The sequence below is a fragment of the Tsukamurella asaccharolytica genome (genome assembly GCF_007858435.1).
GTDB lineage: Bacteria > Actinomycetota > Actinomycetes > Mycobacteriales > Mycobacteriaceae > Tsukamurella > Tsukamurella asaccharolytica.
This window is the reverse complement of the sequence record NZ_VIGW01000009.1, coordinates 1-56,460: the sequence shown is the minus strand read 5'-3', so window position 1 is coordinate 56,460 and position 56,460 is coordinate 1. Positions and strand designations below refer to the sequence as shown.

The window sequence follows — 56,460 nt, the reverse complement described above, 5'->3', positions numbered from 1 at the left end:
GATCTCCCCGTCGACGGCGGCTACACCATGGGGTGAGGCTGCACCGGTCAGATCCCGCCGAGTCGATGGACCTGCTCGCGCGTGGCCGGGTACAACGACGACCACACGGGGTAGATCTCGTCGTAGAGTTCTCGATTGGCCGGACTCGGTTCGAGCACGCGGTCTATCGTGGCCCAATCCGTCTCGGGCGGGAGCAGACCGACCCCGATCCCCGCGAGTAGCGCGCCTCCGTAGCTGGCGCCGATCGCCTGCGTGGGGATCGCCTGCTGCCGGCCAGTCACGTCCGACACCGTCTGCGCCCAGATCGGGCTGCGAAGCCCTCCGCCGACCGCGACCACCCGGCGAGCCGGAGCGACGTGGTCGAATCGTTCCAAGATCTGCCGTATACCAAAGGCGATGCCCTCGTACGCCGCTCGGAACAGGTGACCGCGAGTATGACGCAGGGTCAGGCCCACGACCACGCCCCGCGCATCCGCGTCGAATACGGGGGTTCGTTCGCCGGCGAGGTAGGGCAGCACCACGAGCCCGTCGCTTCCGGGCGGCACCGTCGACGCCTCCGCCATGAGCTCCTCGAAGGAGGCGCCCCCCGTCACCGACTGCAGCCACTGCGTGAGGCTGCCCGCGGTCGAGGTTCCCGCGGCGAGGGCCAACGTCCCCTCCTCCACCCCCGCCGTGGTCCAGAGGGCCGGGTCGCTGTGGAATTCGGACATCACCTGCACCAGGAACATCGTCGACCCGTACATGATCATCAGGTCGCCGGGGTGGCGCACGCCGACCGAGAACGCCTCCGCGTACGCGTCGACCGTGCCGGCGACCACCGGGGTACCCACGGGGATCCCCGTCGCCGCGGCCGCGGCGGCGTGGACCCGTCCCACGATCTCCGAGGGCCACACCAGCCGCGGCAACTCGAGGTGACCACAGATCCGCCCGGCCCAGTCGTCGTTCCAGCCGAACTCCCGGGTCGAATACAACGGATCGCATTGGCTGGCGGTGTGATGATCCAGCACGTACTCGCCCGTCAGCTTGGCCGCGACGTACGAGTTCGAGCCGTACCACCGACGCGCCCGACCGAAGACGTCCGGTTCGTTGCGACGTACCCACTCGATCTTCGGCCCCACCGCCTGACTGCTGAGCCGGGCGCCGGCCCGATCCACGATCGCTTCCTCGCCGAACTCGGCTGTGAGGTCATCGATCTCCCTCGCCGCCCGCGAATCGATTCCGTACAGGATGGCAGGGCGCAGGGGGTTGAGCTCGGAGTCGCAGAGCACCAAGCAGGGCCCGACCCCGCTGACACAGACTCCTGCGATCCTGCCCTCCCGCTGCGCGGCGACGGCGACCAGCGCACGGCTGATGGAGCAGATCTCGGCCCACCAGGTGGCTTCGGCGTCCACCTCCGCCCACCCGGGCTGCGGCAACGACATCTGGTGCGGCACCGCTCGCGAGTCCACGACCGTACCGTCGGGAGTGACGAGCACCCCCTTCGTGCTTCCCGTGCCGATATCGATGCCGAGCAAGTAGTCCACGCCCCGAACTTACCGAGCGGAACGCCGCAGGGCAGGGGTTCTCACCGCCCGACGAGTATCGGACCGCGACGCGCTACGCAGAGGCGGTCACACCGGGAACCCCCGACACCTCGTCGGGGGTGTGCTCGAGCGCCCCGCGCCGCAGTTCCTCGCCCGTGGGGACATCGATCGCGACGATGGACTTGGCCGTGGGATCGGTGACGTAGGCGGTGGATCCCATCGTGAACACCGCGGGGCGCGGCTCCTGCCAGTTCGCGTCCTCGGTCCACGGCGCCGTGACCTTCACCTCGCGGATCGTGGTGCCGGTGTTCGGGTCGAGGACGCGGAGCACGCCGTCGGTGCCGAGCACCAGCGCCTCACCGAACTGCCCCCGCGCCAGCGAGCGGAAGCTGTAGGAGGCGGGCAGGTCGACGAGCTTGACCGCGCCGGTGCGGGTGTCGATGAGGCTGACCCGGGTGGGCCGCTCGGGCTTCGCGGCCTTGTCCACCTTGTAGTCGCCGAGGACGACGGCGTGCGCCTCGGTGGCGGCGACGTTGCCGGTGCGCGCGTAGCCGGGAGTGGGGGCCGCGGTCTTGACGATGTCGTTGCCGCGCACGATGAGCACACCGTCCTCGCAGCCGAAGAGCACCGCGCCGACCTCGGCGGCACCCTCGCCGTGCACGCCCGGGCACTGCTCGTTGCGGGCGATCTCCTTCCGGTCCTTGTCGAGGATCGCGACGCCAGTGCGGGTCTTCTCGTCGCCGAGGGTGATGAGCATCGACCCGTCCGCCCGCTCGACGGCGACGCCGTGGTGCGGCTTCGGTGCGGTGTAGGTCGCGCGGGGCGCGTTCGGATCGCCGACCTTGTCCGAGGCGATCGACGTGACGGCGCCGGTGCCGTCGGAGAAGAGCACCGTGCGGCCGTCGTGGCGGACCACGTGGCCGGGCTCGGGCGCCTGGATCGTGACGTCGGTGCGCCGCGGCGCCGCGGTGTAGAAGTGCTGGTGGTCGCCGTGCGGCGCGGACCAGGAGCCGAGGTCCAGGAGCCGGAAGCCGTCGCCCTCGGACAGGAAGGCGTGCCGGCCATCGCCCGCGGGGTTCACCCTGAGGTAGCCCTCGCCCGGGAGGTCCGCGACCCGCTCGAGCGTGCTGGCGTCGAGGATCAGCACGCCGCCCTCGTAAGTCACGGCGAGGCGCGGCACCGCGCGGCGCTGTTCAGTCGCGCCGGGGGCGGACTCGGAAGCGGCGGTGGACGACGGTGCCGGATCCGGCTGGGCGGAGCCGCATCCGGCGGCCAGCAGGGCGGCGGTGAGCAGGGGCGCGGCGAGGTGCAAGTGCTTGGACATGACGATAGGTGTAATCGTTGATGAAAATCATTGTCAAAGCTCACCATGGCGATACGTGCATGCGCGGCCGATCGGTCTGCGAGGATCGCGGGCATGCCTCTCGTCGCCGGTATCGACTCGTCCACCCAGTCGTGCAAGGTCGTGGTGTGCGACGCTGATTCGGGCGAGGTCGTGCGCTCCGGCTCCGCTCCGCACCCGCCGGGGACCGCGGTCGCCCCTGCCGCGTGGCTGGAGTCGTTCGGTGTGGCGGCACGGGCGGCGGGCGGCCTCGAGGACGTCACGGCCGCCTCCGTGGGGGCGCAGCAGCACGGCATGGTGTGCCTGGACCGGGACGGCGCCGTCGTCCGGGACGCCCTGCTGTGGAACGACACCCGATCCGCCGCGGCGGCGGAGCAGCTCGTCGCTGACCTCGGCGGTCCGGACCGGTGGGCCGACGCGGTGGGCGTCGTCCCGGTCGCAGCGGTGACCGCCGCGAAGCTGCGCTGGCTCGCCGATGCCGAACCCGAGCACGCGGACGCGACGGCGGCCGTCTGCCTCCCGCACGACTGGCTGACGTGGCGGCTCGGCGGGGGCGGGCTCGAGGCCCTCGTGACGGACCGCTCGGACGCGTCCGGCACCGGCTACTTCAGCGCCGCGACCGGCGAGTACCGCACGGACCTCCTCGAACTCGCCCTGCGCGGCCGTCGGCCCGCGCTCCCCCGCGTCCTCGGCCCGGCCGAGTCCGTCCCGGTCACCACGGCCGACGGTCCGCTGCGCCCCGGCGCCCTCGTCGGCGCCGGTGCGGGCGACAACGCCGGTGCCGCCCTCGGGCTCGACGCCCGGCCCGGGGATTGCATCGTCTCCCTCGGGACGTCGGGCGTGGTGAGCGCGGTCACGGCGACGGCGCCGCGGGATCCGTCGGGCATCGTCGCGGGGTTCGCCGATGCGACGGGGCACCACCTGCCCCTGGTCTGCACCCTGAACGGCGCCCCGATCCTGGCGGCGACCGCGCGGATGCTGGGCGTCGACCTCGAGGAGTTCGCCCGGCTCGCGCTGGCCGCACCGGCAGGCGCGGACGGGCTGGTCCTCGTGCCCTTCTTCGCCGGCGAGCGCTCACCCAACCGCCCGAACGCCACCGGCTCCCTGCAGGGCGTGACCGGCACGAATCTGACCCGGGAGAACATCGCCCGGGCCGCCGTCGAGGGCCTGCTCTGCTCCCTGCAGTTCTGCCTCGACGCGATCGCCGAACAGGGCACGGCGGTCGAGCGGATCCTGGTGGTGGGCGGGGGCGGACGGTCCGGCGCGGTCCGAGACATCGCGCCCGCGGTCTTCGGTCGTGCCGTCGACTTCCCTGCGGACGGCGAGTACGTCGCCCGCGGGGCCGCGCGGCAGGCCGCGTGGGCCGTCGCGGGCACCTCCGCGGCACCCGAGTGGCCGCGTGCCGTCGCCGAAACCCGAACGGCCACCGCCACGCCGGAGGTTTACGCGCGCTACCGCGAGGCGGCCGAGCTGGTGCTCGACCGCCCCTGAGCCACGACCGGCCTACCGCGCGAGCAGGTCCCGCAGCACGGCGCGCGCGCCCGTCTCGCGCAACGCGGCCAGCGTCGCCAGGTAGGGCTCGGTGAACCCGGGGCGGTCGGCGAGGTCGCCGAAGAGATCCGGCACCGCGACGAAGGCCAGTGGATCGGTGCGCGAGCGGAGAGCGCGCCGCGTCAGGTCGTCCGCCGCGCGGTCGTTCAGGACGATCGCCGCGCCGGCGTCGTCGAGGCCCTCACAGCCGTGCGTCCACGCCGCGACGACAGCGGCGGCGAGGGGCGCGGCGGCGCCCTCGTCCAGGCGCGCGACGATCACGGGCACCAGCCATTTCGGGATGCGGTCGGAGGCGTCCTGGCACAGCCGCGCGACGGTGTCCGCGATGGCGGGGTTGGAGAAGCGGTCGAGCAGGGTCTGGATGTAGTCGTCGAGATCGATGCCGGGGACGGGGCGCAGCGTGGGCCGCGCCTCCTCCTGCATGTACCGGCGGAGCAGTTCCCGCACATCCAGGTCGGCCGCGGCGTCGTGGACGTACTCGTAGCCCAGCAGGCGGGCGAAGTGCCCCAGCCCCTGGTGCCCGGCGTTGAGCAGGCGCAGCTTCATGAGCTCGTAGGGCTCGACGTCGTCGACCACCTGCACGCCGACGTCCTCGAACCGCGGGCGGCCCGCACCGAAGGCGTCCTCGAGCATCCACTGGGTGTAGGGCTCGGCGACCACGGGCCAGCGGTCCTCGACCCCCGTCCGTGTCGCGACTTCTTCCCGCAACCCCGGCGGCGTCGCCGGCGTGATCCGGTCGACCATCGAGTTGGGGAAGCGGACGTGCTCGGTGATCCAGTCCGCGAGGGCGGGATCGGCCAGGCGGGCGAAGGCGGTGAGAGTGCGCCGCGCGACGTGCCCGTTGCCCTCGATGTTGTCGCAGGACATGACCGTGAACGCGGGCACGCCGCGGTCACGCCGCCGGCGTAGGGCCTCGGTGACGTACCCGAAGACGGTGCGGGGCGAAGCGCCCGACTCCAGATCATGACGGACGTCCGCGGTCTCGGCGTCGAATTCGCCGGTGACGGCGGAGAAGTTGTAGCCGCCCTCGGTGATCGTGAGGGAGACGATGCGGGTCTCGGGTGCCGCGAGCCGCTCGAGGACGGCCCTCGCGTCGTCGGGGGCGTACAGGTAATCGACGATCGACCCGACGACGGAGGTCTCGACGGCCCCGTCGGGATGCTTGAGAGTCAGCGTGTACAGCCCGCCCTGGGGCAGGAGGGCGTCACGCATCGCCTCATCGGCGGGCCGCAGTCCGACGCCGCAGATGCCCCAGCCTGCCGCGTCCGCGCCGGCCGCGAGCAGCCGGTCCACGTAGACGGCCTGGTGCGCCCGATGGAAGCCGCCGACGCCGAAGTGGACGATGCCGGGCCGGACTGCGGCGCGGTCGTAGGCCGGCACGGACGCCTCGGTGATCGCGGGTAACGCGGCCGGGTTCAGGTCGATCGGTGCGCTCATGGCGGCTCCCCCGTGTGCGGAATCGGTGCCGGCGCCACCGGGCGGACGCCGGCCTTGATGCGGGAACGCCCCGCATCCTGTGCAGGATGCGGGGCGTTCGGCGTCGTTGCGCGAAGCGGATCAGGCGTTGCCCGAGAGCTTCTCGCGGAGCGCGGCGAGCTGTGCGTCGCTGGCCAGCGAACCGCCGGTGCTCTGCGGCGCCTCGCTGGCACCACTGCGGTCGGCGGTGGCCGACTCGCTCGAGTAGTTCGCGCCACCCGCAGCCGGACCGCCGGCAGCGGCCTCGGCGGCCTCGTCGGCCGCGAACTTCTCCATCTGCGCGGTGTGCATCTTGTGGCGACGCTCCGCCTCGGCGTAGCGACCCTCCCACTCCTCGCGCTGCTTCTCGAAGCCCTCGAGCCACTCGTTGGTCTCGGGATCGAAGCCCTCGGGGAAGATGTACTCGCCGTTCTCGTCGTAGCTGTCGGCCATGCCGTACTTCGACGGGTCGAACTCCTCGGTGTAGTCCTCGTTCGCCTGCTTGAGGCTCAGCGAGATGCGACGACGCTCGAGGTCGATGTCGATGACGCGCACCATGGCGTCGTCGCCGACCGAGACGACCTGATCCGGGACCTCGACGTGGCGCTCGGCCAGCTCCGAGATGTGGACGAGACCCTCGATGCCCTCCTCGACGCGGACGAAGGCGCCGAACGGGACGAGCTTGGTGACCTTGCCGGGCACGATCTGGCCGATGGCGTGGGTCCGGGCGAACTGGCGCCACGGATCCTCCTGGGTCGCCTTGAGCGACAGCGAGACGCGCTCGCGGTCCAGGTCGACGTCGAGGACCTCGACGGTGACCTCGTCGCCCACGGTGACCACCTCGGACGGGTGATCGATGTGCTTCCAGGACAGCTCCGAGACGTGCACGAGGCCGTCGACGCCGCCCAGGTCCACGAAGGCACCGAAGTTGACGATCGAGGACACGACGCCCTTGCGGACCTGGCCCTTCTGCAGCTGGTGCAGGAACTCGCTGCGGACCTCGGACTGGGTCTGCTCGAGCCACGCGCGGCGCGACAGGACCACGTTGTTGCGGTTCTTGTCGAGCTCGATGATCTTCGCCTCGATCTCCTTGCCGATGTACGGCTGGAGGTCGCGCACACGACGCATCTCGACCAGCGAGGCCGGGAGGAAGCCGCGGAGGCCGATGTCCAGGATCAGACCACCCTTGACCACCTCGATGACGGTGCCCTTGACGGCCTCGTCCTTCTCCTTGAGCTCTTCGATCGTGCCCCAGGCGCGCTCGTACTGCGCGCGCTTCTTGGACAGGATCAGACGGCCTTCCTTGTCCTCCTTGGTGAGGACGAGGGCCTCGACGGCATCGCCGACGTTGACGACCTCGGACGGGTCGACGTCGTGCTTGATGCTCAGCTCACGGGAGGGGATGACGCCCTCGGTCTTGTAACCGATGTCGAGCAGGACCTCGTCACGGTCGACCTTGACGATGGTTCCCTCGACGATGTCGCCATCGTTGAAGTACTTGATCGTAGCGTCGATCGCGGCGAGGAAGTCCTCCGCGGAGCCGATGTCGTTGACGGCGACCTGCGGGGACGTGACGGTGGTGGTGGGCATTGGGTAAGTTGCTCCGGACAGGGTGCTAGTAGTGAGGTCTAGATCGCGCACGCATGGGCACACGCGTGGCTCAGGCTACTCCACCGTGTGCAACCTGGGCAAACCGCCCTCTCCGCACCCGCAACCGAGAGGTTCACTCCCGTGTCCCACCGCCCCACACCGGACATGCGCAGCGACAGCGCCGGCTCCGAGGCCGCGAACCGGTCCTGGTGGGACTCCGACGTCGAGGCCTACCACGCCGAGCACGCCGAGTTCCTGGGCGTCGACGCCGCCGACGGCGGGTTCGTGTGGTGCCCGGAGGGCCTGGACGAGGCCGATGCCGAGTTGCTCGGCCCCGTCGGGCCGGGAACCGTCGCGGTCGAGATCGGGTGCGGCAGCGCCCCGTGCGCACGCTGGCTCGCGGCGCGCGGCGCCACCGTGGTCGGGATCGACATCTCCGCCGGCATGCTGCGCCGCGGCCTCTCCCACGTCCGCGAAGGCAATCCGCTCCTCGCCCAGGCCGGGGGCGAGAACCTGCCCATCGCGGACGGGTGCGCCGACATCGTCTGTTCCGCCTTCGGCGCGATCCCGTTCGTCGCCGATTCCGCGCGGGTGATGACGGAGGCGCACCGCGTCCTGCGTCCGGGCGGCCGATTCGTCTTCGCGGTCACCCATCCGATGCGCTGGATCTTCCTCGACGATCCGGGGCCGGACGGCCTGGTCGCGACGCTGTCGTACTTCGATCGCTCGCCGTACGTGGAGACCGACGACGACGGAGTCCCGACGTACGTCGAGCACCATCGGACGATGGGCGACCGCGTCCGCGAGATCGTCGGCGCCGGCCTGCGGTTGGTCGACGTGATCGAGCCGGAGTGGCCCGAGGGCTTCACCCAGGAGTGGGGACAGTGGAGCCCGCTGCGCGGCGCGATCCTTCCGGGGACGGCCATCTTCGTCTGCGAAAAGCCGGTTTAGCCGGGTCCGTACCGCGGTGTCCGGACTCCAGCGGATTCACAGCTGATCGTGGTCTCGCGTTCAAGGAGAGCGGGTCCACTCGTGGGCGAGCGGTCCGTTCGGTGACCGCACAGCTGCACAAGGAGACCCATTCGATGAACCGATTCACCCGCACTCGGCTGGCGGCGGCGACCGCAGCCGCGGCAACGCTGTCCGGCGCCGCACTCCTCGTCCCCGCGGCCGCGAACGCTGCGCCCGTCTCTCCGACGGCGCCGGTCCCCGGCACCCAGTGCAACGTCGGCCAGGTCGAGCGCGCCACCGCGAAAGTCGCGCCGGAGTTCTGGCAGCACATCAGCACCAACGCGAAGGCGAAGGACCGGTTCGAGCAGATGCTCGTCAAGACCCCCGAGCAGCGGGCGGCGGCCCGGGACGCCGCGAAGAAGGCCCGCGATGCCCGCCGGGCAGAATGGCAGAAGGCGCACCCCGGGCAGACGAAAGCCGCGCGTCCGAAGCCGCACGACGGCAAGACGAAGCCCACGAAGCCCCAGGTGGAGCAGAAGATCGCGGCGGTCAAGGCGAGCTGCACCACCAGCTAGTACTCGGGTTTCGATCGGACGGCAGCGGGTTGTTCTTTCCCGGTGCCGTCCTTTCGTCGCGCGTGCCGACCCGGTACTCTCGCGAGGCAGTGGTCACCGCCCGAACAGGAGACAGTCATGAGCCGGATCCGCATCGCCGCCGCGGTCGCAGCCCTCGCGGGCGCCCTCGCCTTCGCCCCCGCCGTCGCGTCCGCCGCGCCGACCGACAAGGTGCCCGGCACCAAGTGCACCGTCGGGCAGGTTGAGCGTGCCACCCAGGTCGTCGCCCCCGAGGCGATCGCGGTCATGGACGCCACCCCCGGCGGCCGAGACCAGGCGACCGAACTCCTCACCGCGAAGCCCGAGGATCGCCAGTCGATCATCGATCGGCTGACCAAGGACAATCCGGCGGCGGCCGACTACTACAAGGCCAACCGCGCCGACATCGACGCGAAGATCGCGAAGGTCATCGCGACCTGCGACAAGTACTGACCATCCTCACCGAAAGGCACTCCCGCATGACCTTCCGCCGCACCGCCGCCACCGCCGCTGTCCTGGGCGCGATCGCCCTCGCCGGCGCGCCCCTCGCCGCCGCCGCTCCGACCCCCGCGCCGCCCAAGCCCGACGCCCAGTCCGCGCGTGCCGTCCCCGGAACGTCGTGCACCGTCGGTCAGCTGCGGGCCGCGATCGACCGCTCGTCGCCGGGCCTGTCCAAGCGTCTCGAGGAGGCTGCCGGCGGACCGCAGGAGTTCGCGGACATCGCGGCCTCCGACGGGCTGGTCCGCCAGGTCCGCGTGGCCGCCCTCGCCTTCCGTGGTACCGGCAGCGTCATGAGCCTGGCCGGCGAGCAGGCGAACGTGCAGCGCGCCGTGGCGGACGCCTACAGCACCTGCGCGACCGCGAAGGCCAAGTAGTCCCGCTGCGCCTGCTCACCACCGCACGCGTGCGACCATGGTGAGCAGGCGCGCTCGTCGCTGCTCGTTGCCCTGGGCGACCCAGGCGATCCGGCCGTAGACGAAGGCGCGGAAGTCGTCGTGCCCATCGCGGTTCTGGCTCTCGGCGCCGAAACGGGCCGCGTTGTGCAGCAGGGCGCGCAGGTCGTCGTACTCGGCCCGGGGGACCTGAGCACGGGCGTTGACCACGATGCCCGCGAGTTCCTGCCGTGCGCCGGCCCGCATGATCCGCGTCTTGCGCGGGTTCACCGATAGCCCCTCCGCCGCCACGATCGTGGGCACCACCCCCGCGATCAGCGCCGGATCGCGCGCCCCCGAGATGGCGAGGTCGTCGCCGTAGCGGGTGTAACGTGCGTCCTGCGCGCGGGCGAGCCCGGTGAGCCGCGCATCCAGTCGGTGCAGCGCCAGATTCACCAGCGCGGGCGACGACGGCGCGCCCTGCGGCAGGTGCCGCGCCCGCAGCGTGGCGGCCCGCCACGCATCGAGGCCGCGGAGCTCGTCGGCAGGCGTCGCGACGGTGCACAGATCCGCCAGGACCGTCGCTACCGGGGCCTAATACCCCAACCGCCGGAAGAGGTTCCGGACGCGGGGCACCGCGACCGTCGAGAAGCAGTCACGGAGGTCGAGCCGGACCACCGAACGACTGCCGACATGGGGCGAGGCGTAGGCGAGCACCGATCCGCCCGGGCGGAATCCCCGGGCCGCAGGATGTGCCCCAGCGGGGTCGAGGACGCGCCGCAGGATCCGCCGCTGCGCCTCGGCTAGTCGCGGCTTCGGCGCCTCGATGACACGCACTCCCCCGGTCGGCTTCGGTATCCGCCGGACGCGGTAGTGCCGCAGAGGCGGAGCCGAATGTCGAAGCCACTGACCGTGATCGGCGAACCACTCGAGCTCAGGCATCGTGAGGTCGAGCATTCTGGCGACGGCCGCAACATCGGGCAGGGCGAGGCCGGGCACGTCGCCGCGGTCTCCGGCGGCCACGGTGTCGCGGAGGCGGACGGTGTCGAGCGCGGCCGCGATCGGCTCCGGACCCGACTGCAGAAGTCGGCCGTCAACGAAACGCACCGGCGGCTCCGGGTGCCCGTCCAGAAGCGCCAGGACGACGGGCTCCAGCAGGTGTTCGGGCACCGTGCCTCGGATCAGCGACGTGATCATCTCCGCGGTCCACAGGTCCTCGGCAAGGAGGTGGACCCGATCGGCGATCGCGTACCGCTGTGCCCGCGGTAGACGCCGGACGATCTCGACGGACGTCATGCGTGGGATGCGAGCGCCGCTCGGGTGACCTGGAACAGAGTCCCGGAGCGCCGTGTGGTGCGCGCAGCGCACGCGCCGGCGTGGGACGCAGGGTGTGACTGTGCGGTGCCCCCAGCGGTTACCGCTGGGACGGATCTCACAGATCCTACCTCACCCGAGCGACGTCGCATGAATTCAGACTGCCACACCTCACCGCGGACTAGTGCGCCGCGTCGTCCCAGCTGCGGCCGTAGCCGACGGAGACCTCCAGCGGGACGGACAGTTCCGCGGCGCCGCCCATCGTGTCGCGGACCAGCGCTTCGAGCTGCTCCCGCTCCCCCGCGGCTACCTCAAGGACGAGCTCGTCGTGCACCTGGAGGAGCATCCGCGAGCGCAGGCCGGCGGCGGCGATCTGCTCCTGCAGCCGGATCATCGCGACCTTGATGATGTCGGCGGCGCTGCCCTGGATGGGCGCGTTGAGCGCCATCCGCTCGGCGGCCTCGCGGCGCATCCGGTTCGTGGACGTGAGGTCCGGCAGGTACCGGCGACGGCCGTAGATCGTTTCCGTGTACTCATTGCGGGTGGCCTCGGTGACCACGTCCTGCAGGTAGTCCCGCACCCCGCCGAAACGAGAGAAGTACGCCTCCATCTGGTCCTTCGCATCGTCGCGCGAAATCTTCAGCTGCGCTGCGAGGCCGAAGGCCGAAAGTCCGTAAGCGAGGCCGTAGGACATGGCCTTCACTCGGCGCCGCATATCGGGCGTGACCTCGTCGATCGGGACGCCGAAGGCCTTGGAACCGACGAAGTTATGCAGGTCCTCGCCGGTGTTGAATGCCTCGATGAGCCCCTCGTCGCCGGAGAGGTGGGCCATGATCCGCATCTCGATCTGGCTGTAGTCCGCCGTCATCAGCGTCTCGTAGCCCTCGCCCGCGACGAAGGCCTGCCGGATCTGCCGGCCCGCCTCGGTGCGCACCGGGATGTTCTGCAGGTTGGGGTCGGTCGACGAAAGCCGGCCGGTGGCCGCCACCGTCTGGTTGAACGTCGAATGGATCCGCCCGTCGGAGGCGACGGTCTTCAGGAGCCCCTCGACCGTGACCTTGAGCCGCGTCGCGTCGCGGTGCTCCAAGAGGTGCTGCAGGAAGGGGTGCGGCTCCTTCTCGTAGAGTGCCTCGAGCGCCGCCGCGTCGGTGGTGTACCCCGTCTTCGTCTTCTTCGTCTTCGGCAGGCCCAGCTTCTCGAACAGAATCACCTGCAACTGCTTGGGCGAGCCGAGATTGATCTGCTCCCCGATCTCCGCGAACGCCGCAGCCTCGGCGGCGCGGATCCGCTCGCTGAATTCGCTGTGCAGCGACTCGAGGTGCTCCGTGTCGACCGCGATGCCGGTGGCCTCCATGACGTCGAGCACGCGAAGTAGCGGCAGCTCCATCGCCGCGAGCAGTGGCCGCGACTCGATGTTGTCCAACTCGCCGTCGAGCGCGTCCGCCAGGTCGGCGACGGCACGCGCCCGCAGGATGGCCTGCTGCGCCTTCTCGCCCGCCGAATCATCCGGGTCGTCGAGCAGCGAGAGCTGCGCATCGTCACCCGCGGCCTCGACACGCAGCTCGCGGTGCAGGTACCGCACCGAGAGGTCGTCCAGGTTGAAGGTGCGCTGCCCCGGGCGTACCAGGTACGCCGCGATGGCGGTGTCCGAGGTGAGGCCACCCAGCGTCCAGCCGCGGCTGCCGAGGGCGTGCATCGCCCACTTCGCCTCGTGCGCGGCCTTGGGCTGCGCCTCGTCCGCCAGCCAGGCGCCGAGCGCCGCCTCGTCGTGCGGGGTCAGCGACGAGAGCTCTACGTACCCACCCTCGCCGTCGGGGGCGGCGATGACGACGGCCTCCGCGTCGCCGTCGACCACGACCTCAGGGCCGATCACGCCGAGCCCGGACCGCGCGCCCGAGGCGCCGTGCTCGGCGAGCCACTCGGCGACGGTGCCCGGCGCGACGATCCCGCCGGAGATCTCGAAGCCCTCGTCGGCCTCCGGCTCGGCGCTGGCGAGCTCGGTGAAGATGCGCTCGCGCAGCACCCGGAACTCGAGGTCGTCGAAGAGCTGGTGGATGGCCTCGCGGTTCCACGGCTGCAGAGCCAGGTCCTCCGGAGCGTAGGGCAGCGCCATATCGCGCACCATCTCGGTGATCTGACGATTGAGCTGCACCGTCGCGAGGTTCTCGCGTAGCGAATCGCCCACCTTGCCCTTGACCTTGTCGACATTGGTGACCAGGCCCTCGAGGTTTCCGTACTCCCGGATCCATTTGGCGGCCGTCTTCTCGCCGACGCCGGGGATGCCCGGCAGGTTGTCGGAGGGATCGCCGCGCAGCGCCGCGTAGTCCGGATACTGCGACGGGGTGAGGCCGTACTTCGCCTCCACCTCCTCCGGCGTGAACCGGGTGAGATCCGAAACGCCCTTGCGGGGATAGAGCACCGTCACGTCGTCGTTGACGAGCTGCAGCGCGTCCCGGTCGCCGGTGACGATGAGGACCCGGAAGCCCTGCTCCACGGCCTGCGCGGTCATGGTGGCGATGATGTCGTCCGCCTCGTAGCCCTCCTGCGCCATGGTGGGGATGCCCATGGCGCCGAGCACGTCCTTGACCACGTCGACCTGACCGCGGAAGTCGTCCGGGGCGGAGCTGCGCTGCGCCTTGTACTCGGGGTACATCTCGGCGCGGAAGGTCTGGCGGGAGACGTCGAAGGCCGCGGCGACGTAGCCGGGCGCCTCCTCCTTGAGGAGCTTGATCAGCATCGACGTGAAGCCGTACACCGCGTTGGTCGGCTGCCCCGACTTGGTGCGGAAACGGCCACCGTCGAGCGGGAGCGCGAAGAAGGCGCGGAACGCCATCGAGTGCCCGTCGATCAGCAGCATCGTGGGCTTGGTCGAGGAGTTCGCTGAAGTCACACCGGCAGTCTAGTGATCGCCCCCGACAGCTTTCGTCAGCTCGTCGTGGGCGGGAGCTGGGGCCGCACGACCACCGTATCGGCGATACGTCGTTCCAGCTCGGTGACGTCCGCGGTGGCCGCCTCGAGAGCGGGCTCCTTCTCCGTCTCCGGCAGGGCTGCGATGGCGACGAGCCGGTCGTCGATCTCCTGCGCGGTGATGGTGAGCGTCACCTGGGCGTCGAGCTGCGCGGCCGAGAGGACCCCCGCGGGCTGCTCGAAGGCGCGCAGCGCCGTGCGGATGCGGCGGTGCAGACGCGCCTCGGGGACGTGCGAGCCCGACCAGGACAACGGGGCCCGGGACGGGAAGGGCATCGCCGCCTCGGCCTGCTGCTGCCGGCGACTGTTGCGTACCAGCGCGATCGCGAAGCCGGTCGCTGCGAGCACGGCCAGCACCACGACCGCGAGAATCACCATGAAGATCCACGACATGACGTACCTCCTCGTCGCCGCGGCGGCTACCCGCCGCGGACCTGCATGTAGAGGTACACCGCCAGCCCGACGAGCAGCAACCCCAGGGCGATGGCGAAGGCGATCTTGATCGCGCTCCACGGCCGCTGACCTTGGACTTCGCCGGTCACCCCGTTGACGAAGACCTGGAACGGCTTGTTCGCGAAGGTGACGGTGAGCAGCCACACGGGCATCAGCAAGTAGAGGAAGTCGATCGACTGGTAGACCGGGTTCATCCGGCTGATCCGCTGCTCATCGCCGCCGATGTCGCGGCGCACCGAGTGCTCGATGATGCCCTCGATCCGCGGCCGCGCCTGCGCCTCGAAGACCTGCGCGGCGTCCCCGTCGTAGGTCCGGGCCAGGTGGCCCGCGACGAACTCCGGCGTGTACGAGACCGACTGCTCGGTGGGCCAGGGCTCCAGTGCCCGGACCCGGTCGGAGTCGAGGCCCGTGTTGGCCGATTCGGCCAGCTGCCGGATGCTGTCGTGCACCCTGCCGCTCGCCGGATACCAGTCGGTGTAGGTCTCGATATTGCCGTCGCGGTCGCGCCGGGTCCGGCGCACGCCGCGTGCCCCCGAGTAGTCGGTGGTCACCTCGGCGTCGTAGCTGTAGTACGAGAGGTAGACGCTGGTGAACGAGCCGAGTACGCGGTACTTCTTGAACTCGCGCGGCGCGAACCAGCGGCTGTTGACCCAGGACTCGATGTTCCGCCGGGCCTGGTCCTCGTCGACCCGCAGCGGCAGGATCCCGTCGATGGGAAGCCGGGCCGGCGCCACCTGGACGTCGGTCCGCTGGATCGGAGTGTTGCAGTACGGGCAGCGCACGGCGGTGAGCGTGCCGCTGAACAACGTGTGCCCGCCGCAGTTCTGGCACACCACCTCGTGGTCGACGACTCGCACCTGTTCCGCCGACGCGGCGTGGGCGTACAGCGCGTTCATGGTGGGTCCCAGTGGGTGCGGGACCAGCGCCTTGGCGCTGTCGAGCAGCACCGGGTAGGTGCTGCCGCAGCTGGGCGAGCGCAGCTTCCCGATCGCCGGGTCGTAGACCAGGGCATCGCCGCAGTTCCCGCACGGGTAGGTGCGGGTCTGTTCGGTGATCTGCAGCATCTCGCGGTCGTTCGCCGATGGGACGCCGGGCAGCAGCGGGGAAGGGCGCGCGGGGGCAGGTGGGCGGGGTGGCTGCGGCGGGCGCGGCTGCTCGGGTGGCCGCCCGGGACCACCGGGCAGCGGAGGCGGCGTCGTCATCGCTACGACCGTGGCGGCAACGGGGGCGGCGTCTGCCCGAACAACGACGACAGGGCGGGCACCTGCCCGGCCGGCGTCCAGCCGCTGAGCGTGGGTGACCACACCAACGTCTGCGGGGTGAGGTTCATGGTGCGCAGCTGCTCGATGGGGAACGGGCCGGCCGACTGGCCGTTCTGCTCGACGTGGAAGGCCTGCGCGTTCGGCAGGGGCGGCGGCGCCTGCTGCTGCGGGGTGGCCTGGTTCTGGAAGTTCTGCGCGAACTGCTGCCCCATGGCCATGCCCATTCCCGCGCCGAGGAAGTCGCCGGCCCCGCCGCCGCCCTCGTTCGTGGCGGCGCCGAGCATGGCGTCGGCGGCGCGGCCCTGCTGGAAGCGGTTCATATCGCCGATGTTCCCGTAGTAACCCTTCGCCTCCACGCCGCGCGCGACGCCGCGCGTCATGGCCTGCGTGATCTCGTCGGGTAGGGAGATGTTGAGTTCGATGGCCTCACACGCGAGCCCGTACGGCTGGTTGATCTTCGACTGCACGTACTCCTGCAGCTTCGCGGCGAGTTCACGCTGCCGGGCCTGCAGGTCGATCGCGCCCACGCCGGTCTCGATGAGCATCTCGGAGAAGGCGGTGGTGATGGTGCGTCGCAGCAGCTCGGCGATCTCGTCGGAGTCCACGTTGGAGTCGGTGCCGATCACCTGGCGCAGGAAGGTCGGCGAGTCCACCACCCGGACGATGCACAGCCCGTTGGCGCGCACCTGGACCATGCCGAAGTCCTGGTCCCGGATGGTGATCGGGTTCGCCGTGCCCCAGCGCAGGTCGGTGATGGGACGGGTGTTGATGAAGTAGACCTCGCTGCGGAACGGGCTCTTGAAGCCGTGCGGCCATCCCTGCAGCGTGGACATGACCGGCATGTTCTCGGAGACCAGCCGGTAGTTGCCCGGGCCGTACCGGTCCGCGAGCTGCCCCCGGTAGACGAAGAGCGCCTCCTGCCCCTCGCGCACGATGAGCTCCGCGCCGTTCTTGATCTCGTTGTTGTAGCGCGGGAACCGCCACGCCATCGTCGATCGGTCATCCTCGAGCCACTCGATGATGTCGACGAGCTCGCCCCGGACCCTGTCCATGATCCCCATCTGCGTTGCCACCCCTGTCGTCGTTGCCGTCTTCGCCCCACGATAGCCACGCGCCCGGAGAGCAGCCGAGCGCACGCTGACGATGGTTCCGATCGCACCGATCCGGGCCCGGCGTGTCGGGGTCTTCACCTCACATTCTTGTGGGTGACGTCATACGCTGCATCCGGCCCCGACGACGGGGATCACCACGAGAAAGGCACTCCCCATGGCAGGCAAGTTCGAGGTGTACGAGGACAACGCAGGCAAGTTCCGCTTCCGGCTCAAGGCCGGCAACGGTGAGGTCGTGGCCTCGGGCCAGGCCTACGCCTCGCGCAAGGGCGCGCACGACGGAGCGGCCGCGGTCGTCCGTGCCGCTGACGGCGCGAAGGTGGTCGACGTCGACAAGGAGTGAGTCGCTGACCTGCAGCGCTTGACCTTGACACAGTGGCAGGGTCTTCCATCGAGCCACCGACGACCCACAGGAGGTGGCCGCCATGGCCCGGACCCCGCTCGACCATCAGAACGCCTCGATCCGCCTGCGCGCGGCCCTCGATGCGGGCACCGCGCCCGGAACCGTCCCTGCGGCGGCTCTGGTCGCGCGCAGTGCGGTCGAACCCGACTTCTTCGTCCGCGACATGCTCACGTGGGCCCTCACGCGCTTGCCGGCGGCCGAGAGCGTGCCGCTGCTCCGCGCGGAGCTCGGTTCGCCCGTGCCGCAGGCCCGGAGTCAGGCCTTGCACTCGCTGTCGAAGATCGGCGGCGCCGAGGCCGCGGCTGCCTTCGGCGAGATCCTCGCGCTCACGGGCGACGCCGACGACGAGGTCGCGAAGGCCGCGTGGCGCGCGTCCGGGTCGCTCGCGCCGGACGCCGCTGCCCGACGGTCCGCCGCCCGTGCGTTCGTCGCGCAGCTGGGGCGCGGCGACGCGGAGACGCGCCGCAGCCTGAGCCGCGCGATCCTGGCGCTCGGCGACGAGGGCGCCTCCGCCCTGGTCGGCGCACCGGCTACCGACGCCGCCCGCGAGCACGTCGCGGAGACCGAGCGCCTGCTCGAGGATCCCGACTCCGGATGGGCGAGCGCCGTGCACGAGGCCCGACGGGTCGCGGCACTCGGGCGCGCGAATTGATCGAGGGGACCGCAGAACGATGCAGATCGGCGAAGTGGCGCGACGCTCGGGGGTGAGTGCGCGGATGCTGCGGCATTACGACTCGCTAGGGCTGGTGTGTCCGTCCCAGCGGTCGTCGTCCGGCTACCGCGAGTACTCCGAGGAGGACATCCGCCGCATCTTTCACGTGGAGAGCCTCCGCTCGCTCGGGTTGTCCCTCAAGGAGATCGGGCGGGCGCTCGACGACCCCTCGTTCGCGCCCGATCGGATCGTCGCGGACATGATCGCCCGCGCCCGCGAACGGGTCCGGCTGGAGACGGAGCTCGTGGAGCGGCTGGAGCGGGTCTCCGCCGCCGGTCCGGACGGGTGGGAGCAAGTCCTCGACGTGGTGGGACTGCTCTCGCGCCTGACCAGCGCCACGCCCGGGGCGCGACAGCGCGCCGCGCTCACGGGGCGGGCTCCCGCCGACGCGCTCGCCGAGGCGCTCCTCAAAGAGGAGAGCACCAATGTCGCGGGGGCGCTGCGCTGGGCCCTCACCCAGTCCGATGGGCCGGACTTCGCGCCGCTCGTCGCCGCGCTGGGCTCTCCCGATCCCGCCGTCCGCCGTCGCGCCGCCCTGGCCCTCGCCGCAGCGCCCGGTCAGGACGAGGCGCTGCGGGCGGCGCTGGGGCACGACGACGACGCCGTGCGGGTGATCGCGGCCGTCGCGCTGGGGCGCCGAGGCGACAGCGCGGCCGCTCCGCAGCTGCTGCGCATGGTGCGGGACGGCGAGAAGGACGTCGACGCCGCGGAGGCGCTCGGGACGATCGCGGCGACGGACCCCGATGCAGACGACCTCGCCGCCGAGCTGGCGACGATGGCGCGGGATGCGGACGACTACGCGGTCCGCCAGCGGGCGGTGCAGGCCCTCGCCGAGATCCCCACCACCGGCGCGGAGGCGGCGCTGCGCGGACTCGCCGACGACGCCGACCCGCGGATCGCCGGCACCGCAGCGTTCATCCTGCGACGCTGAGCTGCTGCGTACCCTGTAGCCAGCCGGCGTGCGCACGCCGTCGATGCCTGTCGAGATCGCTGTAGAGGAGTTCGTCGTGTCGACCACCCCGCGCCGCGCCTGGGCCGGACTCGCCGCGCTGCTGCTGCCGGTGTTCCTGGTCTCGATGGACGCGTCGGTGCTGTACCTGGCGATGCCCCACCTCACGGCCGCGCTGCATCCGACCTCGGCCGAGCAGCTGTGGATCCTCGACATCTACCCGTTCATGCTGGCCGGCCTGCTCATCACGATGGGCAACCTCGGCGACCGCTGGGGGCGCCGCCGCCTCATGACCTGGGGAGCCGCTCTTTTCGGCGTCGCCTCGGTGATCGCCGCCTTCGCGCCGTCGCCGGAACTGCTCATCGCCGCGCGCGCCCTCATGGGCGTCGGTGGCGCGACCCTCCTGCCGGCCAGCCTGGCGCTCATCGCCAACATGTTCCACGACCCGAAGGCCCGAGGCATCGCAGTCGGCGTGTGGACCGCGGCGTTCTCGTTCGGCATGGCGGTCGGCCCGGTCATCGGCGGAGTGCTGCTGCACCACTTCTGGTGGGGCTCGGTGTTCCTGATCAACGCTCCGGTCTTCCTGGCCTTCCTGATCGCCGGCCCCCTGCTGATCCCGGAGTTCCGCAGCGGTACGACGACACCGTTCGATCTGGCGGGCGTCGCACTCTCGATGGCCGCCATCTTCCCCCTGGTCTACGCGGTGAAATCGGCGGCGGGGCACGGCGTCGACGGCACTACCCTGGCGGCCAGTGCCGTCGGCGCGATCGCGCTGATCGCGTTCATCGTGCAGCAACGTCGCGCGGAGCACCCCCTGATCCCTTTCGACCTGTTCCGCAACCGCTACTTCGCGATGGCCATCGCCGGCACGATCCTTGCAGTGTCGACGCTGAGCTCGATGTCGTACCTCACGGGCATCTACCTGCAGTCGGTGGTCGGCTTCGACGTGCTCGCCGCGGCGCTTCTGGGCCTGCCCGCCGCCGCCGTCGTCGCCTACTTCTCGATGCGTGCGCCGTGGATCGAGCGATACCTCGGCCGGCGCAGCACGTTCGTCGCCGCCCTGCTGTTCTCCGCCGCGGGCCAGCTGCTGCTCGTCGGGCTCGGCACCGTCGGCCCCGCCTGGCTGTACGTGCTCGGTACCGTCCTCGCCGGCGTCGGCTACGGCACGCTGTTCACGTTCGTCTCGGCGGTCGCCCTCGATACCGCCCCGCGCGAGCGGGCGGGCCAGGCCTCCGCGATGTCGGAGATGAGCTTCGAGCTCGGCACGGCTCTGGGGCTCGCGGTGCTCGGCTCCGTGGCCACGGCGGTCTTCACCCGGCACGACGGGATGGCGCGCACGCTCGGCGACACCCTGTCGCTGGCGGAGGGGATCGCCGGGCCCGACGGCGCAGCGCTGGCCGACGCCGCCCGGTCGGCGTGGGTCGACGCCGTCACCACGACGGTCGGCGTGTCCAGCGCGGTCTTGGTGGTCACCGCGATCGCGGCGTTCGTCGTGATGCGCGACCGGAAACCAGCACCGGATCCGGCGCGGGTCTGAGTCGGCGCGGAGATCAGCGCGGGGTCAACCGGAAGACAGGGATCACGCGCCCCTGCGCCGTCTTCTCGTACTCGGCGAAGCTGCTCGACCGCGCGACGAACCGCGCCCACGCCTCGTCGCGGGCAGCGCCGGTCAGCTCGTGGGCCGAGACCTGTGCGGTCGAGATCCCACCCTCGTCGTTCGGGTACTCGATCTCGATATCCGGGTGCGCTCGCAGATTGTGGTACCAGGCGGGGTTCTTCGGCGATCCGCCGGCGGAGGCGGGGAGCAGCCAGCCCTCGTCGTCGCGTATCGCGGCCAGCGGATTCACCCGCGGGGCTCCGGATTTAGCGCCGGTGCTGTGGACGAGCACGAGTGCCCGCCCGAAGCCCATGGCGGTCACGGTGCCGCCGTTGGCGCGGAACTCGTCGATGATGCCCTGATTGAAGTCGCTCACGTTGTCATCATGCGCCCGCACCCGCGCCATCGCCACTGAAGGTTCACCCTCGTCGTCACTCATCCGACCATCATGCGCCCCCTAGGATCGACTGCTGTGCATCCACTCGATCCCTGGCGGGAGGTCCTCGCACGCTGGGCCGCCTCCCCCGACGGTGCGCCGATCGCCACGCCCGGCAGCGATCTGCTGCCCGTGCGGTGGCGCGGCCGCGCCGCGATGCTCAAGCGGGCGAATTCCGCCGAGGAGCGGGCGGGCGCCGCGGTGCTGCGGTGGTGGGGCGGCGACGGCGCCGCCGAGGTGTTCGCGCACGAGGGCGACACGGTGCTGATGGAGCGGGCGACGGGCTCGAGCGACCTCATGGCGATGGCACTGGGCGGCCGCGACGACGAGGCGACCCGGATCCTGTGCGGCACCGTCGAACACCTGCACAGGCCCCGTCCTGACTCCCCCGCTGTCCGCCTCGTCCCCCTGCGCGAATGGTTCGGCTCCCTCGCGGCGGCCCGCGGCGCGGATGAGCGGTACCGGCGGTCGTGGGCGGCGGCGGAGGCATTGCTCGCAGAGCCGCGCGACAAGGTGGTCCTGCACGGCGACGTGCATCACGCCAACGTCCTCGACTTCGGCGTGCGGGGCTGGCTGGCGATCGATCCGAAGTGCGTGGTCGGCGAGCGCGGCTACGACTACGCCAACCTGCTGACGAACCCCGACCTACCGTCCGCGGCGGATCCGGCCCGGTTCGCGCGTCAGCTCGACGTGATCGTCGCCGCGTCCGGCGTGCCCCGCGATCGCCTGCTGCAGTGGGTGATCGCCTTCGCGGGGCTCTCCGCCGCGTGGTTCGACGAGGACGGCGACACCGACGGTCGGGAACGGGATTTCGCCGTCGCGGACCTCGCGGCACATCATCTGACGCGGGGAGCATCGTGATGAAATTCGATTCGTACCACGTAGTTCGAAAACTTGTCGGTGGGCCGGCGTAGCGTCAGGGTATGGACGAAGACACAGGTGTAGACGACGATCAACCACCCGAACCGGGATCCGCCGACGGCGCGGCCGAGCGGTTGCGTTCGATGGAACGGCGGCGCTGCCGGACGGTGTTCGAGCAATACCGGTCGGCGGTCGAGTTGCTGCGGGAGCGGGTCTGCGAGCGGATCGCGGCCGGGTTGCCGCAGGACCGCTGGCAGCAGGGCGTCGCCGCGGAGATCGGGTTAGCGTTGCACCTGTCGCCGCACACGGGCGCGAAGTTCCTGGCGCGTGCGGTGGAGTTGGAGAAGAACCTGCCGCACACCCTTGCCCGGCTGCGCGAGGGTGATCTGTCGCCGGAGGCTGTTCCGGTGATCGTGTCGGGGCTGTCGCACCTGGAGGTCACGGACCGACACCGCGCGGATGAGCAGTTGTGCGCCGACCCGGGAACGCTCGCGGGCATGGGCCTCACGCAGCTCGCCGCGCGGGTGAAGCAGGTGGGGTACGCGTTGGACGGGCGGGCCACGGTCGATCGGGACGCGTGCGCGGAGAAGGACCGGACGGTGACCATCCGCCCGCTGCCCGAGGGCATGGCGCGGGTGTCGCTGCTGCTGCCGGTGGCGCAGGGCGTCGGCGTCTACGCGGCGTTACGCAGGCACGCGGACACCCTGATCGGGGTCGCCGGGGACCTGCGCACCCGAGGGCAGGTCATGGCCGACACCGCGTTCGCCCGCCTCACCGGCCGCGACGCCGCCCAAGGCCAGCCGGTGCTGGTGAACCTGACAATGCCCGCGACAGTCCTCCTCGGCGATCAGCCCGGCACCGCGCACCTGGACGGCGGCGGGACGGTCCCGGCGGAGATCGCCCGCAACCTCATCGGCAAAGCCACCGCCGCGGGCGTCGCCTGGATCCGACGCCTCTACCTCGCACCGGAATCGGGTGCGGTCGTCGGGATGGACTCCCGGCAGCGGTGCTTCCCCGACGGGCTCGCGGAGATGATCCGAGCCCGCGACCGGTACTGCCGCACCCCCTACTGCGACGCACCCATCGCGCACACCGACCACGTCGTCCCACACGCGAAAGGTGGAGAAACCAGCTTCAGCAACGGGCAGGGCCTGTGCGCGGCCTGCAACTACGCCAAGGAAGCCACCGGCTGGCACAGCGCAGTCATCGACGACCCGACCGGACGGCACACCGTCGACACCCGAACACCGAGCGGACACCACCACCGATCCACCGCACCGGACCAGGCCGCCTAGCCTGAATCCGACCGGACGTACGCACCGCTCGCGGTGTCGACCTTTCGGTCGAGCGCGGCGCTGTCAGCCAGCGGGGACGGGTAGCGGCGCGGGTGCGGTGCCTGCACCGAAGGGGCTGCCGCCCAGCTTCTCCCGGCCGTGCTCGGAGAACCAGTTCTTCAGGTCCGGTCCCTTCGGCACGATGCCCGACGGATTGATGTCCCGGTGCACCTCGTAGTAGTGCTGCTTGATGTGCTCGAAGTGGGTCGCATCGCCAAAGCCCGGCGTCTGGAACAGGTCGCGCGCATAGGCCCAGAGCACGGGCATCTCGCTCAACTTCTCGCGGTTGCACTTGAAATGGCCGTGGTACACCGGATCGAATCGGGCGAGGGTGGTGAACAGTCGCACGTCGGCCTCGGTGATGGTGTCGCCTACCAGGTACCGCTGAGTGGCGAGGCGCTCGGTGAGCCAGTCGAGCCGGGAGAAGAGCTGATCGTACGCGGCGTCGTAGGACTCCTGGGAGCCGGCGAAGCCACAGCGGTACACGCCGTTGTTCACGTCGCGATAGACCAGCTTGTTCACCTCGTCGATCTCGCCGCGCAGATCCTCGGGGTAGAGCTGCGGGGCGCCGGGACGGTGGTAGTCGGTCCACTCGAGTGCGAAGTCGAGGGTGATCTGGGGGAAGTCGTTCGTGACCACCGCGCCGGTGGGCACGTCGACGATGGCGGGCACCGTGATGCCCTTCGGGTAGTCCGGGACCCGCTTGAAGTAGGCGTCCTGCAAGCGGGGAATCTTGAGCACGGGGTCGAGACCGTCCGGGTCGAGGTCGAAGGTCCATGACCGCTTGTCATGCGTCGGACCGGCGATGCCGAGGGAGATGGCGTTCTCGAGGCCCAGCAGTCGCCGCACGATGATCGTGCGGGTGGCCCACGGGCAGGCGTACGAGGCGACCAGCCGGTACCGGCCGGGCTCGACCGGGTAGCCGTCCCGGCCGTCGCGGGTGATGCGGGTTTCGATGTACCGGGTGTCGCGCTCGTACGGTCGGTCCGCGGTGACGTAGCTGCCCTGTTCCTCGCTCATGCCGTCCACGTTAGTGACCGGCGGCGGCGCCCGCCGGGGTTCAGGCCTGTGCCGCCGCCCACTCCCGGACGCGGGCGGCGCTCTCGTCGTCGCTGAGGTCCTCGATGCGGGTCATGATCGACCAGCGCACGCCGAACGGGTCGCGGATGCTGGCGAACCGGTCGCCGGAGACGAAGTTCGCCACCGGCTCGCGGATCGTCGCGCCCGCGGCCTCGGCGCGCACGACCACGTCGTCGACGCTGCTGCAGTACAGGCCCAGCGAATAGCAGTCGGCATCACCCCCGGGCGGCGCGATGAGGCCGAACTGCTCGTTAGGCTCCCCGAGCTGGAGGCGGCCGTGCCCGAAGTCGAGTTCGGCGTGCACGACGACACCGCCCATCTCGGTCACGCCCAGCGATCGGGCGCCGAACACGGACACGTAGAAGTCGATGGCCGCCTTCGCGTTCGGGAGGGCGAGGAAGGGCGTCAGCGACGAGAACGAGTGCGGGACCCCGTCGGTGGTGTGTGCGCCGCTCGCGGCGGTGAGGTTCTCTGTCATGCGAGCAACGCTACGAGCGCACCGGTCACCCTCGATTGAACATTCGCGACAGATACCGCGCCTACGATCGATCCGTGAATCCCCGCGGCATCCTCTATCCCCAGCAGCTCCCCACTTTCGAGCGCCGGGCCGCCTCCCCCTCCGCGCGCCCGCTCGTCCGCTGGTTCTGGATCTCGCAGTGGACCATCGCGCCGGGCTGCACGTCGCGGCAGGACGTGCTGGCGTTCCCGGCCCTGAACCTCGTCGTCGAGCCGAACCTGGTGGGTCTCGCGGGCGCGACGACGGAGCGCTCGCACCGCGACCTGGTCGGCACCGGCTGGGCCGTCGGCGCGCTCCTGCGGCCCGCGGCGACGCCCGCGGTCACCGGGAACGCCCGTGAGATTCTCAACGCCTACCCCGCCGTGGACGCCCCGGAGCTGCACGCGTCCGTCGCCGCCGCGATGGGCCGCGGGGACCTCGCCACCGCCTGCCTCGCCGTCGAATCCTGGCTCACCGCAAGGGTCCCGACGGTGTCCGACGAAGCCGCGCTCGCCAATCTATTGGTCGTGGCGATCGAGGAGGACGACGCGATCATCACGGTCGAGGACGCGGCCGCGGCGATCGGAGTCTCTGCGCGGACGGCGCAGCGCCTCACCCGGCGCTTCGTGGGGCTCACACCGTTGGCGCTCATTCACCGCCGCAGGCTGCAGCTCGCGGCGCACCTGCTCAGTACGGAACCCGACACCTCTGTCGCACAGATCGCCACCGACCTCGGGTACGCCGACCAGTCGCACCTCGTGCGGGACTTCCGCAAGGTCCTCGGCTTCACGCCCGGCGGTTACCGCCGGACGACGCAGTGATCAGTCCTCCAGCTCTGCACGGGAGGTGTCCTTGAGGTCGACACCTGAGCGCCCGAGCCGCCGGGCGCCGACGACGAGAGCTGCGGCGATGCGAGCCGCGTCGGCGTAGCCGAGGCCTTCTGGCGGGTGAATGTTGGAGATGCAGTTGCGGTGCGCGTCGGTGATGCCGGCGCCGAAGTCCTCCGGGTCCGCACGGTGGGTGAGGTAAATGCCGAGGCTGTCGGCCACGGACAGGCCCGGCCGTTCTCCGATGAGGACGAGCAGGGTTCGGACGCCGAGTGCGCGGGCGACGTGATCCCCCAGCGCCACGCGGGTCTGTGTGGCGATCACCGGCGGGGCGACGATCACGTCAGGCGGGAGCGCGGCGAGGACCGCCGCAGCCAACGCGACGCCGTGATCGGTGAGCGCCCGCGGCGAGAGACCGTCGGCGAGCACGAGGGCGACGTCGGCGGCACCGTCGGACGTGGCCTCGAGGTCAGACAGATCTGCCGGCACCCGACCCAGGTCCGGGCGGCGTAGGTACTCGCCCCGGTCGGCGGCGCGACTGGTGACGACGACGGGTTCACCGAGGCCCAGGTCACGGGCGCGGGCGACGAGCTCATCGGCGTCGAGCGGCTGATGGACCGCGTCGCGCGCTGCGGCGTGCGCCGCCGCGAACTCAAGGACGCGCCGTGTGGGCAGAGCATCGCCGGTGCGCCCCAGTCCGATCCGCGACTGGGTGGTGGTGCGCAGGGCGTCCCAGAACGAGTCATCGGACCGCTCGGGCGCACTCACCGCGGAGATCCCACCGCAAGCTCACGCAGGGGGGACGCTTCGACGGCCACGTCGCGGAGACCACCGAACTCGTCGATCATCCCCTGCCGGGCGAGCCAGGCGTCGAACTCCGGCGCGGGCCGCAGGCCCAGGGCCCGACGCACGTAGAGCGCGTCGTGAAAAGCGAGCGACTGGTAGCCGAGCATGACGTCGTCAGCGCCGGGCACCGTGATCACGAACGAGACACCCGCGACCGCGAGTAGCGTGAGCAGGTGGTCCATGTCGTCCTGGTCGGCTTCCGCGTGGTTGGTGTAGCAAACGTCGACGCCCATCGGCAGACCCAAGAGCTTGCCGCAGAAGTGGTCCTCAAGGCCGGCGCGCGTGATCTGCTTGCCGTCGTAGAGGTACTCGGGGCCGATGAAGCCGACGACGGTGTTCACCAGCAGCGGATCGAGGTGTCGCGCCACCGCATAGGCGCGGGTCTCGAGCGTCTGCTGGTCGACGGGCGCTCCGTCGGTGCCGAAGTGTGTACCGGAGGACAGTGCGGAGCCCTGTCCGGTCTCCAGGTACATGACGTTGTCTCCGACGGTGCCGCGTTCCAGCTCGCGGGCCGCAGCGTTGGCCTCGTCCAGCAACGAGATCGATACACCGAAAGCGGAGTTCGCGCCCTCGGTACCGGCGATCGACTGGAACACCAGGTCGACGGGTGCGCCCTGCTCGATGAGCCCGAGAGTGGTGGTGACGTGGCTGAGCACGCAGGACTGGGTGGGGATGTCGAAGCGCGTGCGCACCTCATCGAGCAAGTGCAGCAGGTCGGACGTCGCGTGCGGCGAATCGGTGGCGGGGTTGATGCCGATCACCGCGTCGCCGCAGCCCAGCAGGAGGCCGTCGAGGGTGGCGGCGGCGATGCCGCGCAGATCGTCCGTGGGGTGGTTCGGCTGCAGGCGCGTGGCGAGCGTGCCGGGCAGGCCTACGGTCGTGCGGAATCCGGAGGTGACCCGGACCGCCCGCGCGACCGCGATGAGGTCCTGATTGCGCATCAGCTTGCTGACGGCCGCCACCATCTCAGGAGTGAGGGCCGGGCCGAGCGCCGCGAGCCGGGCACCGGCGTCGTCGGACACCGCGATCCGCAGGAGGAGGTCCCGGAGGTCCCCGACCGTGAGGTGCGCCATCGGCGCGAACGCCGCGCGGTCATGGCCGTCGATGATGAGGCGGGTGACCTCGTCCGACTCGTAGGGCACCACGAGTTCCTCGAGCAGCGCGGTGAGCGGAACCTCGGCGAGTGCCCACTTGGCCGCCGCGCGCTCGGCATCCGAGGCGGCCGCGCACCCAGCGAGTTGGTCGCCCGAGCGCAGCGGCGTGGCCTTGGCCAGCAGGTCTGCCATCGACATGAAGGTGAAGGACTTCCCGCGGACGGATTGGCTGCGGATCACGGTTCCTCCGTTCGAGAGCGGCCTTTAGTAGACGGTATCCGCAACGAAGCCCAGCGGGACACCGTCGGCGCCCCGAACCGGCACCTTCGCACCCAGCCGGCGGATCCCGACCGGAGGGGGCGTCGGGCGAGGTAGTCGTCGGACTCGATGGTGACGCTTGCTTCAACGGCAGGTCTTGCTGATGTGATCTGGAGCACTACGCGTCAAAGAGCGAAGCGGGGCTTCGCGATCGGAATCGAGGTCGTGACAGTCGTCACACGCGCGCGGACGGGGATGAACCGAACGGTTCGTGACGATCCCACAAGACACGAAGGTGAAGTTCTCACCTGAGAACAGCCGGAAGGGCGATCCGGTCCTGTTTCATGGAAGGCATGGCAGACATCCGGAGTTTCAGCACGCTCGGCGGACAGTTCCCCAACGTCGTGGTCACCGCGATCGAGATGACCACCTCGATCGGCACCGACACCGAGTCCACCTGGGCGGGCCTTCTGGCCGGCAAGAGCGGCGTTCGCGAGCTCAAGGGCGATTTCATCGGCGTGGACATCGCCGACCTCCCGGTCCGCTTCGGCGGCCAGCTGCTCGAGGACCCCACCTCCGAGGTGCCCGAGCGGCCCGACCGCAAGTACGCGGGCGACATCAGCAAGCAGCACGTGAGCAAGCGTCGCATGTCCTACGTGGAGCAGGCGGCACACGTCATCACCAAGCGCCTCTGGGACAACGCGGGCCGACCCGACGTCGACCCCAACCGCCTCGCCGCGGTAGTGGGTACCGGCCTCGGCGGCGGCGAGTCGATGGTCGAGGCCGTCGACGCGCTGCGCGATCACGGCGTCCGCAAGGTCTCGCCCTTCACCGTGCAGATGGCCATGCCGAACGGCGCGTGCGCCGTCTCCGCGCTGGAGATCGGTGCCCGCGCCGGCGCCATCGCCCCTGTCTCCGCTTGCTCGACCGGCAACGAGGCCATCGCCCACGCCTGGCGCCAGATCGTCCTCGGCGACGCGGACATCGCCGTCTGCGGCGGCATCGAGGGCCGGATCGACAGCCCCGTCATCGCCCCGTTCGCCATGATGCGCGCCCTCTCCACCCGCAACGACGATCCGCTCGCCGCCTCGCGCCCGTTCGACAAGGACCGCGACGGCTTCGTCTTCGGCGAGGCGCAGACGCTGATGATCATCGAGACCGAGGAGCACGCCCTCGCCCGCGGCGCGAAGCCCATCGCGCGGCTGCTCGGCGCCGGCATCACCTCCGACGGCTACCACATGGTCTCCCCCGACGTGGAGGGCGGCGGCGCCGCCCGCGCCATGAAGCGCGCTATGGAGACCGCCGGCCTGGGTCGCGCGGACATCGACTACATCAACGCGCACGCCACCGCGACCCCCATCGGCGACCTCGCCGAGGCCAAGGCCATCAACGCCGTCGTCGGCACGGACGCGGCGATCTACGCCCCCAAGGGCGCGCTGGGCCACTCGATCGGCGCTGTCGGCGCCCTGGAGGCGGCCCTGACAGTGCTCTCGCTGCGCGACGGTGTCATCCCGCCGACCCTGAACCTGGAGAACCAGGACCCGGAGATCGAGCTCGACGTGGTGCACGGCGAGGCGCGCAAGGGCGACTACAAGTACGCGCTGAACAACTCGTTCGGTTTCGGCGGGCACGACGTGGCCCTCGCCTTCGGCAAATACTGATCCGACGGTAGCGCTCCTCCGCGGGGCCTTACTCGGCGCGCATCGTCTCGGCGATCAGTGCCGCCGCGGCGAGGACACTCGCGTGTGGGCCGCCCCGCAGGAGCGCTGTGAGCACCGAGCCGTCGACGACCCGCACGCCCGCGAGTCCATCGAGTCTGCCGGCGGCATCGGTGCGCTCTCCAAGGGGAAGCGTGCCCCACGCGTGCGACGACATGCCGATGACCGGTTCAACCACGATCGACCCGGGCTCCACGAGATCGGCGAACGCGGGCGAGACGAGCATGGCCACGACGTCGTCGACTCCGCGCTCCAGGCGGGCTCGGGAATCCTCGTCCGGGTCACCGAGGTCCAACGACCCGTTCATCGCGAGGACGCCGCGCGTCGGGCGACTCATATCGGCGACCCCGATCGGGACTCCGCGCCGTGGCACGCCCGGGATGTATGCGGCGAAGTCGTCACCGTAGCAGCGCACCTCCAGGCCGTCGTCCGTGTGCAGGACAGTTTGCAGAAGCGGGACCGGCGTCAGCCCGGTGCGCGACGCGAACCGGACGATGCGTTCCGGATGCTCCAGCGTGGTCAGCGGTCCGGTCCACGGCAGAAGCAACGCGCCCGACCCCAGGGTCCCGGCGGCGAGGACGATCTCGGGGGCGTAGATCCTTCCCGCCGTGGTGCGCACTCCCACGATCGTGCCGTGGGCTCCAATCAGAGCGGTCGCAGTCGCGCGGACGAGGGTGGTGTCGACGGGGAGCGGAAGAGCGTCGGCCGCCGTCCAACGCGCACCCGCGTGCCGATTGGACCGGACGCGATTGAGTCCTGTGCCCGCCCACGGAGTGGCCTCAGAGAAGGCGAGACCTCCCGAGCGCCAGTATGACTCGAACGTGTTCGCGACTGGCCCCAACTCCGCATCGGCGAACGCGGAGACGCGGAGAAGCCCGCCACCGGCCGCGCCGCCGTCCAGACGATCGAACGTCGCCGCGATTCGCTCCTGCGACCACGGCCAGGTGGCGTAGTCATCCCGATGCCCGCGGAGAAAGTAGCCCCCGTTGACCGCTGCCGAACCCCCCCAGCCCCCTGCCCCGCACCACGTCACGACGCCGGGACTCGGCGTACCGGCGGGCTCGGTCGCCCTCCAGGGGGAGGCGAGTGAGGCGCCGAGTCGCGGCGGACGGCGCGGTTACTGGCCCCTCTTCGACGAGCACGACCTTCCGGTCGCGGCCGAGAGCATGTGCAACCGCGAGACCGGCGCTGCCCGCCCCCACCACGACCGCGTCCGCGGTGCGCTGCGCCTCGCCCACCGTGTCACCGCGTGATCGCTGGCCGCAGAGCGCCGAACTCGCGGCACCTCACGGCGCCCTGCCAGACGCCGAAGCCGTACGCGAGGTCGTCGAGGCGGTGCAGCACCGCCCACGTGACCGGGTCGGGGTGGGGCGCATCCGGCTCCCGGCGGACCGCGGACACCCATGACAGAACCGGCTCCACCACTGCGGCGATCAGCAACCGGCGGCGGAAGCGGCGCGAGAGAAGTGCAGCAGCTGCGGCCGCCGGCCAATAGTGCCGCAGCATCGCCGCGAATCCCTGATGCACTCCGAACCACGCGGCGCGGCCGACGAGTCGGCCGGCGGCCGCGCCGGCGTGGGGCACGCCGTCGAGGCGGGAGCGCAGCCGCGCGAACATCCAGGCGTAGGTCACCGCGGCACCGGCGGCACCCGTCCGCGTGCCGGAGAGGACGCAGATGGCGGCGAGCGCTGACGGGATCGCGGTGACCACCGGGGCAGCGTGCGTTCCGTGCCGCCGCGCGAGTTCGGCGGCACCGGTGCCGTAGTAGCGGCGGCGATTCAGGAGGGCGCGCACCGTGGTCCGGTGGTCGTGCGCCACGCGTGCCGCGGGGTCGTAGCGCACGGTCCACCCGGCACCGACGAGACGCCAGCACAGATCCACGTCCTCGGCTACCCGCAGATTCGGATCGAAGCCGCCTACCGCCTCGAAGGCTCTGCGCCGGCATAGCATCGCCGCCGACGGGACATAGGCGATGGGGCTCCCCGGCCGCGCATCGCGGGCGCACGGCCCTAGATCCAGACTCGAATGCAGTCCCGCGTACCGTGCGACGGGCCGCGTCCACGGCGCATTCGCGAGGCCGACGATGCGTGGCGCGGCGACGGCCACCGCCGGATCGGCGAACCGTCCGCTGAGCAGAGCTGCCCAGCCGGGTCGGGGCACGGTGTCGGCATCGAGAAAGGCGACGAGTTCGGTGTCCACCAGCGCGGCGCCCCGGTTGCGGGCGTGGGCGGGGCCGCGGTTCTGCGCCAGTCGCACGAGCCTGACGGCGGGATCGTCGGGCACGCGGATCGGGACCGTTGAACCATCGTCGACGACCACGACGGGAACGCCGCGCAGCACCCCGAGCAGGCGGTCGATCCCGGCCTGGTGGTCGCGGACAGGAACCACGACGGTGATCTCCCCGGTGCTGCCATGCGCCACAGGGACCGGGTTCGCGACTCCGGAGTCGAGCAGTCGCCGCGCGAGACCCGCGCTCGCCGCGTCGCTGACGGTGACGGTGCCCGTTCCGTCGATCAGCCCGACGGCGGCACTCGAGAGAGTCAGCAGCCGCGTCGGGGAGCCGCCGAGCAGATGCCGGGGGCCGAGACGCAGGCAGGCCGGATCGAGCCGGACGGCGAAGCCGTCCGGCAAGGTGGCGGATGCGGGTCCGGTCACTGCAGCCGCCCGTCGGCGCCGACGGTCCACCGGCGCAGGGCGATGGCGAGGTGACCGACAGCGGCCTCGAGCAGGTGCGCGCCGTTGCCGGCGGTGGCCGTCGTCGGATCGCCCAGGACACCGTTCGGTGCCACCGCGGCGACCCCCTCCGCGCGCAGTCGGTCGATGAGCGCGCCGATCGGTGCCGTCTCCCCTGGCGCGAGCCGGTCGGCGCGCACCGTCCCGGGGTCCGCCGCGATGAGTACGGAGGTCTCAGTCTCGCCCGCGTGGGCGTCACCCCCGGGAAAGACGCACGGGAACCAGACGGCGTCGCGCCCCTCGGAACGGAGCCGCGCCACTGCCGCGCGCAGAGCGTCGAGATTGCCGCCGTGCCCGTTGATCAGAGCGATGCGCGACGCCCACCGGGAGGCGCTGCGTACCAACTCCACCACGACGAGCTCGAGTGCGGTGGTGCCGATCGATACAGTCCCCGGGAACCCCTCGTGCTCGCCCGAGGCACCGTAGGGCAGCGCAGGGCCGAGCACGACGGCATAGTCGTCGGCATCGGTCTCCGCAACGAGCCGCTCGACCGCGAGACGCGCGACCACGGCGGCGACACGGGTGTCGGTGTCGAGCGGCAGGTGCGGGCCGTGCTGTTCAACGGAGCCGACGGGCACGACCAGCACAGCGCCGTTCGGCGGCACATCCGGCCACGTCAGCGCGGCGAGCTCGGTCATCTCACGCGCCGAGAACGCGCTCGAAGCCCTCGGGGATGATCAGGTCGTCTCGGCTGAGCTCAGCGACGTCGCCGCGTCCCAGGCCCATGAGGGTCGAGTCGACGCCCATGCGCAGCAGGTCCAGGACGTTCTCGACGCCCGCTTGCCCGTTGGCGGCGAGGCCCCAGAGGTAGGCGCGGCCGATCATGACGGCCTTGGCGCCGAGCGCGAGGGCCTTGACCACGTCGCTGCCGCGGCGGATACCGCCGTCGAGCAGGACGTCGAGGTCGGAGCCCACCGCATCGGCGATCGGACCGAGCGCGCGGATCGACGCGGGCGTGCCGTCGAGGTTGTTGCCGCCGTGATTCGACACGGAGATTGCGGTAGCGCCGATCTCGACGGCGCGGCGCGCGTCGTCGAGCCGGGTGATGCCCTTGACCATGAACTCGCCGCCCCACTGCTCGCGCAACCACCGCAGGTCCTCCCAGGTGGGCGGCGGCGTGTTCATCCACTGTCCGTATGCGCCGAAGAACGTGGGCCCCGTGGCGCCGCGCTCCACGAGGTTGGGCGTGGTGAGATCGGGAACGATGATTCGGCCGTCGCGGATCCAGTCGAGCGCGTACCGCGGCCTTCGGGCGATCTCCGGGGCGAGGCGCGCAAGGGCCTTGAGGTCCACCTTCTCCGGGATCTCGGGGCTGCCCCAGTCGCGGCCGACGTTGAAGACCCAGTCGGTGGTCACGATGAGGCCCGTGCAGCCGGCATCCTTGGCGCGCTGTATGCGGGCGAGTATCTCCTCGCGACTGCCGAGCCAGTAGATCTGGAAGAACACCGCGCCGCCCGCGGCGGTCACTTCCTCCACGGGCTTGCTGGCGAAGCTGGACAGGCCCATCGCAGTGCCGCGGGCGGCGGCCGCACGGGCGACGGCGACCTCGCCGTCGGGGTCCACGGCCTGCACGCCCGTCGGGGATATCATCACCGGGAAGGAGAGCTCCTGGCCCATGACCCGCGTGGTGAGCTTGCGCTCGGGTTTGGCGCCGACCACGTGCGGCGCGAAGCCGAGCTCAGTGAAGGCGCGGGTGTTGTCCTCGAGGGTAACGCCGCCCTGCGTACCGGAGATCAGCGACGAGTAGACGGTCGGTGGCAGGCGTTTCCGTGCCCGAATCTGCGCCTCGTGCACGGACTCGAACCAGGGGTTGCGCCGCCAGGGATTCCGCTCGGAGAGCGCGGACAGTCGGGACATGGTGATGGTCCTCGGATCTCAGGAGCAGCCGGATGCTGCACGGCCGGTGGTGGACGAGGCGGCTCGGGGCGCGCCAGACACGGCACTCGACGACGAGCGTCGCGGAGAGTTCTGCGGGACGAACCCGGTGAGCGGGTTCTCGTCGCAGTTGCGCGACGGGGGGCGGGTCATGAGCGTGAGCGGTACGCCGCGGGAGTGGTCCTTGTTCGCGGTGGGTTTACTTCGTTGGCCGGCGAGCAGCGGTCCGGCATGCCCCTGCACGCACTCCGGATCAGGCCCATCCATCGGCAGGCCCGTGAAGAACTTGGCGGCCATGCAGCCGCCGCGGCAGGAGTCGAAGAAGCTGCACTGCGTGCACGCGCCCGCGCTCTGCGGCTCGCGGAGGGAGCGGAACAGCTCGGAGCCCTGCCATACCTCCTGGAAGCCGCCGTCGGCGGTGACGTTGCCCGCCAAGAAGTTCTCATGGATCGCGAAGGGGCAGGCGTAGACGTCGCCGACCGGGTCGATGAGGCAGACGACACGTCCCGCGCCGCAGAGATTGAGCCCGGGCAGGGCACCGGCACCGTCGTTCCCGCCGAACGCGGAGAGGTGGAAGAATGAGTCTCCGGTGAGCACGCCGTCACCATGGGCGAAGAGCCAGTCGTAGAGCTCGCGCTGCTGCTCGGGCAGGGGGTGCAGGTCGTCCCACACGTCGGCGCCGCGGCCCGACGGGCGCAGACGCGTGATGCGCAGAGTGGCGCCGTAACGGTCGGCGAGGGCTTTGAAATCGTCGAGCTGCGAGACGTTCTGCCGGGTCATGACGACGCTGATCTTGGCATCGCGGAATCCCGCGGTGGCCAGGTTCTCGAGGGCCTTGATCGCCATCGTGAAGGAACCGGGGCCGCGCACCGCGTCGTTGACCTCGGCGGTGGCGCCGTCGAGCGAGATCTGCACGTCGACGTAGTCGGAGGCTGCGAGGCGCTGGGCGACCTCCGCATTGATGCGCAGACCGTTGGTGGAGAACTTCACCCCCACCTGATGCGCGGTGGCGTAGTCGACGAGCTCCCAGAAGTCGGGACGCACGGTGGGCTCGCCGCCGCCGATGTTGACGTAGAAGACCTGCATGCGCTGCAGGTCATCGATAATCGCCTTGCACTGCTCGGTCGCAAGCTCGCGGGGGTCGCGTCTTCCAGAGCTGGAGAGGCAGTGCACGCACGCGAGGTTGCACGCATAGGTCAGCTCCCAGGTCAGGCAGATCGGAGCGTCCAGGCCGCGTTCGAACTGGTCGACGAGTCGCCCGACGCGGGCGGACTGGGGGCTTTCGAGGGTGGTCATGTCGCGCTCCTCGTGGCGGCCGGGACGATCATCTCGGATCGGGCGAGCGCGTCCAGCGCACTGAGGTACTGGGCGCGACTGTCTGCATTGATGCCCGCGGTGTCGATCGCGGCGTTCGCGCTCGGATGCTCATGCAGGGACCGCACCACCTCGACGATGACGAGGTTCTTCAGGAAGGAGAGCTTCCGGGTGCCGAAGTGATACAGCAGAGCACCGAAGGGTTCGGGGCGAACCGCGACCCGGGGGTTGATCGCCCAGGCGATGTCGGGGTCGAAGGACGTGGTGGGAGCGTCGGCCCCGGCGGCCACGGAGCCGCCGGGAGCCGGCGCGTGCGCGGTCGTCATCAGTACACGCCGCACATCCCGTCGATGGATACTTCCTCCACCAACGATTCCGTCACGAGCTCGCCCTGCGTCTCCGTCTCGTTGTCCGACATGTGATCCAACCTCCTCAGTGGTGCTTGTGTGTTTCCCATCACAGCGTAATGGCACCCAGTGCATAATCGCAGGCATTCCGCGAGATCGATCCTGACGTACGATCGCGGACGGCCCCGACCGGCGAGAACACGCAGAAAGCAGGCAGTGGCGATGACCCCTCGCGGACGCAGCGGACCGTTGGGCGGGCGCCCCTCCGCAACCACCCGGGGCCACCTGAGCGCCGTAGCGATCGACCTGTTCATCGAGAACGGCTTCGAGGAGACGAGCGTCGACGATATCGCTACCGCAGCGGGTATCGCCCGGCGAACACTGTTCCGCTACTACCCATCGAAGAGCTCTCTCGCATGGGGCGAGTTCGACGACCACCTGCAGGGTCTACGCCGACTCCTCGACGAGTCGAGCGGATCGGGAACGCTCGGCACAGAGTTGCGCGACGCCATCGTCGCCTTCAACGCGGTCCCGGAATCGGAACGAGAGCACCACCGGAGACGGATGCACCTGCTCCAGAACGTGCCGGCACTCCAGGCCCATTCGATGATCATGTACGCAGATTGGCGCCAAGTGATCGCGGAGCACGTCGCACACCGCCGCGGACTCTCTCCGCAAGATCAGTTCCCACAGGCGATCGCGTGGATGGCACTCGGCGCCACCCTCGCCGCCTACCACGAATGGCTGAAACACCCTGAAGAAGATTTGGATCGTCTCCTACGTCAGAGTTGCGCGCTACTCATGTGCGTCACCGACCGGGACTGCTGCACGGATAGGTGACATCCGATCTGTGCAGCAGTCCCAGGTAAGATGTGCGGGCTGTCTTCGTTCTACCCTGAATACTTGGCAAGCATCCCCGCGTCCACAGGGATCGCAGCTCCTGTGACGTACCGTGAGTCATCGGAGGCAAGCCAACACACAGCGGCCGAGATATCCGAACTTTCTACCCATGGGACCGGGAGGAGATTCACTCGCTTGAGAACGTCGATTCCATCTTCGAGGGACGGATCTTCCAGATCGGGCCGGAACATCCGCGTCATCTGCGGGTTATCGATCATTGGCGTCGGGACACTGGTCGGATGCACTGTGTTAGCGCGGATCCCGTATTCTGCGACTTCGTTGGCAACTACGCGGATCAGCCCGACGAGACCGTGCTTCGATGCTGTGTAATGTGCGAGGTTCGGAACGCCTGTGAGTCCGGCTATGGAGCTGGTTGCGATGATCGAACCTCCGTTCCCGGCGGCGATCAAGTGAGGTATGGAGAACTTGATCGTCTGCCAGACCCCGGTGAGGTTCACGTCCAGAACGGTATTCCACTCGTCGCGGCTAATCTCCCAGAAGGGTCTACTAGGCCCGCATACGCCTGCATTAGCCACCACGATATCGAGGCGTCCCAGTTCCGCGACCGCGGCACCAAGTTTCTCGTTGAAGGATTCGTCTCTGACGTCAGCCTCGATGATCCGAGCACGGCGACCCGTAGCCTCGACGAGTGCTGCGGCGTCTGACAGGTCGCTCGACTGCGCCATCGCGTATTCCACGTTATCGATAGGCTGCACGGCATCGACGAGCACGACATCAGCGCCCCGTTCCGCGAGGGCGATCGCATGGGAGCGGCCCTGTCCACGAGCAGCACCTGTGATGACAGCCACGCGGCCTGCGAGCGAGGCGGGTGTAGCGATATTCGTTTCCATTCTTGTCTCTCTCTGTGAGTGTATTCGTAGAACTGGCCTACTGACTCGACCGTTGCGAGTCCGTCCCTGACACATCCTGCGCCGCCCGAATCCGCAGCTCGCGTTTGAGAACCTTCCCGGAAGCATTGCGCGGCAAAGAATCGACGAAAACCACCGCACTCGGCTTCTTGTACGAAGCGAGGTTCGCTACACACGCGTCCAGTACAACCTTCGCACCTAGCGAGCGCAGATGATCGTCAGCAACCACGTACGCGACAGGAGTCTCATGCCAGCGCTCATGGGGCCCCTTGACAACAGCGACATCGATGACACCGTGGACTCGCCGAATCACCTCCTCCAGTTCCTTTGGATAGATGTTCTCTCCCCCGGACACGATCATGTCGCTCTTTCGGTCAACCAGGTACAGGAATCCCTCCTCGTCCCGCCGGGCCAGATCACCGCTGTGGAACCACCCACCGCGAAACGCCTCGGCAGATGCGGCATCATTGCGCCAGTACCCGGCGAACACAGTTGGGCCCCGATAAGCGACCTCACCCACGCTGCCATCGGCAACAGGAACACAATCATCGTCGAGGATCTCCAGTTCGACGACACCGACGGGCTTACCGACCGACCCCATCTTCCGAACCGCATCCTTTGCGTGCAGCCAACAACTCGTCGGACCCATCTCAGTCTGGCCGTATGAACTAATGATATCCGCGTCAGGGAATGTCGAAGATAGCGCTTCCAACACAACCATCGGCGCCGGGGCACCACCCCAGAAAATACACCGAAGCAAAGGAAGGCGTGACCGGACATTATCGACAGCACACATCTCCTGCCACTGAGTAGGAACAAATGCTGCCACGGTCACCTTTTCTCTGGCTAGAAGGTCGATCGCAGCGCGAGCGTCGAACGAGGTCGACGGGCTGATCACCTGAGTGATGCCACCGACAATCATCGGCACCATTGCGCCTACGCCGCCGGCATGGAACATCGGCGCGGCGCACAGCCACACGTCATCATCACGTAGTCGACCCTCGGCCAACCAGGCGATTGCATGCGTCCACACCGAAAAGTGAGTCAACATTGCGCCCTTGGGCCGTCCGGTCGTGCCCGACGTGTACAAGATGAAGGCCAGGTCATGGGGGTCGATCTCCGGCCAGTCCTGAGCGGTCTCCCCGCCGGCGTACTCGCCGGTGTACAAGGAACTCAAGCCCTCGTCCAGCTCGCAGGCCAGGTGAATCACACCCTGCGGTAGGGCTGCCAGCCGCCCTCGCCCCTCACGGTCACTGATCAGCACACGGGGCTCGGCATCGCGAACCACGAAGTCCAACTCGTCCGACACGAGTCGGAAGTTGAGCGGCACCACGACGGCACCAATCTTCAGAGCACCGAAGACCGCCTCAATGAACTCAACCCGATTGCGCATCAGCAGCGCCACTCTGTCGCCCGGAGAGACTCCTAGAGACAGGAGTCGAAGCGCAATTTCATCAGAGCGCAGCGCGAGTTCTCGCCACGTCAACCTCCGATCAGCGCCCACGACAGCCAACGCGTCGGGCCGCTCACGTGAGTGTTTCGCGAGAAAATTCTGCACGAGAGGCTCGCGCCATTGGTCGACATTATCGCGAGCATCCATTGTGACCGCCACTTCCTTTTTGCAGTATTCGACATCGTTGAGGAACTTTCGACGAGGACCCCCACATGCCTCGACACGCATCAGCTGTTCGCCAAACCGCCAAAGGCCGTATCGACAATATTCGCCACAAGCGAATCGGCGTCTTCCGCCGAGATCCCAGGCCTCGACGGCGTGAACATCGCGTGGAGCATCACCGCCCCGACGATCATGTCGATGGCGACGATCGGGTCGACAGCGCGGTCGATCTGGCCGGCCTCCTGTCCGCGCCGAACGACCGCGATGAGCACCGAGCGGTAACCGCTCACGAACTTTCGATATGGTTGGCGAAGACGAGGCGAACTGCCCGCATCGAGGTTGATGCGAACAGAAATCATACCGAGCGTACTGGCGTAGTGGCGCCACAGACTGATGGCGACGGACAGCATCTCATCGCGCGCCGATCCAGTCATGACCTGCTCCGGGAGCTCCGTTACGCTCTCGAGCGCGTCGATCAACAAGTCCTCGACGCTGGCCCAGCGTGCGTACAGGGCCGCCTTACCAACAGACGCATCTCGGGCCACAGAACTAAACGAAAGGGCGTTGAGACCGTTCTTTGCATAGTGGTCCAGCACGCAGGCATACACACGGCTCTCGAGACCAGGATCCTTCGGCCTACCAGTGTTGCGCGATTTGCGATAGACGATGTACTCCGGCGATGGAGGATTCTGCATACTCACAGCGAACACCCTAGCGTTTTCCGAGGACCGATCACGAGCTAGCTCGCACCAACTTTTCGATTCAGCCAGCCGCTCACAGCGCACTGTAGATCGCCGAGACATACCTTTCGGTGAGCTCGGAACCGACTACACTTCCTGGATTCATCTTGTTCATTTGATACGAGATGGTGAGCCCCCTATCGAGATCCATGATCACGATGGACCCGCCCCATCCGCCCCAGAAGCAAACTCGCCCGTCGGGAATCCAAGGGCGCTCGCTCTTGTCAGGCAAAGCAAACCCGATCCCCCGTGTGAAAGGCACTCCCAGGATCAGATCGGGACCTTCAGCCTGTACTTCGAAAATTCTCTCGAGAATATCAGACGAGACATACTCTCGACCCTCGATTTTGCCTCCGAGTGATACGACGCGTGCGATCTTTGCCACGCCCCGTGCGTTACTATGACCATTGAGAGCGCCATTCGGTGTACCCTGCCAGGCGCGAGTATTAGCAGCATCGACATCGAGTTTCGGAGCAGTGAGTGCACGCCTGGTGAGACTGTCCTCCGGCAAACTGTCGTAACTCTCGGGAAGATACCCTAGGAGAACGCCCGCTACACGATCAAGATCGCCCTCTCTCACACCGAGTTGGAAATCCGCTCCGAGCGGCTGCGCGAGTTCGGAATCGATGTACTCCGAAAGGGTCGCCCCTGAAGTCCGCCGGATGATTTCCCCCAGCAACATTCCGAACGTAGTTCCGTGATATCCGCCGGCCGTCCCTGGAGGCCACCAGCACGCCTGCTCCGCCAGCCGCGCTGTTGCGTACTGAGTATCGTACATCTGGTCAAGACTGAAGGGCGCCTGCCACGCCGGCAGCCCAGCTGTGTGCCCCAGGACGTGACGAACCAGGACACCACGCTCCGAAAATTCCGGCCAATACTGAGAGACCGGCGTGTCGAGTTCAAGCTTTCCTTGCGTCGCGGCGGCGAGGACTGCGATCGCGGTGACCACCTTGGTCGAAGACCACAGGTTCGTGATCGTATCGGAACGCCAAGGAATCGTCTTGTCACGGTCGGCGTGCCCGCCCCACGCGTCGATCAGTGTCTCGCCGTTCAGGTCCACGTACAGCGAAATTCCTAGCTCGGCGCCGTCAGAAAGGTAGTTCTCGGCGACTCCGGCAACCTCACTGAACCGTGAGTCGACTTCACCTTCGAGCTCGACTTGCTTTCGATGAGTCATCATTCACTCGCCTTCGTTCAGCGGCACTGAGGTCGTCTTTTGCAGGGTGAAGTCGCCCCTGATGTACATGCTCTTCGACGCCTTCGGCTCCGCCAGGTACAGCGGGTCCGCGGCAGACGGGCGCGTATTGATGGCGGCGCGTCCTCGAACTGCGCGATTGACCTCGGAGGTCATGCCCCCTGTTATCAGTCGGGATCCGTCGATCGACGGATTGGACGAGGCTGCAGAAAGGCCTTCGCCTATGCCGGCGTACTTGTCCGACGGCAACTCCTCGTCCAGGGTGATAGACAGGTCTACGAAGGTGATGCCGGATCGCGAAACAGTAGCGACAATTTGGTCGCCATGCGAGCTGAAGTCGATTGCGGCGTACTTCTTAGGCACACCGAGGACCTCTCTGCCACTGGCCACGGCAGCATCGTTGTTGACGTAAATGTAAGGGGTGGTGAATACTTGCTCGCCGCGAGATGTCGCCGGCACGTGCACAAGAAACTCGGAATAACGGCCGACTCCTGCGATCGAGTCACAACTGAATATCCACGCAGTGGCGCGACCCGAACGATCTACCGTGTATCCATCGGCTACGCTGCGCTGCAGAGCATCCGGATCGCAAGTGATGGGCACAGAAATCAGTGTCGCATTCGGATAATGCCACGGGTACGGTTGGTATCCGATGTCAATTGCCATTGGTCAATACTTCCTGTTCTTTTCGATTGCGTGCGCGTCAGTGTTTGTCGCCGGATCGCCGCTAGGTCTCGGCGTTCAGGGCGCCGGCCAGACCGGCATAGCGATCCTCGATCCGAGGCAGTCCCTCTGGGAGAATCCCTTCCAATCGAGCCTTGATCTGCATGGCGACAGCGTTCGAATACATCCTTGCGTATTGAAACGAGAACGTCATCAGCCACAGCGCGGGATGCGCGGTTGGCCTGAAGCCGCCCCTTGCCTCGCCGTCATCGTCGAGACCACCGACATCGCCGACCAGATCGGCGACTTCCTTTCCAAAGTATCGTTCGACCTCGGTGCGCTGATTCTTGTAGCCGGTAGCCAGCACGATATGATCGAACTCCAAGGTCGATCCGTCCTTCATTCGCATGCCGGTAGCGACCAGAGATTCGGTGTCGTCAGACTGAATCACTTTGATACTGCCGTCGATGATCAAGTCTGAAGCACCGACGTTCAAGTAATACTTTCCTGCGTACTTCAGTCCATTGCCGAGCCACCCCATTCCATCCTCACCCTCAGTGTCTATCCGCATTCCGGATTTGGTGAGGTCCCGGTGCAACTCGGCATCGAGGATCTTACTCTGACGCGCAAGCTCCTGGAGTCCGGATTTCAGGATCGGGTAGATCAAGCCGAGACCCGACTTGTAATCGGCGACTTCCGTCGGAACTGTGGCATCGCTATGCAGCGCATAGGCAAGATTCGCGGTTTCCAAGTTTTGCACTGGAATAGGACTGCGCTGGAGCATTGTTGTGTCGACACCGTGGTGCGCAAGGTCTGCTGCGACATCATGCCCGCTACAACCTGCGCCGACAACGAGCACCTTTGCGCTCTCAAAGTCCTTCGCGGAGCCGAACTGAGAGGAGTGGACGATGGTCCCCTTGAAGGAGTCCGAGCCCTGGAGGGTAGGTACCGTGGGCTGCGCACCTAAGCCACCCGTTGCCATGATGACATGCTTAGGCCTCATGACCCGCTCTCCCCCGCTGGAGGTTCGAATCAGAACCTCCCACAGCCCACTGTCGGGGTCGTACGACCCCTTGACGAATTCAGTCGAGCTCCAGTAGTTGAGGTCCATAGCGTCGACATAGAACTCCATCCAGTTGGCGAGCTTGTCCTTGGGAAGATACTTCGGGAAGTCCGCCGGGAAGGGCAAGTCCGGAAACTGGGCGATGTTCAATGGCGTGTGAAGAGCCAAGGAGTAGTAGCGATTGCGCCAGCTGTCTCCCGCTCGCGGATTCTTGTCGATGATGAGCTGGTCGATTCCGAGCTGTTGGAGCGCCCGTCCGACCATGATTCCAGCGTGCCCGCCACCGATGACGAGGACCTCTGGATCTCTGTCGGAGAACTCCTGCCTCTTGCTCCTTTGATCCAGCCAATTGTCTGGCCCCCCTTTGCCATGCACGCCTGGAGCGTCAACCGGGGAGGTTGGCGGCTCGAATCCGCGAAGATTGTCGAGTCTCGAATAGATTGCAGTGCACACGAGCCCACTGGAGTCGCTCCCGACACTTCGATCGGACTGGTCTCGCTTGAGCAGAAGGTATGCCGAGCAGTCACCCTGAGCTGTCTGGAAGTCAAGGAAGGCCTCGATCGTCTGATCGGAGTCCGCGCCGCTCAGTTCGGGAGCCGGCCACCGATCGCTGATCGCGAAGTTCGCAGGTCGAATCGCTTCATAGTTCTCACACAAGACATCGACAATGCCGGCCGGACCCTCCAGCTGCCGGAAGTCCCACGTGATCGCAAGGTTGTCCCGCCAGTAGCTCGGGTCACTGAAGAGCGACGCAAGAGCCTCCCGATCTGAATTCTGCAGAGCACGCTCGAGTTCATTGGCCCAGCGCCTCACCGACTCTGCTACGCCTTCCCGCGACGTGCGCTCAACCGCATTATCGTTCAAAGCTTCCATGAGGTGAGATCCCCTCTGTTCGTTCGAATTTTGGCGCGAGACACCAGGCGCCGGCTTCGCATCCGAGCTCCCGAGTTGCTCGTTCGATGTTGTGACCCAGGTCATAAACTAACACAGACGACTAGCGTCCGCAATGCTTTACAGACGGAGTCCGTCCGATGTAACCTGTGACGGACGTCTCAACGAGGCAGTCGTAGTTTGACCATCGGGTCCGGTGTCGCGCACCGGGCGTGCTCTAGGAGGATCGCGTGGGTGTCGACAGTTCCCGTCCCAGTGTCGCTGGGGAGTCTGCTGAGGTTTCGGAGTCGCGGCTCGCGGCTCGCGACTTCGTTCGCTCCTACCTGGAGGACGCCGAGTCCCGGCTGGACGCTATCCCCGATCCGCGGGAGGCCTACGCGTCGCCGACGCTGGCCGAGGCTCTCGCCCTGGCGCACGAGCGTGGTTTCACGACCGCATCGCTACCGTCGAGGTTCGGAGGTTCGGGGCTTTCTGCGGCTGCGCAGATGGCGATCGTTGAAGAACTCGGGCAGGGCGCGCCTGGTCTGAGCAGCCACATCATGACGTGCTCTCTTGCCGCCACCGTCATCGTGGCCGCGAAAGCGCACGAAAAGAACTCCGATTTTCAGGATTACATCGATGACCTCACCGACCCCGGAACGCCGGTGTGGGGAAGCGCATGGGCTGCAACCGAACCGGCAGTCGGATCGGACATATTCTCATTCTCGACCCCCGGTGTGTGCTACTCGACCCGCGCGTATCCGGATGGAGACGGTTACGTACTGGTAGGAGAAAAATCGCGGTACGTGTCCAATGGCTACCTTGCCGACTTCTTCGTCGTTCAAGCGTCTATCGGCGATGCTAAAGACATGTCGGAGGCCGGCGTGTTTCTCGTTCCTGGAAATCTTCCTGGCGTCAGACGTGGGGAACCGTTGGACAAGCTCGGACTCCGAGCGCTGAATCAGTCTTCGATTCATTTCGACGAGGTCAAGTTGCCCACGGCCGCGCTTGCAGTGCCCTCGGGCAGCGGATACCAGCGGTTCGTGGAGCGCCTGACTTCGAGGGGGAACGTGGCCGTAGGCCTGCATGCGATTGCGCTCGCGCAAAGGTCGTACGATATTGCCTTGGAGCATGTCAAGACCAGGGTGCAGGGTGGGAAACTGCTGATAGAACAGCAGTTGGTCGCACATGCGATGTTCACCGCGTATCGTCAGATCTCTGCTGCTCGAGCTCTCTCCCGCCAAGTGGTGGCACGTCTCGACGTCGGCCGAGTGGACCCCTTGGATTGCTACGCCTCGCGAGTACAGGCTTCTGTCATGGCGATTCAGGTAGTGGAGCAGATGGTCCAGATGCTCGGCGGACTCGGAATCACCAAGGACTCTCCGTTGGAACGCTACTATCGGGACGTCAAGCTGCTGGCGATTGCCGACGGCACCGTTGAACGTATCGGATTGCATGCCGCTCAGCACCTATAGCTCTGGTTCATCTCGACTGGTCGACATTCTGTGCCCATGCGGCGAGGCCTGTTTGTTCAGTCCCTGTGGGCCGATGTGGCTTACGTTCTTGACGGTCCCCTTCGAGGAGTTTGTAATGAACGATGTAGTAACTGAAGACGTTGACGGCAGTCAGTTCGTGGCCCGCGAGGTACATCTGGCCAGCAGGCCTGATGGCCCTATCAACTCATCGAATTTCGAGATCGTGGAGCGCACGGTGGCGAGGTCCGGTCCCGGGTCTCTGGTTGTTCGCAACGAGTACATCTCGGTCGATCCGTACATGAGGCGTCGAATGGACGGCTCCTCGTCGTACATCTCTCCGTTCCAGATCGGCGCCGCGATGCCCGGGGCTGCTGTTGGGCGGGTCACAGACAGCGTAGACCCTGATTTTCCCGTCGGCTCCTGGGTATTGCACGATTACGGATGGCGGGACTATGCAGTACTCCCGGCCAAGCGGGCGACGAAGATTGACGCCGAGACGGTGCCCCCGAGCTACTACCTCGGCGTCTTGGGGATCTCCGGAGTGACTGCGTACGTCGGCCTTCGTGAGGTCGCGGGCCTCCGCCGTGGTGACACCCTGTTCGTCTCGGGCGCAGGTGGTGCGGTCGGCAGTATTGCCGGTCAGATCGGTCGATTGTGCGGAGCCCACGTCATCGGCAGTGCTGGGTCGGACGCGAAATGCCAGTGGTTGGTCGACGACTTGGGCTTCGACAAAGCCATCAATTATCGCAGTGGTCCGATAGCGGATTCCCTGGCGGCAGCGGCGCCGAATGGGATCGACGTGTACTTCGATAACGTTGGCTTCGATCACCTGGAGGCGGCACTTCAGGTGGCGAACAACTCAGCTCGATTCGCGATCTGCGGCACCGTGGCTGACTACGATACGGCAGAAGATATCGCAGGTGTGCGAAACATCTTCGAAATCGTGGCGAAGAGAATCACCATTCGTGGCTTCCTCGTGGCAGATTACTGGGACCGCGTTTCCCAGATTCTGCCCGAGCTACTGCAGTGGGTGAAGGACGGCGACCTTGTGGCACGAGAAACCGTGGTCACAGGACTTGACGAAGCTACCTCTGCTCTCTCGAGCATGCTTCACGGGGGCAACGTCGGAAAGATGCTCGTGAAGGTGTAATTCGTGGCTTCGCGCGGGTGGACACCCATCGTCGCTGCCGCACCGCACCTGGTTGATCGCATGCGGGTCGCTGATGCGGGCCGGGGGTACGGGGCCCGATCACTCGGTATGCATCCGTAGTCAGCCGTGCGCGGCGATCTCGCCTACGGTCGAAGCTATGGCCGGAAAGAAACGGAAGCCCGCAGCACCGTCGACCGAGCAGGCCACGGACGCGCCGTCGGCCTCCACGGAGGCACTGCGCAGGTTCGTCCGGGCGCGCGCGGCCGACTACCTCGCCGATCCGAACGTGACGTCGATCGGGATCGGCCACAAGGTCGTCGGCGGCAAGCCCACCGATACCGTCGCGGTGCAGTTCACCGTGCGGCGGAAGGCGGATCCGGAGGTTCTCGAGAGCCTGGGCACCGCGTTGCTGCCGGAATCCGTCCTGGTGGACGGGGTCGAGGTCCTCACGGACGTGGTCGAGCGCAGCTACGAACTCTCGTACCGGATCGTCGCTGAACCCGAGGCGGCACCGGCCGAGGCCAAGGCCCGCCTCGATCCGATACGGCCGGGCATCAGCGTCGGCAACGTGAAGGTCTCCGCCGGCACCATCGGCGCGATCGTCTACGACCGTACCGACGGCACGCCGCTGATCCTGTCGAACTGGCACGTCCTCAACGGCACTGACGGGAAGGTCGGCGACACGGTCGTACAACCCGGCGCGTACGACGACGACCGGGTCGATGAGAACCGCCTCGGGGTGCTGTACCGCTCGCACCTGGGGGTCGCGGGCGACTGCGCGGTCGCCACCATCGAGGACCGCGGCCACAACCCCGAGCCGCTCGGGCTGACCGTCGCCCCCACCGAACTCGGCGAGCCCGAACTGGGCGACAAGGTGGTCAAGAGTGGGCGCACCACCGGCGTCACCCACGGCCTGGTGCGTCGAATCGACGTCGTCGTCAAGATGAACTACGGAGGAGACGTCGGGGAACAACAGATCGGCGGCTTCGAGATCGGGCCGGACCCCCGGAACCCTGCTCCCGACAACGACATCAGCATGGGCGGCGATTCCGGTGCCGTCTGGCTGTTCAAGGCGAGCAACGGGCGACCCACAGGGGTCTTCGCCGGCCTGCACTTCGGCGCGGGGTCCGATGGCAGCCCCGACGAGCACGCGCTCGCCTGCCTCGGGCGATCGGTGTTCACCAAACTCGGCATCACCCTCACCCCACCGGACGGCGCACCCACCGCCCAATCCGCCCCGGCGGCGCGCATCGGCGCCGGTTACGACCCCGAATTCCTCAGCACCGCAGTGCCGGTGCCCGCCGTCGATGCGAGCCTGACCGATGATGCCGTCGAGGTCGACGGCGACCCGGTCATCGACTACACCCACTTCTCGCTCACCCAGAGCCGCTCGCGCCGCTTCGCCCGCTGGGTGGCCTGGAACATCGACGGCACCAGCCTGAGGAGCGTCGACCGCTCCGGGTCGAAGTTCGTTCTCGATCCACGCCTCCCTGCGGACACGCAGGTCGGGAACGAGCTGTACTCCAGCAACCGGATCGACCGTGGGCACGTCGCCCGTCGCGCCGACCTCACCTGGGGCAGCCCATCCGAGGCCGAGCAGGCCAACACCGACTCGTTCTACTACACCAACATCTCCCCGCAGATCGAGGACTTCAATCAGAGCGCCCGCCAGGGCATCTGGGGGCTGATCGAGAACGCCGTCCTCACCGACGCCGAAGCGGAGAACCTCAAGGTCAGCGTCTTCGGCGGCCCCGTCTTCGGCGACGACGACCGCACCTACCGCGGCGTCGCACTCCCCCGCGAGTTCTTCAAGGTCGTCGCGTTCGTGGGCGACGGGAAGCTCGTCGCCCGAGGATTCCTCCTCACCCAGAACCTCGACCGGCTCGAGGCTCTCGAGCTCGACGAGTACCGCGCCTACCAGGTGAGCCTCAGGACGATCGAGGAGCGTACCCGGCTGCGCTTCCCGGACGATCTGCACGGCGGCGACACTTACGCGGCGCCGGAGAGCCTGACCGCGCACGAGCCACTGGCAAGCCTCGGCGACATCGCCTGGTAGTACTTCTGGTGCGCCTGCGTGCCGTCGGTTCAAACCCACCACGCGCCCTGCAACGACTCCTGACCCATCAGGCCAGCGAGCGCACCCCGTCGCCAGATCAGCCACGGCCACCACGGCAATACCGCAAGCCCGAGCCGGACGAGGTCGACGCGATCGCAGCTGCGTATCTCACAGGCAGCACCCTCGCCGAGCTGTCGAAACAGCACGGCCTCCACGTCCAGACCATCAAGGCACACCTCCGCCGAGCCAACACCCAGCTCCGCCCAGCGATCAAGGTCACACCCGCCATCACCGCCCACGCCGTCCAGCTCTACAAAGCAGGTCACTCCACCATCGAGATCAGCCAGCGCTTCGGCGTCAGCGACAACGCCATCGCCGCCGCACTACGGCGCCAAGGAGTTATCCTGCGCCCTCGTGGAGGCAGGAGAGCACGCTAACTAACGCCATGACAGTCGGCGCAAAATATACTATTGAGCACCTATGCATGACCCGCCAACCAGCGTATAATATTCACATAGCATATGAGTTCGCATACTACATCCCATCAGTCAAAAGTCATCTCAATACTGACGAAACTTCGCGAGCACACGTCCGAAATGTCATCGAAACCCGATGCCGCGTCACGTGCCCCACTCGACTTCATCGCGAAGCTTCGATCCGAAGAAGAACGAGGGTCAAAGCCCACATCGCGTTGGCTCAGTGATCCGAAGGCGGGGCATATGCGCCTTGCTGTAGCACAGGCCAAGTTGTTTCACGACACACTTGAGGTGACACCAACTGCATTCGACGCGGTTGCAGCCCTTGAAAGCCACTCCAGCGCGGACGATACCGAACAGTTCGAATTAACAATGGCCTTCTACGAAGCCTTCAAGTGGCTACTAGACGAGCCGCACTTCGATGTCATCTACGACCACAACGGCGATAAGGCCCACGAATTCGCCCGGCGCGCAGCATACAATTTTGCTTCCTATATCATTTCAGATCTACGCTACGAACATTTTGAAATTGCACGCAAGCTCCCGCCCGCTCGTTTGCTAATCGATCAAGCGTCATGGATACCACACCCGGCTAGGAGGCGAGAATTTGCATTCTCCACACGAATGGAGGCTGTCGTTAAATCCTATCGGGAACATTCAATCTCACAGAAGGAACTCGCCGATGACCTCGGCGTCTATGTCTCGACGATATCAAGGTACTCCCCTCGGAGAGGGCGCAACTCTACGATCCGCACCGACGCGCCAAGAGCAGCGAATGGGTTCACCAGCCGCGGGTCGGCCAGCCGCCCGGGTCCCAATCTGAGCATTAGCACCCTTCGGAAAAATCTGAAAGCAGCCGAAGACCTCCTATTTCCGCCGTCGCCCGGCGTCGATTCGCAAACACTTGACGCACGGGTACGGTCACTCGAGCAACGCATCGCAGCTCTTGAGGCCAAGCTCGACAACGGGGCATAGCACCGTCAACACTTGACGTATGTCCCCCGACGATCTCCCGCGGCCCGGCGAACACTGGGCCTATCGCAAAGCCAGCCACCTCCCAGCGTCGGAGGTAGAGGTCCTCGGCAGCACTCAGGTGGGTCGCAAGGTACGGATTGAAATCCGCCACCTCGACGACGGCCGCACCGAATCCGTCACCATCGGCAAGCTTCCGACGCGCTGGGATCAGCTCGACGCCTTGCTCGCACACGAAGCGAAGTGGCGTTGGCTCACCGACTTCGAACTCCACGAGGTCGAGGATCGCGTACTCACAGCCGTGTTCGAGCGGCAAGTACCGGAGTCCATCGCATCCATCTTTGATACCAACGACAACGTCACCACGGTCTACGACGTTCCGGCCTTCGAGGAGTTCCTTGGCTGCACCCTCGATGAGCTGGCTGCGCGTGCGCCCGTCGACCTCGAGGCGGATCCCCCGATCATCGGGCGAGAGGGCACCCTGATCGCTGCCGAACTGATCTGCCGGCGTAGCCCCCAACCGATCCTCGATGACATCCACGAGGAGGAGCTCAAGGCTCGCCACGCCTGCAAGCACGGTGCGCCGAACCGCGTGAAGCTCAGGCCTGACGATCCCGACACCACATCCCCCGAGTGGGAGTGGTACTGGTATCTCAAGGACATCCGACCACGCCACGAGCTCCTCCGCCAATGGTGTGGCTTCCGTGCCGTCTCCGCTGACGAGCGACGACGCGCGGCCGAGGAGGAAGCTCGGCGGCTCGACCTGCTGCTCACTGAAGCGATCGAAGCGCTCAAGCACCACAACGAGTGGGAAGCTCGCGCCTTCGCGGAACGGCAAGAGGACGGCCGGATCACACCTGAGCGGGTACGCCCGCAGATCGATCGGCCGCTCAAGCCGCACGAGATCCCGGTGCGGGAGGTGAAGGTGCGGTCACGACGATGGTGGTGACCTTCGCAGAATCGCACACCGTTCGGCCAGGCCTTTAGCCGAAAACCGGCCCCCGCGAGTCGGGCTTGCGCTGAGGTGCTGCAATGTGGACAGGGACCGGAATCGCGAAGTCACTGCCGACAAGAAGCGCCTCCCCTGGCATCAGGGCCGGAAGCTGTCGGGTAGCGCTCGCTGTTAGTTCCGACGCAGCATGCTCGACGCGCTCTCGGTCCCGACGCTCTGTCAATCGATGTACGAGGAGAGCACCAGCCTGGCTCAGGATCGCGGCAGGGAGGTCGCCGGGCCGCTGTGTCGCCATGCATACAACGAGCCCGTATTTGCGCCCCTCCTTGGCGATCAGATCGAAAGAATCAAACGATGCGGCCACAAGCTCATCCGCAATCGACTGACCAAAAAATTGATGGGCCTCATCGATCGCAACCACGAGAGGTCGCACACGAAACTGCGACCTCCGCGCCCCGGAAAGCAGATGACGACCAATCGTATTCACGACAATTTCGCGCATATTATGACTGAACGTGATATCGGCGAGTGAAATCCTAAGAATTCTCTCCGCCGAATCATCGGCAACCCATTTGTCAATCTCGTCGAGCACAGAGGATGACACAGCACCACCCGGCTGCGGATCCAAGATGCCCATGATCTCAGGCGTTGAAATTAGGTCGTACACTCGACCAATTAAAGTGTTGCAGTACCCGAGTTCGTTCGGGGCCCAACCGCCGAAGTGACTATCATTCTGTTGGGATGTTTCATAGACACACTCGTGCCTAATTTGATCTGCCAGATTTCTGAGGTTAAATTCAGCTCGAGGATCATCAACAATGCTCGCGTGCTGGAACACTGCATCTGAGTACGGCTTCCGAGGATTGTTCGCCTTCCTCAATAATCCATCTGTCACCATCGAGTGCCCAGAGCCCAGAACCTCGACGAGACGCAAAGATCGGATCGCCGCGCGCATCTTGGGCAATTGACTCGCGCCCGATGGCCGCAACAAAGCCCTTCGGTCGGATTCACTTAACTGCCGATGGGGTAGGTGAACTTGCTTTCCATAGGCTGGCTCGCTGGCGCTAACAACGAGGTGGCGCGCGAGATCACCAAGAGGCTCGAACTCACCAGTTGCGTCTAGCAGAAGTGTACGCACACCGGACGCGGCCGATCTTTCCATGAGGGCAGCAAGCGTCCAGCTCTTGCCTCCACCAGTCGACCCGACTACCGCGAGATGGCGGCCGAACAGCGCACCGAGCGACACGCCAACCGGGATTCCTTGCGCACCGCTCAGAACGCCAAGATCAAGCGTAGCGTCATCGCTCACTCCGTCACCGAGCACTGCTCGAACAACGTCTTCATCCGCGGCGTATGCGAGGTCGCCGACCCGCGGATGTCGTGCCACGCCACGAACGAATGTTCCGTCAAGAGTTAAGGTACCCAGAAGCTGAACGGTACCTACAACGTCCACTGCTGTCCTCGCGTCTGGACCAGTATTCGCTTCTGGCCGCTTTGCGCGCGGCGTCTCCAAACTAGTGATTCGGCCAAAGATCCCAGTAGTCCCGCGCGCAAAGATCAGGAACTCGCCGATTTCCCCGCGCAACACAGGGCGGCCAAACAATGACGTGGGGGCGAATCCTGCCCACGGCAGTGACACCGTGGCCTCAACTCCGTCGATCCCCATTACCGTTCCAGCAAGGCGCTCGGCCACAAACGGGTGCAGCAACTTAACCACTAAGTTGCTCCAACCTGCGAGGCGCGATAGCGCTCAGAGTGCACTTCACCGATATCGGGCGGGTTAACATCGGGAAGCGCCGCCACATAGTCGCCGAACTTCCCGGCGACGAGCAGGATTCTGTTGTCCCCCGACGAAACCAGCCGTCTAAGCCTGTCGCGTGTCTCGTGATCGTCACCTTCAGCCACAAGGACGGGGTCAACCACAATCATCCGAAGCGACACGTTAGACTGTACCGCCGACATGATCGGGGCCGTCAGGTGTGCATCATTAAATCCGAACCCAGCAACAATAAGAGTGGTATCGGGACGACGGAGCGTCATCTGAAAGCGCGCCATTGATTCGAGATAGGGCAGACGATACGACTGTTGGTACTTCATACTCGACGGATATATGAGAACCGGAGTCGAAGGTACCGAACTACGACGAACTCCATCGTCATCCTCCGTCCAGTCCACCGACCCATGCAGTTTATAAAGTTGAACTACGTTTGGAGCAAGCAGAAGCGAGCCACTAGGGTCGCGCCTCACGATATCGAGATCGAAGTTACCTCCGTCGAAAAGCCCGCCGGCGGTTGGGCCGAATCCATCGATCAGGGTGAATCGAGTGCTTCTAGCTGCATGCTCTATTGCAAGGTCGTAGTTGGTAGTAAATATTTGCGCCCGAGACAGTCTCGTTGGCCGTCGACCGATCTTTCGCAGCAGAGCCTCGTGGCTCGAAAGATCCGTTGTCGAGTCGATGAACCGGCACGCCTCAAGCACTTCATTCTCTGCGTTCACCAGAAAGCTCCCGACCTCTGAGTCGGACGTCAGCGCAAAGTGCATTTGACACACCGATAGAAGGACTTCAACATCGCCCTGCTTCTCGTTAGCCGGCACGAGGCTCCTAGCGCGATCAAAGCCATCAAGGTTTTCAACCCGTTTCAGCAAATCCCACATCGACGGCGCCGCAGCCCCGTTCTGTCCCTCGAGTCCCAGCGACGTACCCAGCCCCAGGAGAACAACCAGGTTCTCGCTGCTGTACGCGGCCAGGCTGGACGACGCGATTGCGGCTGCCCCTGGATCGTCGGCTGTATCAGTTACGTCTTGCCACTTCGTGCTCCCAGGAATCAGTACCTTGAGTGCCGATGTCTTCGCATCCCCCATGTGCAGTACAGTAACGTCTGCCCTCATCGCAGAGGTTGGAAATGCTCAGCGCGCACGAAGCCGCGCGACCGTGTCAAGTGCTGTGGACAGGGGCAAACCGGGTGCACACCAGGCAGCCTGGCGCGCCCGAGGCGGCCAAGCCCTCTGAATCGACTGAGTCGCCAGGCAGCTTTCACAACTCGACGGCAAGCGCGCCGAACCCATGCATGGCCAGCGAACCTTGATACAGTTCGCCTCATGGCACGCAAAGTCACCGTCACCCTGACCGACGATCTCGACGACACCCTCACCGCCGATGAAACCCTCCAGTTCGCGCTCGATGGTGTTCAGTACGAAATCGACCTCAGCGCCAAGAACGCCGGCAAGCTCCGCAAGGCGCTTGAGCCCTACAAGGAAGCCGCTCGTCGTACGGGCGGCCGCAAGCAGTCGTCGACGCCGGCATCTGCGCGTCGCTCCCGGGCAACGATCGACCGCGAGCAGTCCAAGGCGATTCGCGAATGGGCGAAGGGTGCCGGTCACCAGGTGAGTGAGCGCGGCCGTATCAGCCAGGACGTCATCGACGCCTACAACGCAGCGAAGTAGCCCTCATCTGAAGTCGCTCGTGCTCGACAGAAAAGCCCTTCGATTCGGACAGGTTGACGACTTCGCACGCCACCACAGCACGATCGGGCTCCAGCGCTAACGACTGAAATAGTCATTGTCATGCCGCCATCACCAGCCTGTCCCAAGCTAGTCCCGCAGCGCTGCCGCAATCGCCAGCAAACTTATCGCAACGCCGCCGATGGGCAAAGTGGCGAACACTGCGGCCAGATAGTTTACGACAGGACCACCAATAAACATTGAGCTAAACGGCAGTACGATCGCCGATGTCACCATCAATGTGATCGCCACCATCAGGAGTGAAACGAAGTCAATCTTGCGCTCGGCAGCCTTCTTCCTCACTCGCGCCATAGCCTTTCCCGATGCACCGGCAACCAGAATGACTCCTGCGATCATAAAGCCAGCAATTGTCGCATACACTCCAGCGAGTGCGAGTAGGGCGGAAACAGATCTCGAGGCGTCAATATCGACACCACTCAACTGAACAACGCCGAGTACGATAGGCCCAACACAGCCGGTTCCCAGTACAGGGAGCAGTACGCGCCCGCCGGAGACTGGTGGCACCTTCGCAGTTGACACGTACACCACCCCTCACATTCGTGAATCAATCAGCACAAACTAGAGTAGCACCGCCGACTGACAAGTTCAGGGAACAGCCGCGATAATCGATTTCTTATGGGCATCGTATGTAGCTTCGATTTCCGCATATGCGCTCGTACTACTGAGGGTTCGTCCGTTGATCGGGACAGCCGCTGAATAAGACAGCCTGTCCGCCAGGACATTAACGAGTTCGGATGCTGTCTGCCCGGGATCGACCACGCCGACCTTCGCTGCCGAGTACCGACCGAGGTCCGCTATGATCTCGTTTGCCGCGGTTGCCGCATCAGCTTGAGCGTGTGCCCTATTCTGACCATACCCGGCGGAAATGGTTAGCGAAATCTTAACCTGTGGATCGAGTCCACGGGCGCCGCCGACTAGAGTTGATAGGAAGCCAGTGGTGGGCAAGTCACTGACAGGAACAGTGAACTCGGTCTTGCGAATCTCCTTGGCATTCTGAATGCGATGGATGGTATCGCTCGCAATCAGAGGGTTTATGAACCACCTATCATCGTTCTTTTCAGGGAACGTTTCATTGAGCCAAAGTGCGATCGCAGCAGGATGCGGCGCCGAGGTCGACGTCTGAATCAAGCCGATAACATTATCATCGAAGAACCGAACATACGTCTCCTCGATCGGCTCGTGGTTCGGCGATACCCTGAGCGACGTACGCTTTCCACTCGCTGTATCCCGCTGACGAGGAGTCGTAGCTCGATCCACAGCAAAGGAGACCCCCGGAGTGGAACTCAGGTTTTCAATGAGACCGTGAACCTCTCCGCCGTTGTACTTGTGTGAGATCGCGGCCTGCTTCTTGCTTTGCTTCGTAAGCTTCTTTGCCCAATCGACGTTCGGAGAGGGGTTCGGCGCCCGGTCGAGCGAGAAAAACTGAACCTTGACTGAACGAGCGAGCTGTGCCATCAATACCCCCAACGCACGAACGATGAATCTACGTTATTATACACGGGCAATCCCTGGGTGTTTGTACTCGCGAGTTCGATCCGTGAGCAGCGGTCGCGATCCACATGGACTTCTACCTTGTCACGATACGCGGCACCACGCACTCGATGCGTCCAGTTTCTGCACTACTTCTTCTCCGCTGGATCCTTGCCGACGGGCCAGCCGTGGAGGACTCGGGCACGCCGGTGCATAGTTATTGGGGTTGCTCGCAGCACGTGTTCAACGGTCGTCTTGAGGAATGCCGGCGCACCGAGGCGGGCAGGAACGTCAGCGTGATCGATGATGGAGACATTTGGAAGGGCCTTGATCATGCTATCGACGTCATCGAGTATGACACCGTCATCCGTGACGTCGCGTTCCGGGTCGACTCCGACGATCTCAATTTCAGTACTCAATTCAGCAGCGACCGCGTCTTCTTCGTCGGTATGGCCGCCGTCCGCTCCTTCAGGTGCGGCCCCGTGGCTATGTCAAGTTGATCTGGCCCCGGTAGGGCGGTTTCATTCGGCCCCACCTGAGTGGGGCCCTGAGCCGCTAGAGTCCGGGGTGTGGATGGGCGGCCGCGGGTGCGCAGTGTGGTTGCGCCGAC

At 66.9% G+C, this 56,460-nt stretch carries 56 protein-coding genes (1 of these 56 only partly in view); 23 read left to right on the top strand and 33 right to left on the bottom strand.

The window, feature by feature from the left end; all coding sequences use genetic code 11:
- Positions 1-36 carry the final stretch of an SDR family NAD(P)-dependent oxidoreductase gene (locus FK529_RS15340; RefSeq protein WP_146562758.1) on the top strand. Its footprint begins 729 nt before the window's first position, so the window shows 36 of its 765 coding nt (coding positions 730-765); its start codon lies off the left edge, out of view; the stop codon is at positions 34-36.
- 11 nt (positions 37-47) lie between these two features.
- Here FK529_RS15340 and FK529_RS15335 read toward each other — a convergent pair whose 3' ends face one another.
- Complete coding sequence (locus FK529_RS15335) at positions 48-1,523, bottom strand: FGGY-family carbohydrate kinase (protein WP_146562756.1); 1,476 nt, start codon at positions 1,521-1,523, stop codon at positions 48-50.
- A gap of 73 nt (positions 1,524-1,596) precedes the next feature.
- Positions 1,597-2,847, bottom strand: coding sequence for a zinc metallochaperone AztD (gene aztD / locus FK529_RS15330; RefSeq protein ID WP_146562754.1), 1,251 nt, complete (start codon positions 2,845-2,847; stop codon positions 1,597-1,599).
- 93 nt (positions 2,848-2,940) lie between these two features.
- On the opposite strand from aztD, the gene FK529_RS15325 reads away from it, so the two are divergent.
- Positions 2,941-4,356: an FGGY family carbohydrate kinase gene (locus FK529_RS15325; RefSeq protein WP_146562751.1), complete on the top strand. Its 1,416-nt coding sequence runs from the start codon at positions 2,941-2,943 to the stop codon at positions 4,354-4,356.
- Between the two features lie 12 nt (positions 4,357-4,368).
- On the opposite strand, the gene FK529_RS15320 is transcribed toward FK529_RS15325, so the two are convergent.
- Positions 4,369-5,853, bottom strand: coding sequence for a mannitol dehydrogenase family protein (locus FK529_RS15320; protein ID WP_146562749.1), 1,485 nt, complete (start codon positions 5,851-5,853; stop codon positions 4,369-4,371).
- Between the two features lie 120 nt (positions 5,854-5,973).
- Complete coding sequence (rpsA, locus tag FK529_RS15315; RefSeq protein WP_146562747.1) at positions 5,974-7,461, bottom strand: 30S ribosomal protein S1; 1,488 nt, start codon at positions 7,459-7,461, stop codon at positions 5,974-5,976.
- A 165-nt stretch (positions 7,462-7,626) separates the two neighbouring features.
- Here rpsA and FK529_RS15310 point away from each other — a divergent pair, with 165 nt between their 5' ends.
- The 4 genes from FK529_RS15310 to FK529_RS15295 all read left to right on the top strand — a co-directional run bounded on the left by FK529_RS15310 (position 7,627) and on the right by FK529_RS15295 (position 9,880).
- Positions 7,627-8,412: a class I SAM-dependent methyltransferase gene (locus FK529_RS15310; protein WP_146562852.1), complete on the top strand. Its 786-nt coding sequence runs from the start codon at positions 7,627-7,629 to the stop codon at positions 8,410-8,412.
- A 101-nt stretch (positions 8,413-8,513) separates the two neighbouring features.
- Positions 8,514-8,987, top strand: a complete 474-nt coding sequence (locus FK529_RS15305) for a hypothetical protein (RefSeq protein WP_146562745.1) — start codon at positions 8,514-8,516, stop codon at positions 8,985-8,987.
- Between the two features lie 117 nt (positions 8,988-9,104).
- Positions 9,105-9,458, top strand: coding sequence for a hemophore-related protein (locus FK529_RS15300; RefSeq protein WP_146562743.1), 354 nt, complete (start codon positions 9,105-9,107; stop codon positions 9,456-9,458).
- Positions 9,459-9,484: 26 nt separating this feature from the next.
- A complete protein-coding gene (locus tag FK529_RS15295) occupies positions 9,485-9,880 on the top strand; it encodes a hemophore-related protein (RefSeq protein WP_146562741.1) in 396 nt (131 codons plus the stop codon).
- A 15-nt stretch (positions 9,881-9,895) separates the two neighbouring features.
- Here the strand turns inward: FK529_RS15295 and FK529_RS20640 are convergent, their stop codons facing one another.
- From FK529_RS20640 to FK529_RS15270, 6 genes are all read right to left on the bottom strand, one after another.
- Positions 9,896-10,366: a reverse transcriptase domain-containing protein gene (locus tag FK529_RS20640; protein ID WP_269432099.1), complete on the bottom strand. Its 471-nt coding sequence runs from the start codon at positions 10,364-10,366 to the stop codon at positions 9,896-9,898.
- A gap of 105 nt (positions 10,367-10,471) precedes the next feature.
- A complete protein-coding gene (locus FK529_RS20635) occupies positions 10,472-11,173 on the bottom strand; it encodes an RNA-dependent RNA polymerase family protein (RefSeq protein WP_231703112.1) in 702 nt (233 codons plus the stop codon).
- 199 nt (positions 11,174-11,372) lie between these two features.
- Positions 11,373-14,048 (bottom strand): DNA polymerase I, encoded by a 2,676-nt coding sequence (gene polA, locus FK529_RS15285; RefSeq protein WP_231703124.1) that lies wholly within the window; start codon positions 14,046-14,048, stop codon positions 11,373-11,375.
- Between the two features lie 68 nt (positions 14,049-14,116).
- Complete coding sequence (locus tag FK529_RS15280; RefSeq protein ID WP_146562739.1) at positions 14,117-14,551, bottom strand: hypothetical protein; 435 nt, start codon at positions 14,549-14,551, stop codon at positions 14,117-14,119.
- Between the two features lie 26 nt (positions 14,552-14,577).
- Complete coding sequence (locus tag FK529_RS15275) at positions 14,578-15,675, bottom strand: TFIIB-type zinc ribbon-containing protein (protein ID WP_231703111.1); 1,098 nt, start codon at positions 15,673-15,675, stop codon at positions 14,578-14,580.
- A gap of 140 nt (positions 15,676-15,815) precedes the next feature.
- The gene (locus tag FK529_RS15270; RefSeq protein WP_231703110.1) at positions 15,816-16,946 is read right to left on the bottom strand and encodes an SPFH domain-containing protein; all 1,131 of its coding nucleotides are present in this window, start codon (positions 16,944-16,946) and stop codon (positions 15,816-15,818) included.
- Positions 16,947-17,139: 193 nt separating this feature from the next.
- On the opposite strand from FK529_RS15270, the gene FK529_RS15265 reads away from it, so the two are divergent.
- From FK529_RS15265 to FK529_RS15250, 4 genes are all read left to right on the top strand, one after another.
- A complete protein-coding gene (locus FK529_RS15265) occupies positions 17,140-17,325 on the top strand; it encodes a YegP family protein (protein WP_146562735.1) in 186 nt (61 codons plus the stop codon).
- An 82-nt stretch (positions 17,326-17,407) separates the two neighbouring features.
- Positions 17,408-18,037, top strand: a complete 630-nt coding sequence (locus tag FK529_RS15260; protein ID WP_146562733.1) for a HEAT repeat domain-containing protein — start codon at positions 17,408-17,410, stop codon at positions 18,035-18,037.
- A 19-nt stretch (positions 18,038-18,056) separates the two neighbouring features.
- On the top strand, positions 18,057-19,028 hold the full coding sequence (locus tag FK529_RS15255; RefSeq protein WP_146562731.1) for a HEAT repeat domain-containing protein: 972 nt from the start codon (positions 18,057-18,059) through the stop codon (positions 19,026-19,028).
- Positions 19,029-19,071: 43 nt separating this feature from the next.
- Positions 19,072-20,583: an MFS transporter gene (locus tag FK529_RS15250; protein WP_166436425.1), complete on the top strand. Its 1,512-nt coding sequence runs from the start codon at positions 19,072-19,074 to the stop codon at positions 20,581-20,583.
- 13 nt (positions 20,584-20,596) lie between these two features.
- Here the strand turns inward: FK529_RS15250 and FK529_RS15245 are convergent, their stop codons facing one another.
- Positions 20,597-21,019: a nitroreductase/quinone reductase family protein gene (locus FK529_RS15245; protein WP_146562846.1), complete on the bottom strand. Its 423-nt coding sequence runs from the start codon at positions 21,017-21,019 to the stop codon at positions 20,597-20,599.
- A gap of 96 nt (positions 21,020-21,115) precedes the next feature.
- On the opposite strand from FK529_RS15245, the gene FK529_RS15240 reads away from it, so the two are divergent.
- Together FK529_RS15240 and FK529_RS15235 are read left to right on the top strand one after the other, a co-directional pair.
- A complete protein-coding gene (locus FK529_RS15240; protein ID WP_231703109.1) occupies positions 21,116-21,940 on the top strand; it encodes an aminoglycoside phosphotransferase family protein in 825 nt (274 codons plus the stop codon).
- A 62-nt stretch (positions 21,941-22,002) separates the two neighbouring features.
- Entirely contained in the window at positions 22,003-23,235 is a 1,233-nt protein-coding gene (locus FK529_RS15235; RefSeq protein WP_146562725.1) for an HNH endonuclease, read from the top strand.
- 63 nt (positions 23,236-23,298) lie between these two features.
- Here FK529_RS15235 and FK529_RS15230 read toward each other — a convergent pair whose 3' ends face one another.
- Together FK529_RS15230 and FK529_RS15225 are read right to left on the bottom strand one after the other, a co-directional pair.
- The gene (locus FK529_RS15230) at positions 23,299-24,294 is read right to left on the bottom strand and encodes a glutathione S-transferase family protein (RefSeq protein WP_146562723.1); all 996 of its coding nucleotides are present in this window, start codon (positions 24,292-24,294) and stop codon (positions 23,299-23,301) included.
- 40 nt (positions 24,295-24,334) lie between these two features.
- The gene (locus tag FK529_RS15225; RefSeq protein ID WP_146562721.1) at positions 24,335-24,832 is read right to left on the bottom strand and encodes a VOC family protein; all 498 of its coding nucleotides are present in this window, start codon (positions 24,830-24,832) and stop codon (positions 24,335-24,337) included.
- A 74-nt stretch (positions 24,833-24,906) separates the two neighbouring features.
- Between FK529_RS15225 and FK529_RS15220 the strand changes: the two genes are divergently transcribed.
- Positions 24,907-25,671, top strand: coding sequence for a helix-turn-helix domain-containing protein (locus FK529_RS15220; protein WP_231703108.1), 765 nt, complete (start codon positions 24,907-24,909; stop codon positions 25,669-25,671).
- Here the strand turns inward: FK529_RS15220 and eutC are convergent, their stop codons facing one another.
- Both eutC and FK529_RS15210 read right to left on the bottom strand, forming a co-directional pair.
- Positions 25,672-26,445 carry an ethanolamine ammonia-lyase subunit EutC gene (gene eutC / locus FK529_RS15215; RefSeq protein WP_146562720.1) on the bottom strand — a complete coding sequence of 258 codons (774 nt, stop codon included), beginning with the start codon at positions 26,443-26,445 and terminating at the stop codon, positions 25,672-25,674.
- Positions 26,442-27,857, bottom strand: coding sequence for an ethanolamine ammonia-lyase subunit EutB (locus FK529_RS15210; protein WP_146562717.1), 1,416 nt, complete (start codon positions 27,855-27,857; stop codon positions 26,442-26,444). The genes eutC and FK529_RS15210 overlap by 4 nt, the downstream gene beginning before the upstream one ends.
- A gap of 371 nt (positions 27,858-28,228) precedes the next feature.
- On the opposite strand from FK529_RS15210, the gene FK529_RS15205 reads away from it, so the two are divergent.
- Positions 28,229-29,536, top strand: a complete 1,308-nt coding sequence (locus FK529_RS15205) for a KasA/KasB family beta-ketoacyl-ACP synthase (protein ID WP_146562715.1) — start codon at positions 28,229-28,231, stop codon at positions 29,534-29,536.
- Between the two features lie 28 nt (positions 29,537-29,564).
- On the opposite strand, the gene mftG is transcribed toward FK529_RS15205, so the two are convergent.
- From mftG to mftA, 8 genes are read right to left on the bottom strand one after another with little or no spacing between them, the layout of a single operon-like run.
- On the bottom strand, positions 29,565-30,626 hold the full coding sequence (gene mftG / locus FK529_RS15200; protein WP_231703107.1) for a mycofactocin system GMC family oxidoreductase MftG: 1,062 nt from the start codon (positions 30,624-30,626) through the stop codon (positions 29,565-29,567).
- Positions 30,547-30,795 (bottom strand): hypothetical protein, encoded by a 249-nt coding sequence (locus tag FK529_RS20630; RefSeq protein WP_231703121.1) that lies wholly within the window; start codon positions 30,793-30,795, stop codon positions 30,547-30,549. Before FK529_RS20630 ends, mftG begins: the two co-directional genes overlap by 80 nt.
- Positions 30,796-30,835: 40 nt before the next feature.
- A complete protein-coding gene (gene mftF / locus FK529_RS15195; RefSeq protein WP_146562713.1) occupies positions 30,836-32,248 on the bottom strand; it encodes a mycofactocin biosynthesis glycosyltransferase MftF in 1,413 nt (470 codons plus the stop codon).
- Complete coding sequence (gene mftE / locus FK529_RS15190) at positions 32,245-32,964, bottom strand: mycofactocin biosynthesis peptidyl-dipeptidase MftE (RefSeq protein WP_146562711.1); 720 nt, start codon at positions 32,962-32,964, stop codon at positions 32,245-32,247. The genes mftF and mftE overlap by 4 nt, the downstream gene beginning before the upstream one ends.
- Before the next feature lies 1 nt (position 32,965).
- Entirely contained in the window at positions 32,966-34,183 is a 1,218-nt protein-coding gene (gene mftD / locus FK529_RS15185; RefSeq protein ID WP_146562709.1) for a pre-mycofactocin synthase MftD, read from the bottom strand.
- 18 nt (positions 34,184-34,201) lie between these two features.
- On the bottom strand, positions 34,202-35,497 hold the full coding sequence (gene mftC, locus FK529_RS15180) for a mycofactocin radical SAM maturase (RefSeq protein WP_146562707.1): 1,296 nt from the start codon (positions 35,495-35,497) through the stop codon (positions 34,202-34,204).
- A complete protein-coding gene (gene mftB / locus FK529_RS15175; protein ID WP_146562705.1) occupies positions 35,494-35,841 on the bottom strand; it encodes a mycofactocin biosynthesis chaperone MftB in 348 nt (115 codons plus the stop codon). The genes mftC and mftB overlap by 4 nt, the downstream gene beginning before the upstream one ends.
- The gene (gene mftA, locus FK529_RS15170) at positions 35,841-35,933 is read right to left on the bottom strand and encodes a mycofactocin precursor MftA (RefSeq protein WP_146562703.1); all 93 of its coding nucleotides are present in this window, start codon (positions 35,931-35,933) and stop codon (positions 35,841-35,843) included. Before mftA ends, mftB begins: the two co-directional genes overlap by 1 nt.
- A 151-nt stretch (positions 35,934-36,084) precedes the next feature.
- Between mftA and mftR the strand changes: the two genes are divergently transcribed.
- Positions 36,085-36,702: a mycofactocin system transcriptional regulator MftR gene (mftR, locus tag FK529_RS15165; protein WP_146562842.1), complete on the top strand. Its 618-nt coding sequence runs from the start codon at positions 36,085-36,087 to the stop codon at positions 36,700-36,702.
- A 50-nt stretch (positions 36,703-36,752) separates the two neighbouring features.
- On the opposite strand, the gene FK529_RS15160 is transcribed toward mftR, so the two are convergent.
- The 6 genes from FK529_RS15160 to FK529_RS15135 all read right to left on the bottom strand — a co-directional run bounded on the left by FK529_RS15160 (position 36,753) and on the right by FK529_RS15135 (position 43,780).
- Positions 36,753-37,613 (bottom strand): mycofactocin-coupled SDR family oxidoreductase, encoded by an 861-nt coding sequence (locus tag FK529_RS15160; protein WP_146562701.1) that lies wholly within the window; start codon positions 37,611-37,613, stop codon positions 36,753-36,755.
- 37 nt (positions 37,614-37,650) lie between these two features.
- A complete protein-coding gene (locus tag FK529_RS15155) occupies positions 37,651-39,312 on the bottom strand; it encodes a class I adenylate-forming enzyme family protein (protein ID WP_146562699.1) in 1,662 nt (553 codons plus the stop codon).
- Positions 39,312-39,941 carry a TetR/AcrR family transcriptional regulator gene (locus tag FK529_RS15150; RefSeq protein ID WP_231703120.1) on the bottom strand — a complete coding sequence of 210 codons (630 nt, stop codon included), beginning with the start codon at positions 39,939-39,941 and terminating at the stop codon, positions 39,312-39,314. Before FK529_RS15150 ends, FK529_RS15155 begins: the two co-directional genes overlap by 1 nt.
- Positions 39,942-40,020: 79 nt before the next feature.
- On the bottom strand, positions 40,021-41,166 hold the full coding sequence (locus FK529_RS15145) for a serine hydrolase domain-containing protein (RefSeq protein ID WP_146562695.1): 1,146 nt from the start codon (positions 41,164-41,166) through the stop codon (positions 40,021-40,023).
- Positions 41,167-41,847, bottom strand: a complete 681-nt coding sequence (locus FK529_RS15140; protein WP_146562693.1) for an acetoacetate decarboxylase family protein — start codon at positions 41,845-41,847, stop codon at positions 41,167-41,169. It abuts the gene before it with no gap.
- A 61-nt stretch (positions 41,848-41,908) separates the two neighbouring features.
- The gene (locus FK529_RS15135; RefSeq protein WP_158635133.1) at positions 41,909-43,780 is read right to left on the bottom strand and encodes a flavin-containing monooxygenase; all 1,872 of its coding nucleotides are present in this window, start codon (positions 43,778-43,780) and stop codon (positions 41,909-41,911) included.
- A 248-nt stretch (positions 43,781-44,028) separates the two neighbouring features.
- On the opposite strand from FK529_RS15135, the gene FK529_RS15130 reads away from it, so the two are divergent.
- From FK529_RS15130 to FK529_RS15105, 6 genes are all read left to right on the top strand, one after another.
- The gene (locus tag FK529_RS15130; RefSeq protein ID WP_146562689.1) at positions 44,029-45,252 is read left to right on the top strand and encodes an acyl-CoA dehydrogenase family protein; all 1,224 of its coding nucleotides are present in this window, start codon (positions 44,029-44,031) and stop codon (positions 45,250-45,252) included.
- 115 nt (positions 45,253-45,367) lie between these two features.
- Positions 45,368-46,402 (top strand): NADP-dependent oxidoreductase, encoded by a 1,035-nt coding sequence (locus FK529_RS15125; protein ID WP_146562840.1) that lies wholly within the window; start codon positions 45,368-45,370, stop codon positions 46,400-46,402.
- Positions 46,403-46,559: 157 nt separating this feature from the next.
- Positions 46,560-48,458 (top strand): DNA/RNA non-specific endonuclease, encoded by a 1,899-nt coding sequence (locus FK529_RS15120; RefSeq protein ID WP_146562687.1) that lies wholly within the window; start codon positions 46,560-46,562, stop codon positions 48,456-48,458.
- Positions 48,459-48,466: 8 nt separating this feature from the next.
- Positions 48,467-48,895 (top strand): hypothetical protein, encoded by a 429-nt coding sequence (locus FK529_RS15115; protein ID WP_146562684.1) that lies wholly within the window; start codon positions 48,467-48,469, stop codon positions 48,893-48,895.
- Positions 48,896-49,177: 282 nt separating this feature from the next.
- Positions 49,178-49,909, top strand: coding sequence for a hypothetical protein (locus tag FK529_RS15110; RefSeq protein WP_146562681.1), 732 nt, complete (start codon positions 49,178-49,180; stop codon positions 49,907-49,909).
- A gap of 19 nt (positions 49,910-49,928) precedes the next feature.
- A complete protein-coding gene (locus FK529_RS15105; RefSeq protein ID WP_082809228.1) occupies positions 49,929-50,855 on the top strand; it encodes a hypothetical protein in 927 nt (308 codons plus the stop codon).
- A 34-nt stretch (positions 50,856-50,889) separates the two neighbouring features.
- On the opposite strand, the gene FK529_RS15100 is transcribed toward FK529_RS15105, so the two are convergent.
- Complete coding sequence (locus FK529_RS15100; RefSeq protein WP_082809227.1) at positions 50,890-52,575, bottom strand: ATP-binding protein; 1,686 nt, start codon at positions 52,573-52,575, stop codon at positions 50,890-50,892.
- Positions 52,575-53,720, bottom strand: a complete 1,146-nt coding sequence (locus tag FK529_RS15095) for an SIR2 family protein (protein ID WP_158635132.1) — start codon at positions 53,718-53,720, stop codon at positions 52,575-52,577. Before FK529_RS15095 ends, FK529_RS15100 begins: the two co-directional genes overlap by 1 nt.
- Before the next feature lie 237 nt (positions 53,721-53,957).
- On the opposite strand from FK529_RS15095, the gene FK529_RS15090 reads away from it, so the two are divergent.
- On the top strand, positions 53,958-54,302 hold the full coding sequence (locus tag FK529_RS15090) for a histone-like nucleoid-structuring protein Lsr2 (protein ID WP_068626349.1): 345 nt from the start codon (positions 53,958-53,960) through the stop codon (positions 54,300-54,302).
- 147 nt (positions 54,303-54,449) lie between these two features.
- On the opposite strand, the gene FK529_RS15085 is transcribed toward FK529_RS15090, so the two are convergent.
- Together FK529_RS15085 and FK529_RS15080 are read right to left on the bottom strand one after the other, a co-directional pair.
- On the bottom strand, positions 54,450-54,716 hold the full coding sequence (locus FK529_RS15085; RefSeq protein ID WP_146562677.1) for a hypothetical protein: 267 nt from the start codon (positions 54,714-54,716) through the stop codon (positions 54,450-54,452).
- A gap of 249 nt (positions 54,717-54,965) precedes the next feature.
- A complete protein-coding gene (locus tag FK529_RS15080; RefSeq protein ID WP_141660871.1) occupies positions 54,966-55,835 on the bottom strand; it encodes a hypothetical protein in 870 nt (289 codons plus the stop codon).
- Between the two features lie 104 nt (positions 55,836-55,939).
- Between FK529_RS15080 and FK529_RS15075 the strand changes: the two genes are divergently transcribed.
- On the top strand, positions 55,940-56,350 hold the full coding sequence (locus tag FK529_RS15075; RefSeq protein WP_146562675.1) for a hypothetical protein: 411 nt from the start codon (positions 55,940-55,942) through the stop codon (positions 56,348-56,350).
- The last annotated feature ends 110 nt before the right edge of the window (positions 56,351-56,460 follow it).

Coding starts and splice junctions, on each gene's coding strand:
- FK529_RS15320 (WP_146562749.1), bottom strand. CDS start 5,853: ATGAGCGCACCGATCGACCTGAACCCGGCCGCGTTACCCGCGATCACC.
- FK529_RS15095 (WP_158635132.1), bottom strand. CDS start 53,720: ATGGGGGATGCGAAGACATCGGCACTCAAGGTACTGATTCCTGGGAGC.
- FK529_RS15150 (WP_231703120.1), bottom strand. CDS start 39,941: ATGCAGAATCCTCCATCGCCGGAGTACATCGTCTATCGCAAATCGCGC.
- FK529_RS15085 (WP_146562677.1), bottom strand. CDS start 54,716: ATGATCGCAGGAGTCATTCTGGTTGCCGGTGCATCGGGAAAGGCTATG.
- FK529_RS15160 (WP_146562701.1), bottom strand. CDS start 37,613: ATGGAAACGAATATCGCTACACCCGCCTCGCTCGCAGGCCGCGTGGCT.
- rpsA (WP_146562747.1), bottom strand. CDS start 7,461: ATGCCCACCACCACCGTCACGTCCCCGCAGGTCGCCGTCAACGACATC.
- FK529_RS15255 (WP_146562731.1), top strand. CDS start 18,057: ATGCAGATCGGCGAAGTGGCGCGACGCTCGGGGGTGAGTGCGCGGATG.
- FK529_RS15080 (WP_141660871.1), bottom strand. CDS start 55,835: ATGGCACAGCTCGCTCGTTCAGTCAAGGTTCAGTTTTTCTCGCTCGAC.
- FK529_RS15225 (WP_146562721.1), bottom strand. CDS start 24,832: ATGACAGAGAACCTCACCGCCGCGAGCGGCGCACACACCACCGACGGG.
- mftA (WP_146562703.1), bottom strand. CDS start 35,933: ATGTCGGACAACGAGACGGAGACGCAGGGCGAGCTCGTGACGGAATCG.
- FK529_RS15325 (WP_146562751.1), top strand. CDS start 2,941: ATGCCTCTCGTCGCCGGTATCGACTCGTCCACCCAGTCGTGCAAGGTC.
- FK529_RS15205 (WP_146562715.1), top strand. CDS start 28,229: ATGGCAGACATCCGGAGTTTCAGCACGCTCGGCGGACAGTTCCCCAAC.
- aztD (WP_146562754.1), bottom strand. CDS start 2,847: ATGTCCAAGCACTTGCACCTCGCCGCGCCCCTGCTCACCGCCGCCCTG.
- FK529_RS15295 (WP_146562741.1), top strand. CDS start 9,485: ATGACCTTCCGCCGCACCGCCGCCACCGCCGCTGTCCTGGGCGCGATC.
- FK529_RS15300 (WP_146562743.1), top strand. CDS start 9,105: ATGAGCCGGATCCGCATCGCCGCCGCGGTCGCAGCCCTCGCGGGCGCC.
- FK529_RS15105 (WP_082809228.1), top strand. CDS start 49,929: ATGTCCCCCGACGATCTCCCGCGGCCCGGCGAACACTGGGCCTATCGC.
- mftB (WP_146562705.1), bottom strand. CDS start 35,841: ATGACGACCGCGCACGCGCCGGCTCCCGGCGGCTCCGTGGCCGCCGGG.
- FK529_RS15280 (WP_146562739.1), bottom strand. CDS start 14,551: ATGTCGTGGATCTTCATGGTGATTCTCGCGGTCGTGGTGCTGGCCGTG.
- mftD (WP_146562709.1), bottom strand. CDS start 34,183: ATGTCCCGACTGTCCGCGCTCTCCGAGCGGAATCCCTGGCGGCGCAAC.
- FK529_RS15135 (WP_158635133.1), bottom strand. CDS start 43,780: ATGGAAGCTTTGAACGATAATGCGGTTGAGCGCACGTCGCGGGAAGGC.
- FK529_RS20635 (WP_231703112.1), bottom strand. CDS start 11,173: ATGACGTCCGTCGAGATCGTCCGGCGTCTACCGCGGGCACAGCGGTAC.
- FK529_RS15310 (WP_146562852.1), top strand. CDS start 7,627: ATGCGCAGCGACAGCGCCGGCTCCGAGGCCGCGAACCGGTCCTGGTGG.
- FK529_RS15110 (WP_146562681.1), top strand. CDS start 49,178: ATGCGCCTTGCTGTAGCACAGGCCAAGTTGTTTCACGACACACTTGAG.
- FK529_RS15155 (WP_146562699.1), bottom strand. CDS start 39,312: ATGCGTGTCGAGGCATGTGGGGGTCCTCGTCGAAAGTTCCTCAACGAT.
- FK529_RS15125 (WP_146562840.1), top strand. CDS start 45,368: ATGAACGATGTAGTAACTGAAGACGTTGACGGCAGTCAGTTCGTGGCC.
- FK529_RS15250 (WP_166436425.1), top strand. CDS start 19,072: ATGCCTGTCGAGATCGCTGTAGAGGAGTTCGTCGTGTCGACCACCCCG.
- FK529_RS15075 (WP_146562675.1), top strand. CDS start 55,940: ATGGACTTCTACCTTGTCACGATACGCGGCACCACGCACTCGATGCGT.
- FK529_RS15140 (WP_146562693.1), bottom strand. CDS start 41,847: ATGGCAATTGACATCGGATACCAACCGTACCCGTGGCATTATCCGAAT.
- FK529_RS15230 (WP_146562723.1), bottom strand. CDS start 24,294: ATGAGCGAGGAACAGGGCAGCTACGTCACCGCGGACCGACCGTACGAG.
- FK529_RS15260 (WP_146562733.1), top strand. CDS start 17,408: ATGGCCCGGACCCCGCTCGACCATCAGAACGCCTCGATCCGCCTGCGC.
- FK529_RS15265 (WP_146562735.1), top strand. CDS start 17,140: ATGGCAGGCAAGTTCGAGGTGTACGAGGACAACGCAGGCAAGTTCCGC.
- FK529_RS15145 (WP_146562695.1), bottom strand. CDS start 41,166: ATGATGACTCATCGAAAGCAAGTCGAGCTCGAAGGTGAAGTCGACTCA.
- mftR (WP_146562842.1), top strand. CDS start 36,085: ATGACCCCTCGCGGACGCAGCGGACCGTTGGGCGGGCGCCCCTCCGCA.
- FK529_RS15275 (WP_231703111.1), bottom strand. CDS start 15,675: ATGCTGCAGATCACCGAACAGACCCGCACCTACCCGTGCGGGAACTGC.
- polA (WP_231703124.1), bottom strand. CDS start 14,048: ATGCTGCTGATCGACGGGCACTCGATGGCGTTCCGCGCCTTCTTCGCG.
- FK529_RS15235 (WP_146562725.1), top strand. CDS start 22,003: ATGGACGAAGACACAGGTGTAGACGACGATCAACCACCCGAACCGGGA.
- FK529_RS15120 (WP_146562687.1), top strand. CDS start 46,560: ATGGCCGGAAAGAAACGGAAGCCCGCAGCACCGTCGACCGAGCAGGCC.
- mftE (WP_146562711.1), bottom strand. CDS start 32,964: ATGACCGAGCTCGCCGCGCTGACGTGGCCGGATGTGCCGCCGAACGGC.
- mftC (WP_146562707.1), bottom strand. CDS start 35,497: ATGACCACCCTCGAAAGCCCCCAGTCCGCCCGCGTCGGGCGACTCGTC.
- FK529_RS15090 (WP_068626349.1), top strand. CDS start 53,958: ATGGCACGCAAAGTCACCGTCACCCTGACCGACGATCTCGACGACACC.